This window comes from Thalassoroseus pseudoceratinae, from assembly GCF_011634775.1.
In the GTDB taxonomy this organism is placed as follows: domain Bacteria; phylum Planctomycetota; class Planctomycetia; order Planctomycetales; family Planctomycetaceae; genus Thalassoroseus; species Thalassoroseus pseudoceratinae.
On the sequence record NZ_JAALXT010000005.1, the window covers coordinates 692,057 to 743,489 of the forward strand.

The 51,433-nt window shown below is 53.1% G+C and carries 33 protein-coding genes, 1 tRNA gene and 2 pseudogenes (1 of these 36 only partly in view); 28 read left to right on the plus strand and 8 right to left on the minus strand.

Annotated features, from left to right (window positions below; translation table 11 throughout):
• The 5 genes from G6R38_RS20405 to G6R38_RS20425 all read right to left on the minus strand — a co-directional run.
• On the minus strand, window positions 1-242 hold the start of the coding sequence (locus G6R38_RS20405; RefSeq protein WP_166830594.1) for a sigma-70 family RNA polymerase sigma factor. It extends 346 nt beyond the left edge of the window; 242 of the gene's 588 nt are visible here — the first part of the coding sequence; it begins with the start codon at window positions 240-242; its stop codon lies off the left edge, out of view.
• 275 nt (window positions 243-517) lie between these two features.
• On the minus strand, window positions 518-3,445 hold the full coding sequence (locus G6R38_RS20410; RefSeq protein WP_166830596.1) for a hypothetical protein: 2,928 nt from the start codon (window positions 3,443-3,445) through the stop codon (window positions 518-520).
• 246 nt (window positions 3,446-3,691) lie between these two features.
• Window positions 3,692-4,951 (minus strand): HlyD family secretion protein, encoded by a 1,260-nt coding sequence (locus G6R38_RS20415; protein ID WP_166830598.1) that lies wholly within the window; start codon window positions 4,949-4,951, stop codon window positions 3,692-3,694.
• Complete coding sequence (locus G6R38_RS20420; RefSeq protein WP_166830600.1) at window positions 4,948-6,240, minus strand: ABC transporter permease; 1,293 nt, start codon at window positions 6,238-6,240, stop codon at window positions 4,948-4,950. Before G6R38_RS20420 ends, G6R38_RS20415 begins: the two co-directional genes overlap by 4 nt.
• Window positions 6,241-6,355: 115 nt before the next feature.
• Window positions 6,356-6,574, minus strand: coding sequence for a hypothetical protein (locus tag G6R38_RS20425; RefSeq protein WP_166830603.1), 219 nt, complete (start codon window positions 6,572-6,574; stop codon window positions 6,356-6,358).
• A gap of 595 nt (window positions 6,575-7,169) precedes the next feature.
• Here G6R38_RS20425 and G6R38_RS20430 point away from each other — a divergent pair.
• From G6R38_RS20430 to G6R38_RS20490, 14 genes and pseudogenes are all read left to right on the plus strand, one after another.
• Window positions 7,170-8,840 carry an FAD-dependent oxidoreductase gene (locus tag G6R38_RS20430; RefSeq protein ID WP_166830605.1) on the plus strand — a complete coding sequence of 557 codons (1,671 nt, stop codon included), beginning with the start codon at window positions 7,170-7,172 and terminating at the stop codon, window positions 8,838-8,840.
• Window positions 8,837-10,456, plus strand: coding sequence for a cytochrome-c peroxidase (locus tag G6R38_RS20435; RefSeq protein WP_240928301.1), 1,620 nt, complete (start codon window positions 8,837-8,839; stop codon window positions 10,454-10,456). The genes G6R38_RS20430 and G6R38_RS20435 overlap by 4 nt, the downstream gene beginning before the upstream one ends.
• Before the next feature lie 123 nt (window positions 10,457-10,579).
• Window positions 10,580-12,052: a cytochrome ubiquinol oxidase subunit I gene (locus tag G6R38_RS20440; RefSeq protein ID WP_166830607.1), complete on the plus strand. Its 1,473-nt coding sequence runs from the start codon at window positions 10,580-10,582 to the stop codon at window positions 12,050-12,052.
• Window positions 12,049-13,077, plus strand: coding sequence for a cytochrome d ubiquinol oxidase subunit II (gene cydB / locus G6R38_RS20445; RefSeq protein WP_166830609.1), 1,029 nt, complete (start codon window positions 12,049-12,051; stop codon window positions 13,075-13,077). The genes G6R38_RS20440 and cydB overlap by 4 nt, the downstream gene beginning before the upstream one ends.
• A 343-nt stretch (window positions 13,078-13,420) precedes the next feature.
• Complete coding sequence (locus G6R38_RS20450) at window positions 13,421-14,188, plus strand: c-type cytochrome (protein ID WP_166830610.1); 768 nt, start codon at window positions 13,421-13,423, stop codon at window positions 14,186-14,188.
• A gap of 159 nt (window positions 14,189-14,347) precedes the next feature.
• Window positions 14,348-15,079 carry a ZIP family metal transporter gene (locus G6R38_RS20455; RefSeq protein WP_166830611.1) on the plus strand — a complete coding sequence of 244 codons (732 nt, stop codon included), beginning with the start codon at window positions 14,348-14,350 and terminating at the stop codon, window positions 15,077-15,079.
• A gap of 235 nt (window positions 15,080-15,314) precedes the next feature.
• On the plus strand, window positions 15,315-15,782 hold the full coding sequence (locus G6R38_RS20460) for a DsrE family protein (protein ID WP_240928302.1): 468 nt from the start codon (window positions 15,315-15,317) through the stop codon (window positions 15,780-15,782).
• Window positions 15,783-15,926: 144 nt separating this feature from the next.
• Complete coding sequence (locus G6R38_RS20465; protein WP_166830612.1) at window positions 15,927-16,403, plus strand: universal stress protein; 477 nt, start codon at window positions 15,927-15,929, stop codon at window positions 16,401-16,403.
• Window positions 16,404-16,673: 270 nt separating this feature from the next.
• A complete protein-coding gene (locus G6R38_RS20470; RefSeq protein WP_166830613.1) occupies window positions 16,674-16,997 on the plus strand; it encodes a cupin domain-containing protein in 324 nt (107 codons plus the stop codon).
• Window positions 16,998-17,471: 474 nt separating this feature from the next.
• Window positions 17,472-17,651: a hypothetical protein gene (locus G6R38_RS20475; RefSeq protein ID WP_166830614.1), complete on the plus strand. Its 180-nt coding sequence runs from the start codon at window positions 17,472-17,474 to the stop codon at window positions 17,649-17,651.
• A gap of 12 nt (window positions 17,652-17,663) precedes the next feature.
• A pseudogene (locus G6R38_RS28490) lies at window positions 17,664-17,720 on the plus strand (hypothetical protein); the annotation flags it as partial.
• 192 nt (window positions 17,721-17,912) lie between these two features.
• A pseudogene (locus G6R38_RS20480) lies at window positions 17,913-18,093 on the plus strand (transposase); the annotation flags it as partial.
• 420 nt (window positions 18,094-18,513) lie between these two features.
• Window positions 18,514-30,042: a PKD domain-containing protein gene (locus tag G6R38_RS20485; protein ID WP_166830616.1), complete on the plus strand. Its 11,529-nt coding sequence runs from the start codon at window positions 18,514-18,516 to the stop codon at window positions 30,040-30,042.
• Between the two features lie 47 nt (window positions 30,043-30,089).
• Window positions 30,090-30,788 carry a PEP-CTERM sorting domain-containing protein gene (locus tag G6R38_RS20490; protein ID WP_166830617.1) on the plus strand — a complete coding sequence of 233 codons (699 nt, stop codon included), beginning with the start codon at window positions 30,090-30,092 and terminating at the stop codon, window positions 30,786-30,788.
• 92 nt (window positions 30,789-30,880) lie between these two features.
• Here G6R38_RS20490 and G6R38_RS20495 read toward each other — a convergent pair whose 3' ends face one another.
• Window positions 30,881-31,051, minus strand: coding sequence for a transposase domain-containing protein (locus tag G6R38_RS20495; protein WP_166830618.1), 171 nt, complete (start codon window positions 31,049-31,051; stop codon window positions 30,881-30,883).
• A gap of 188 nt (window positions 31,052-31,239) precedes the next feature.
• Between G6R38_RS20495 and G6R38_RS20500 the strand changes: the two genes are divergently transcribed.
• The 5 genes from G6R38_RS20500 to G6R38_RS20520 all read left to right on the plus strand — a co-directional run bounded on the left by G6R38_RS20500 (window position 31,240) and on the right by G6R38_RS20520 (window position 35,663).
• On the plus strand, window positions 31,240-31,779 hold the full coding sequence (locus G6R38_RS20500; protein WP_166830619.1) for a hypothetical protein: 540 nt from the start codon (window positions 31,240-31,242) through the stop codon (window positions 31,777-31,779).
• A gap of 520 nt (window positions 31,780-32,299) precedes the next feature.
• Complete coding sequence (locus G6R38_RS20505; protein WP_166830620.1) at window positions 32,300-33,835, plus strand: tyrosine-type recombinase/integrase; 1,536 nt, start codon at window positions 32,300-32,302, stop codon at window positions 33,833-33,835.
• A gap of 329 nt (window positions 33,836-34,164) precedes the next feature.
• Entirely contained in the window at window positions 34,165-34,422 is a 258-nt protein-coding gene (locus G6R38_RS20510; RefSeq protein WP_166830621.1) for a hypothetical protein, read from the plus strand.
• 21 nt (window positions 34,423-34,443) lie between these two features.
• Complete coding sequence (locus G6R38_RS20515; RefSeq protein WP_166830622.1) at window positions 34,444-35,358, plus strand: recombinase family protein; 915 nt, start codon at window positions 34,444-34,446, stop codon at window positions 35,356-35,358.
• Window positions 35,340-35,663, plus strand: coding sequence for a zinc ribbon domain-containing protein (locus G6R38_RS20520; RefSeq protein ID WP_166830623.1), 324 nt, complete (start codon window positions 35,340-35,342; stop codon window positions 35,661-35,663). The genes G6R38_RS20515 and G6R38_RS20520 overlap by 19 nt, the downstream gene beginning before the upstream one ends.
• A gap of 288 nt (window positions 35,664-35,951) precedes the next feature.
• Here G6R38_RS20520 and G6R38_RS20525 read toward each other — a convergent pair whose 3' ends face one another.
• Window positions 35,952-36,242: a hypothetical protein gene (locus G6R38_RS20525; protein ID WP_166830624.1), complete on the minus strand. Its 291-nt coding sequence runs from the start codon at window positions 36,240-36,242 to the stop codon at window positions 35,952-35,954.
• 464 nt (window positions 36,243-36,706) lie between these two features.
• On the opposite strand from G6R38_RS20525, the gene G6R38_RS20530 reads away from it, so the two are divergent.
• The 7 genes from G6R38_RS20530 to G6R38_RS20560 all read left to right on the plus strand — a co-directional run bounded on the left by G6R38_RS20530 (window position 36,707) and on the right by G6R38_RS20560 (window position 44,039).
• Window positions 36,707-36,804 (plus strand) — tRNA-Pro (locus G6R38_RS20530).
• A 483-nt stretch (window positions 36,805-37,287) separates the two neighbouring features.
• Window positions 37,288-37,683, plus strand: a complete 396-nt coding sequence (locus G6R38_RS20535) for a hypothetical protein (protein WP_166830625.1) — start codon at window positions 37,288-37,290, stop codon at window positions 37,681-37,683.
• Between the two features lie 259 nt (window positions 37,684-37,942).
• Window positions 37,943-38,539 (plus strand): hypothetical protein, encoded by a 597-nt coding sequence (locus G6R38_RS20540; protein WP_166830626.1) that lies wholly within the window; start codon window positions 37,943-37,945, stop codon window positions 38,537-38,539.
• A gap of 330 nt (window positions 38,540-38,869) precedes the next feature.
• Entirely contained in the window at window positions 38,870-40,702 is a 1,833-nt protein-coding gene (gene glmS, locus G6R38_RS20545; RefSeq protein WP_166830627.1) for a glutamine--fructose-6-phosphate transaminase (isomerizing), read from the plus strand.
• Between the two features lie 38 nt (window positions 40,703-40,740).
• Window positions 40,741-42,048 (plus strand): putative sugar nucleotidyl transferase, encoded by a 1,308-nt coding sequence (locus G6R38_RS20550; RefSeq protein ID WP_166830628.1) that lies wholly within the window; start codon window positions 40,741-40,743, stop codon window positions 42,046-42,048.
• A 212-nt stretch (window positions 42,049-42,260) separates the two neighbouring features.
• Complete coding sequence (locus G6R38_RS20555; protein ID WP_166830629.1) at window positions 42,261-43,316, plus strand: DUF1559 family PulG-like putative transporter; 1,056 nt, start codon at window positions 42,261-42,263, stop codon at window positions 43,314-43,316.
• 36 nt (window positions 43,317-43,352) lie between these two features.
• A complete protein-coding gene (locus G6R38_RS20560; protein WP_166830630.1) occupies window positions 43,353-44,039 on the plus strand; it encodes a PEP-CTERM sorting domain-containing protein in 687 nt (228 codons plus the stop codon).
• Between the two features lie 74 nt (window positions 44,040-44,113).
• On the opposite strand, the gene G6R38_RS20565 is transcribed toward G6R38_RS20560, so the two are convergent.
• Window positions 44,114-44,332 (minus strand): hypothetical protein, encoded by a 219-nt coding sequence (locus G6R38_RS20565; protein ID WP_166830631.1) that lies wholly within the window; start codon window positions 44,330-44,332, stop codon window positions 44,114-44,116.
• A gap of 578 nt (window positions 44,333-44,910) precedes the next feature.
• Here G6R38_RS20565 and G6R38_RS20570 point away from each other — a divergent pair.
• Both G6R38_RS20570 and G6R38_RS20575 read left to right on the plus strand, forming a co-directional pair.
• Window positions 44,911-46,575 (plus strand): FHA domain-containing protein, encoded by a 1,665-nt coding sequence (locus G6R38_RS20570; protein WP_166830632.1) that lies wholly within the window; start codon window positions 44,911-44,913, stop codon window positions 46,573-46,575.
• Window positions 46,576-46,796: 221 nt separating this feature from the next.
• On the plus strand, window positions 46,797-51,433 hold a 4,637-nt coding region (locus G6R38_RS20575), incomplete at its 3' end, for a tetratricopeptide repeat protein (RefSeq protein ID WP_166830633.1).

The following is a 51,433-nucleotide window of genomic DNA, read 5'->3' on the forward strand; positions in this document are numbered from 1 at the left end:
CATCCCCAGAACTCTTCGATTGTGGTGCCCCGAAACTGCTTTTGGAACACTTCAACCGCCCGCACACACGCTTGTTGCACAATGTCGGATTCGTCGACGCGACGTTGGAGTGCCCCCTGGAGTTGAGCATGAACTTTCTCACGAAGCTGGGAACGGAACTGTTCAAGAAGTTCTCCCAATGCCAACCGATTCCCTTTGATCGCTGCATCCAACAGGTGCTGGGGATCGGTCGTCTCTGACATCAAGATACCTGACTCTAAGCAGTAAGACGGATTTGACTTCGTGAATTGAACGGGCACCAAGGGTGACTTTTCAGAAAATATCGAAAATCGAGGAGATTTTCACCAAACTTCGCACGGAGAAGTGCCCCAAAGCGAACGCGGAGTTGGTCGATTTCAAGCAATCTTACGCTCAAACAACTTGACCAGCCAACCGACATGAGAAATCCCGAGTCACACTGCAAACATTGCGTTTTCGGCGAGTTCTGGACACCTGAGTCGCTGCTCAACAGTGGTCATCAAGGGGCCGTGCGTTGAATTTCGATTGTCCCTAGAAGTCCATCACCTTCGTAACGCAAGCGGACTGTGATTGCGATCAAACTTCGGAAAAAATCGGCGAATGGTGAGTTGTCTTCAAGCGAAACGTTCTGCCGGGCATTCTGGCGATTCCCAAAGGTTGTGGACAGAACTTGGTCGCTCGCTTCGTCGTAAACGTACTTCCCGCCACCAGGATCGAAATACGTGACACCATACTTGGCATCGGCAATCTGGTTGGCCTCGGGAACAGAAACATCGTAGAGCTTGATCAACGTGTACAACGGCATGATATTCCGTTGCGATGCCTGCCGAGCCTTCTCGGCCCAGTATAATTGGAGGTCGTCTTGCATCTCCTTCATGGCTGTAAAACGCACCTGCATCAGTGCGTGTGAAATTGGCGTCGCGTCGTCAGTCGGCTTCTGGGTCGCATCAATCGCCTGACGTAACGTCTCGTGGTCAGTCGCTGCGATGAGATTGCCTCCAACCAGCGACATGTGCAGCCGCACCTTCGCAACATAAACCTGAAGCGAGAACACATAGACCGGGTGTTGCTTGTAGTCGGGCAGACGGTAAGCATCTAAATTTGTGGTTAAGCCACTTCCTCGGTCACTATGAAGAAACACACGAGACGTTAGCTCTTTCAATAATCGCTGTGCCTTGGCTTCGTCCTCGATTTCGATCGACAGATACACCGGCAGGTTGGTCGCAGTCACTGCGGCCGCGATCATTGCCTGCTGAGCGATCGATAGCGGGATAAACCCTCCGAGTGACTTCAGACGCGTTGGGTCGATTTCAAGGATGGTGTCGTCGTCGCAGAAATGTAGCGAGACCCGATCCCCAAGCCACGAAAGATCGGTCAGTGTGGGATTGGCGTCCAACGTCTCGGGAACACCGGGTACGCTGCGAAGCAATTCACCAATGCGTTTTCGGCCAGGTACGGCTGCCAAGGAGAGTATGGCAGGGTCGGCATATCGGGATGTATCCAGCGCGAGAGCCTCTTCGCTGAGGAAATGCCTCAGGTCGCTATAGAGACTCCCGTTTGCGAACGGTAATACAAGGGTCTCGAGTTTGACGGTCGGGCCACTCGTCAGGCGTACGGCAATTGGATCAAAAAACTGCCGCCAGTATGACTCGTATCGCTTTTGATAGGCCTGATACTCTTGCCGCTCCTGCTGGGAGACTTTCAACACGTTGAGTTCAATGATCGGCGTGAGGTACTTGATTCGGTTATAAAGGGAACTCGTCGCAGTGTCTTTCTGGGCATCGTATGCGTACGCTCCGCCGGAAGGATCGACAACCTTTTGCATATCCACGAAGTTCCCCTCCGCTAAATCGCTGAGCGTCTGTGGCGATTCACCGTGCTCCAAACGGTAGAAGAGGGAGGCGTTGTTCAGCATCACGAGATTACTGAAAGCTTGCCGACGGCGTTTTTCCGCAATCTTGAATTCTGGGCTGATCAACCGCTTGAGGAAAGCTTCCGAGCAGTACAGGTAGCCGCTGGCATCGTCATCCTGCGGAGTCAGCATCGTGGTGACGTACTGATAGTCGGCCTGATTGGAAAGATTTGGAATTCGCTCTGCCATCGTGTCCACTAAGCGTCGAATCGCACGATGACTATTCGAGAAAACGGCAATCTTCTCATGAAAGACGACGAAGGAACTGACTGTGCGGTCGGGCGTGTACCGCGCTAAAATTCGGTGTCCGCGATAGTTGAATTCCTGCTCAATAACGCCTGCATGTTTCGCCTTGACCTCGTCCAGCCAACTCGATGCGGCTGCGCGAAAACGATCCGGCTTCTCTAATTGAAATAGAAGTGTGACGTCGGTGCCTTCTGCGATATAGAAATCGGAGCCAGTCACAGCAAATTCGCTCACGACTTGGTCATCGAACAATTGGCCAAGCATCTCTGCACGAATTGCTAGTTGATCTTCGTACTTTTCGCGCAGATGATGGTCCCGCGCAGAGACTTGGAATGTTCGTAGAAGATTGTCTCCCCATTGTTGCGAGAGGTCCATCAATTCATTGGCGGCCTTCATCGAACGGAAATTCAGAAAATACTGCGTCGCTGGTACGAAGCGTGACAACGCATGTTGCTGTGGTTCGTGTCCGTCATCTTTGCGTTTTTCAAGCAAAGAATTGTAGTCGAGGGAACGCACGTCGGGCGGTGAGAGCTGACTGATATGGACGGATAAGTCATCCAGCCTTGGGCCACGACTCAGAACTTCCCGTTGCAGCGTCTGCTGGACGGCTAGGCCCCCGCCGAAGACATGATACAGATCGAAATCATTGTCGTCAGTCGTTGGCGAAGGACCAGGCAGCGGAGGCGGTTTGACACCGTAACGGTCTTCGGATTGCAGTAACACGTACTCCAGAAAAGAATTCTCCGGATAGAATCTCAAGAGATCTGCGAAGTACTCGTTCTGCTCCCGCGCCCACTCTTGATAAAGCGATTCGGGTCCGCCATCGTCGACAGGTATCGGGATTTCAATGTCCGTCTCGCGGACTTCAACGCGACGGGTGCCATCGAGTTCTTCTGACACTGTCTCATAGGAGAGCTTGAGTGTTGCTGAGTTCTTGTCCTTTTCGGTCCGGCGAAGACGTCCATAGAACTCGGCGTGCTTTTGCTCGAATCGGGTCTGGCGAGGATAGACCAGCCAACTATTTTCGTCGGCTGGCCTTAGCCTTAAGTAGTTGCTCTTCTCGAACTCCTCAGCCAGAAACGGTTGCTCCAATCGAAGGACAAACACTGTGACATTCTGTTCCGCGTCGTGGTAAGTCTCAATCTTACGTTCAAACGGCATAGAATCGTCTTGGCCATTGACCACAGCCGGAAGGACAAGGATTAGCCAAGCCGCCGCATAGAGGATCGCAAACCGGTAACGAGAAACGTGAGTCTGTTGATGACGCATCCTAAACTCCCCAACGTGAGCGCTCATTTCTCAAAGATTGGTCGGTCGAACCCTTGTCGTGACCGCCTTCCCTCAGCGTAACAAGAATCTCCACTGACAGGGGAATAATTGGTCCATCTTGTACTTGTCAGCCTTCCAATCTTGCAATGTGATGACTGAATCCCGCCATCTCGATTGCCATGAGAGAGGTTCACTATTAACCAGAGCAGGAAATGTCACCCGAGAGACATGCAGACGGAATTCGATTCACTTCGTTGGTCGTTCAAATTCGGCGGCTACCGTCATTCCCAGCTTCATCGCATCGGAAGGCTCGGTGATTTCGACGGCGACACCGTAGGTCGAACCGTTATTTCCCGTAAGCCAACTCTGTGGTTGGGGAGTTCGATCGATCTCGATGACCCGACCAGAGAACTCCCGATTAGGGAAGGCGTCCAACTGAAGCGAAACGGCCTGGCCAACTTTGACTCGGGCGATTTGAGACTCGTGAACTCCGATGCGAGCCTGGAGACGGGAGAGATCAGGCATTTTCAACAACAGCTGTCGGGGTTGCAGTGTCGCTCCCGGTTCCAGGACGGGACCTGCACTGCGGCGAGTCGACGGAGCGACGTGAACAACGACACCCGCATGCGGCGCGAGAATCCGAGTCTGCTGAATCTCATCTTGGGTTTTCTCGACACGTTCTCTTGCAACCTTCAACGCGGACTCAGCTTTGCGGACAGCGGATTCGCCGTCTCGAATTGCCTTCTGTGCAGTCTGTTCGAGTCGCTGCAATTTTGCCTTGGCCTTCCGCACAGCGAGTTCCAAGGTAGCTGTCTGATGGGGTTTGATGAATTCTTCCAACAGACGCTGCTCGGCTTGCGCAGCAGCTAAGTCCACACGAGCCTGCTCAGCGGATTTTTGGTGCGGCGTCACTTCCTGCGATTGTTGATCCGCAGATGATTTCGAATCGGGCTGCTGATCGGGTTTCAAGGTGAGTCGATTCACCTTCTCTCGAATCTTCTGAAGCTGGCAGTCGAATTCACCACCTTTGGCGAGGTATCGACTTTTCGCCAATTCAGCGACCCGGACTTCGAGTTTAGCAATCGGTACATCTTGTTCGGCGGCGACGCGAGCCGCCTGGAATTCGGCTTCCGCGTTGCGCAGGGTGTCTTCCGCTTCGTTGACGATGACCCGTTGCTTCGTCAAATCCTGTTGCAGCGGTGCAGCATCTAGCACTGCGAGTAGCGTTCCTTTCTCAACAATCGTCCCGTCGGGAACGATCGAAATCAGTGTCGTCGCACTGCCAAGTGTGCTTCGGAATTCGGTCGTCTTCGCGCTCTCGATGACGCCCGCTTCGACAATCCTATGTCGCTGCCTTTCGAGAGCCGCACGCTGGGATGGGGTTAGTCGAACACTCGGACGGTCCGTCGACTCTCGAGTTTGAGGTGGTTGTCCCAACACACGAAGTCCTAAAGCCAAGATGGACACAGCTACCAAGACGAACAAACACCGAAGAACATGGCTCATGGATTTTCTCCCTGCAGTTCCGTGGACAGGTCTTTGACGGTGAAGTCGTCCGATTCGTGACGATGCTCCAACACTCGTTTAACAAGTTCGGTCGATCGCGAAATCTCCGGAAAGCTCTCGACAATGATTTCGATACGGCTCAGTTCGAAATGCCGAACGATGAATGTTCCCGCCTGACGGCTAATATCGCGATCTCCCAGGCGGCTTCGCATCGTTGTGATTGGAATCCAAATGTCTCTCGCGTGCTTGGTGGCAGTATCGGCTTGTTTTGCCAGCACACCCACAACGATAAAGTAGTGGTCACCAATGCGGATTTTTCGACCGATCGGATTTTCGAAACGGAACAAATCTTGAGCGACTTTCGCGCCGATCACCGCGACACTTTGCAATTGCTTGATGTCATTGTTGACGAGGTATCGACCTTGTTCGATAGGCAGTCGATGCAATTGGGAATATTCGGGAACGGTTCCCACAAGCCGTACCTCGGCTGTTTGATCGCCAAAACGTGCCACCCGACGGACCTCACGGACCGGCACAACCAATTCCACGGTCGGGACGGTTGCGACAATCGCTTTCAGATCGTTACGCGTCAGTCCGTATCGAGGATTGTTAATTGAATCGAAATCTTGCGGTGTCGCGCTCGCAGCAATAATGTGTGGTCCTTTCAACACCGTGACATCATCGCTGGCTTCCACGCGACGCCAACGTCCCGTCGCGTCACGAGCAATGTGGATTCCGACACCGGGCATGCTCATTTCAGTGATCTGCCACTTCGACGAATGTCGAATTGCCGTAAAGCTCGCTTGACCTTCGTAAAGGTCGGGAACCCGGAACTTGAACGAACCGGTTGCCGAATCGCCCTCGACATTCGCATTGAATGCGGTGATTCGCTCGGCGTGGATCATCGTGATCGGACGTGGATACACACGAACTGGACCGGCGACAATCACGCGAGATATTTCTTTCCAGAGCTGACTCGGCTTCGGCAATCCTTCCGCGAGGTACCGGTACTCCCCATTCGAATCTTGCACGGTTTTGTCATCAAGAAGTAGCAATTCCGCAGAGAGGGAGTGATCGTTGAAAGACTCCTTGGTCGGTGCCTCGGCATGGCGGGTGAGTCTCACCCAGACCTCCTGTTCGATGGCGGTTGCGGCGGGAAGCAAGCCGCGGATTTGAGCGTCATCATTGGGAATGTCAGCCGCGTCAAGCACGCCCCCGGAAGAGACCATCGCAATCATCAGCAGAACCGGGAGCGAGCCAACGTTGACCCGAATGGATGTTGTATTCACAAGTCGGTTCGTTGAGTTCATATCGGTTTCTCACGTCGGGGCAAACTGACCACAGGTCTCCATTACAGTGTTGACTTCGCGTCGTTGTTGGCCGCCACATCTAGTGTCGTGGACGTTATCGCATTTCACAATCCGGGGTGATGACTTCTTTCAGACTAACATAGATGCCGACCAGTGTACTATCTGGGCTGAACTTGTGGGTGAGGCGGTCGCTGCCGAGCACTTCGGTCCACTGCTCGAATGGTGGCGTTTTCGTCGAGTCCAATCGGCCGCAGTCTGCGTCGGACGTTCTGATCGGTTGAAGAACCATTCGCCCGTCGATCGAAGGCATCATCAAAAGCTCCTGTATTTGTCTGGAACAGGCAGGGCGTCGGTACGAGTCCCACTCGGGGCGTGGAAAGAAATCTTCTGGAACTCACCATTCCACTCATTGACATGTCGTAAGATTACGATATATTGAGTAAAGGGTATTTGAAGTGCTTACGAAATGGAATTTCAAGTGGAAAACCGAACCGGCCGCGTTTGCTGGGGCGGTTGAGTGTCTGAACACGTTAGTGCAGCGGAGTGAAATTTTTACCAATGAACGGGAAGGACGACGAGTGTTCTACCAAGTGACCGAGACGCACTTGCAGGCGATCATGAATTGCGCTGAAAGCCGGTTTCTGCCATGCGGGCAGCGACTGAGTGAATAGCTGGGGAAGAAGAGTTTCCTCTATTTTTTCACTTATATCGTAATGTTTCGATATCGGGATCAATTGAGATTATCAAGGAGAATGGGCATGGCTCAAACACGGACAATCTCGGCGGGACAACTGGCGGAGCGAGACGCACACGGAATGGGGACGGGGCTGCCGACTTTTGACATCAAGAAATGACTGCTCGCCATTCAACTCTCTGAATAGCAACGAATTTCACAAGGTAAAGAAGCCATGAAAATAGTCATCATTGGAGCCGTTGCGGGAGGCGCATCTGCTGCCGCTCGAGCCCGCAGACTGGACGAAGATGCCGAAATCGTGCTGATCGAACGAGGCACCGAACCATCTTTCGCCAATTGCGGTTTGCCGTACTACGTTGGTGGCGAAATCGAATCGCGAGACAAACTGTTGGTTGCTCCCGCGGAACGTTTGCGTCAGCGATATCAGCTGGACGTGCGAACTCGGCAGGAAGTCACGTCAATCGATCGCGACAATCAAGTCGTCGATGTCAGGAATCTCGTAACCGGTGAAACATATACCGAATCGTATGACCGGCTAATCATCTCAACCGGCGCGTCGCCGTTCCGCCCACCAATTCCCGGTATCGAAGGGCCGCATGTTCTGGAGCTACGAGACCTCGCCGACGCAGATCGCATGTTCGACCGAGTCACAACCGGGGGCAGTCGCCGCGCAGTCATTGTTGGAGCTGGCTTCATTGGCATCGAGGTCGCCGAGAATCTGGTTCGTCGAGGGCTTGATGTCACCGTGGTGGAACTTGCAGAGCAAATTCTCCCGCCGTGGGACCGGGAAATTGTGCGTCCGCTGGAAGATCACATTCGTCAGCAGGGCGTCACCTTGAAGCTGAACGATTCAGCGGCAGCTTTTGAAGAAACAGGTACCGGCGACGCCAACCTCATCGTGAAGCTCGAATCAGGCGAAGAGCTTCCTGCCTGTTTCGCCGTCGTCTGTATTGGAGTACGCCCCGAAAGCAGACTTGCCAACGAGGCCGGAATCAACGTCGGTCAACGAGGCGGCATCATCACGAACGAACACATGCAAACCAGCGACCCGAACGTGTACGCGGTTGGCGATGTCGCTCAGGTGAAGGACTTCGTCACCGGCGAGCCAACTCAGATTCCTTTGGCCGGCCCGGCCAACCGTCAAGGACGCATCGCTGCCGACCACATCTTTGGTCGCAATTCCGTTTATCGTGGCACGCAAGGCACCGCGATTGTCGGGGTCTTCGGCAAGACTGCTGCGATGACGGGACAAAGCGAGAAGCTTTTGCAACGTGCCAATCGGCCCTACGAAAAAATCTACATTCATCCGAATGACCACGCGGGCTACTATCCCGGTGCATCATCGATGACGTTGAAGTTGCTGTTCAATCCCGACGACGCTCGCATCTGGGGGGCTCAAGCCGTGGGAGCAGCAGGTGTCGACAAACGCATCGATGTGATTGCGATGGCGATTCACGCGGGAATGACGGTCTACGATCTCGAAGAAGTCGAGCTGTGTTACGCACCGCAGTACGGGTCGGCGAAAGACCCAGTCAACATGGCGGGCTTTGTCGCCGCAGGCATTCTTCGTGGCGATCAACCAGTAGTGCACAGTGATCTTGTCCCACCGACCAACCAGCCACGCGACTGGTTTGTTCTTGACGTCCGCACGCCAGGCGAATTCGCCTCCGGACACATCCATGACGCGGTCAATGTTCCGCTTGAAGAACTTCGAGATCGAATGTCAGAACTCCCGACCGACCGTCGCATCGCGGTGTACTGTTTGGTCGGCCAACGCGGATACATGGCGACTCGACTCTTAAAACACCATGGCTTCGATGTTTCTAACCTTTCCGGCGGATTCAAGTCATGGCAACAACATCATGTCAAGGAGACTCAATCATGAAGGCCAACAGCTTTGAAAACACTTCAACGGTTATGAAGTGTCGGTACTCGACTTTTGTTTTGATCATCGTCCTGGGGGTAGTCGCTGGCGGCGACATCGTAAACGCCCAGCGCGGACGCGGTCGGGGCTTTGGCATGGGACGTGGTCCCGGAGCCAACCCCGGTATGCGTGCGGACATGACGACGCTGCATACGCTGTTCGGCAGTCGTGAGAAAATCAAGCGGACGGTGAAGCTGCTACCCAACGGCGCGGAGGCGGTTACCGAGTCGGACGACAAAGCGATCACCGCGCTCATTCACGAGCATGTTCCGGCAATGGAAGCCCGGGTTCACCAAAACAAACCGCTGCCTCCCATGACGTTCCACCCGATCTTCGTCGAACTCATCAAACACGCCGACGACTACACGCTGACTTACAAAGAGACGAAGAAGGGAATGAAGGTGACTTATGAAGCCAAAGACCCATTCGTGATCATGCTGGTCCAAGAACATGCGAAGCTCGTTAGCCGCTTCCTGAAGAACGGGATGAAGGAAGTTCACAAGCCGTACAAATTTCCCAAGACCAATAACGCACATTCTCAGCTGGGTAGCGATTCCACAGCCGCAAGTGAGTCGACATCGTTCGGGATCACACCGCCGCTTCCTTCAAAGGCCAACTCACCCCCAGACAACCCAACGACTCCTGCCAAAGTGGAACTTGGAAAGAAGCTGTTCTTCGATCCCCGACTATCCTTGACGGGCACCGTATCTTGCAACAGTTGCCACAATGTCATGGAGGGCGGAGACGACGGGAGACCATCATCAATGGGCGTTCATGGACGTCTTGGCCCTCGCAACTCACCCACCGTGTGGAACTCCGTGTTCCAAGCCTCACAGTTCTGGGACGGTCGCTCGCCAAGTCTGGAAGATCAAGCGAAAGGGCCAGTCGTCGCATCACCCGAAATGGGGATGCCAAATCATGACAAGGCGATTGAGCGAATCGCAGCCATTCCCGGTTATCAAGAGGAATTCGCTCGTGTGTTCGGCGACAGGAAGCCAGTCACAATCGACAACACTGCCAAGGCGATCGCCGCGTTTGAGCGAACACTAGTTACACCAAACAGCCCATACGACCGCTACACCAAAGGCGACAAGAACGCACTGAGCAATCAACAAGTTCGCGGGATGAAGCTGTTCGACAACATTGGTTGCATTGAGTGCCATTCCGGTCCGGCACTCAATGGCTGGGAAGTTGGAGACACGGAGCCATCGTTTGAGGATTTTCCGCGTTTCGCAGAAAGTGAGTTCGTCAAGCAGTTTCGTCTCGATAGCGACCTTGGACGATACGAAGCGACGAAACAGGACGCGGACAAGCACTACTTCAAGGTGCCGACGCTGCGAAACATCACGATCACGGCACCGTACTTCCACAATGGTTCGGTTGAATCGCTGTCCGATGCTGTCCGCGTCATGGCTGAGACTCAACTCGATACGGAGTTGTCAAACAAGGAAGTTGCCGACATCGTCGCATTCCTAGAGTCGCTTGAAGGCGAGTTTCCTGAAATCACAATGCCACGACTACCATCACGTTCAGGCAAATCCGTCCTCGAAGATCAGGAACCGGCTGCGACTAACTAAACACAAATCGCGTCAGACTAACCGTCCAAACATTTCCGGCTGGTGTATTCCGCTACGCCGCGCTGAAACCAAAATTATCGTATTGAAATTTAGACAGGACTTTGTGGAAAGAGATTCCTTCAAATGGATGTCGAATTACTAAGCCGGTTGCAGTTCGCCGGAACAATCATGTTCCACTATTTGTTTCCACCATTGTCAATTGGGCTCGGCTTGCAACTGTTTCTTTGCGAGCTGGCATATTTTCGCACCGGCAGGCTTGAGTGGGAAGCGGCTGCACGATTTTGGACGCGTGTCTTCGCCGTAAACTTTGCAATGGGTGTTTCGACAGGCATCGTGATGGAGTTTGAGTTTGGAACGAACTGGGCCGCCTATTCACGATTTGTTGGCGATGTATTTGGGTCTGCGTTGGCAGCTGAAGGAATTTTTGCTTTCTTTTTGGAAAGCGGCTTTCTGGCGGTACTTGTGTTCGGATGGGACCGCGTCGGTCCAAAGATGCACCTCTTCAGCACGCTGATGGTCTTCCTTGGATCGATGTTCAGTGCCGTGTGGATTGTTGTGGCCAATAGTTGGCAACAGACACCAGCGGGCTATCACATCGTTTGGCAAGACGTTCAAGGCGAAATGATTCCACGAGCAGAAGTTACCGACTTTTGGAGCATGGTTTTCAACCCCTCGTCTGTCGACCGGCTAACGCATACCTTGATCGGTGCACTCGTCTTGGGGGCTTTCTTTGTTGCCTCGGTCTGTTCCTACTACCTACTGAAGAATCGACATGAAGAAGTTGCAAAGCGGTGCCTTGCGATTGCATTACCGACATCACTGGTGTTCACATTGCTCGCAGCGATAACGGGGCACGACTCTGCCCAAAAACTAGTCGAGACTCAGCCAGCCAAACTCGCAGCCATGGAAGGCCACTTCCACTCGAGCGAAAACCCAACCGGCCTAAACCTATTTGGTTGGCCAGACTCCGAGAATGAGACTGTTCAATTCAATGTGAAAGTGCCGTACCTACTGAGTTTGATGGTCTACAATGATCCGACTAAACCGGTCCCAGCGTTGGATCAGATACCTGAAGATGAACGTCCGCCAGTCTGGCTCCCGTTTCAGACGTTTCACCTCATGGTCGCACTTGGGATGCTGATGCTCGCCGTCTCATCACTTGCGTGTTGGTCCTGGTATCGTGGCAGTTACGGTAGCAAACGCTGGTTGCTCTGGGCAGTTGCACTGATGCCCCTTGCCGCAATGACCGCGAACCAAGCAGGGTGGATTACGGCAGAAGTCGGCCGGCAGCCGTGGATCGTTTACCCTTCAGTTCAAGACGGGGTTCAAATGATGGGGCTGAGAACTGCCGATGGATTGAGCGAATCAGTTACCGCCGAGCAAGTTCTTGGCAGCATCATCCTCTTCGGAATGATTTATTCTCTATTGTTTGCTGTCTGGGTGTTCGTACTCAATAACAAGATTCAGCATGGGCCAGAGACAGCGAAGGCACTTGCGGAGTACAAGCGTCATTTGCAGATTGATTCAATGCCTGAGAAGATTAGACGGAGCGGGAACCCCCTCGGCGGTGACATGATGGAGGAGGGAACACGATGAGCTACGATTCGTTAACCTTTATCTGGTATGTACTCCTGGGTGTGCTGTTAATTGGTTATTCGATTCTTGATGGCTTCGATCTGGGTGTTGGGATTCTGCACCCCTTCATTGCTAAAGACGACCGCGAACGGCGACTCGTAATGAACTCGATCGGTCCGTTGTGGGATGGCAACGAAGTTTGGCTTGTAACATTCGGCGGAGCATTGTTTGCTGCATTCCCGGTCGCGTATGCGACCGTCTTCAGTAGCTTCTATAACGCGTTTTTCTTGCTGTTGACATGTCTGATCGGGCGTGCCGTCAGCCTGGAATTCCGATCAAAGGTGAAATCAACGCTATGGATTAAGTTCTGGGACATCGGATTTTTTCTATCATCCCTAATTGCCGCCTTCTTGCTCGGCGTTGCAGGCGGCAATGTTATGGCAGGCATGGAACTTGGGCCTAAATATGTCTATCAAGGAGGTTTGTTGTCCCAAGTCTACTGGTACCCGCTGATGGTCGGCTGTCTGACTGTTTCGCTGTTTGCATTGCACGGTGGAATTTATCTCTACCTCAAAACAGAACACGAGTTGCAAGCACGCGTCCGGCATGCCATTACCCCAGTCTTTTACGCCTTCGCCAGCTTATTCATCCTTGTCACGCTAGCAACATGGTGGCACGTTCCGCATGCGACCGAAAATATCGCAGCGTATCCGATCCTGTGGGTCGTCCCAATCCTCAACGCACTGGCTGTGCTAAACATACCCCGTGCAATGCACTTGGGGAAACCAGGCTACGCATTTGTCACTTCCTCGTTGGCAATATTGGCTTTTGCGACACTCTTCAGTGTTGCGATCTACCCAAACTTCATGCTGTCAACGATCAACGCAGACTACAGTGTCACGCTCGACAATGCTCGCAGTAGTCGTGCCACCCTACAAACGATGCTCATCATCGCCGCGGTCGGACTTCCTTGCGTCCTCAGCTACACGGTCGCGATCTATTGGATCTTTCGTGGTAAAGTTAAGCTCGACTCCAGTAGTTACTGACGGATTCGTTGTTGCTAATGACACAGAATCATTGATTTGACCCTCAATCCGCAACATGCTGCATCTGCCGTCATCTTTCAGTTAGATAAGAACAATCTAAGAGGCCAGGCCTATGCCTAGATCGTCGAGTTCGATTGTACTCCTTTTCTTGTTGACTCGATCGCTACAAGACCTGCTTGATCAGGAAACACCATCCAGCACTCAGGCTCCTTCTGTCTTGACAACTGAAAATGAAAAGAGCGTCACGCCGGGCATCAACGACCGTCCTCAAGTTGGTTTCTAAGGAGAAACGAACTTGAACTCACGATCAAAACTCGTCGCCCAGTTTATAAGAGCCAACAATATGAACACAGCAACCATCGCAGGCAGCCTTTTAATGGCTCTGATCAGCCAGAGCAGAGTGCAGGCTCAAGACCCGTACCCGCCTGGCGAACTCGGCAAGACCGTGCGTTTGGGAGAAACGCTTGTCAGGGAAACCAATACACATCCGTTGACAAAGCCATATGTCGGCAACGTTTTGCAATGCACATCGTGTCATCTCGATGCCGGTCGTGATCTCAAAGCGGCATCGTTCATCGGTGTAGCTTCGGTCTATCCGGCATACTCCCCTCGCGAATCCGCTGTCATCACACTCGAAGACCGAATTCTGAATTGTTTCATTCGGAGTCAGAATGGAAAGCGTCCTCCTAACGGAAGCCAGGTTTCGGTCGCAATCGCGGCGTACATCACGTGGCTGTCGAAAGACGTGCCGATTCAGATGAACCCCAAGGCGCCGCTCGGGCCCAACAGTTTGCGACCATTAAAGGAACCAGCAGTTCGACCAGACCTTGCGCGTGGCAAGTCGCTGTATGCCGACCGCTGTTCCGCATGTCACAGCGATGACGGGAGTGGAAGTGACGACGGCCCACCTGTCTGGGGCCACAATTCGTTTAATGACGGAGCAGGACTTTCGAAGGTACCGAAGATGGCCTCGTGGCTGAAGGTCGCGATGCCGCCGGGAGAAGCCGATCTTAAGATTCAGGAGGCATTTGACATTGCCGCTTTTGTCAACTCACACGATCGCCCCCGATTCCAACAGCCGATCAATGCGAAGCCGCAAAGAAACAAATGACTGTCATGTAGTGTGTCATTACTCCGAAGCTGATGTCTCGATGGTAGAACTATCAATACGACGAGTGAAACCTAGCCGCACAATTATCTAGCTGTCCATTCGCGGACACTTAGTTATGAATCACATCAAACCCATCTACTCGTTTTCCGGTTCTTGTTCATGAGCACTCTTGGCTACATCATATTGTTCGGCTTGGCGATGAGTTTGATCGCGTTGGCTGGTAGTCTGACGCTTCTACTGAAACAAGAAGTCTTAGACAAACTTCTACTACCCATGGTTGCTTTTGCTGCGGGATCACTCATCGGTGGAGCGTTGTTTCACATGATTCCCACTTCTGTCGACAAGATGGGAAACTCTGTTGCGGTTTACCTTTGGCTAGCGGCCGGGTTTGTAACGTTCCTGGCCCTGGAGCAGTTCCTACATTGGCATCACAGTCACGAAACACAGCCAGGCGCAAGAGAGCCACTCACGTACCTTATTCTCATTGCGGATGGGTTGCATAATCTGATTGGTGGAATGTTTGTCGGTGCCACGTTCTTGATTGATGTCCGCCTCGGGGTAACAGCTTGGCTGGCTGCTGCAGCACATGAAGTGCCTCAAGAGATGGGAGACTTCGCCATCCTAGTTCACGGCGGTTGGTCCCAAAAGGGCGCACTATTCTTCAACTTTCTATCAGCACTGACTTTTCCGCTAGGAGGTATCCTTGTCTATGCGGCATCAACGACGATCGACGTCAACTTTCTCGTGCCCTTCGCTGCCGGCAACTTCCTTTACATTGGTGCAGCTGACTTGATTCCCGAGATCAAGAAGAGCCATGACCTTCAAACCAATCTCATTCATTTTGTGACCTTACTCGCTGGCATGATGGTGCTGCTTCTCTTGCGGACGTGACTAGATTATCGCAAGCGAGACCCCGGGGAGGGGTAATAGTCAAAACATTCTCACAACTCAGTGATCGGTGCCCATTGACCTCCGACTGGCGTCATCGTAAAATGTCTAATGATGTCTACGTGCGACATCTCCATCAGGCAACGACTGCCCCGTAATGTGACCATGGTCACATTTCGGGGTTTTTATTTTGCGCCGTGGGTTTCGAACACCATCTTTTAACATAAGGATTTTCACAGTGAAAAAGGTATCTTCTGTTTTTGTCTTCGTAACGCTTCTTGCGTTGGGGTTTGCGACAACTTTGCCAGGCGATTCTCAAGAAGCCCCAACAATTCGCCAGAATCAGCAACAGGTCGTCGTTCATTTGTCGCATTTTACTGATGATCTCCACCGCTGCTTTATGGCACTGAAGATTGCGACATTAATGAAAAATGGTGGAGCGGATGTAACCTTGTTCCTTGATCTAGAAGGCGTCCGATTGGCCGAACGCCGGCAATTGCTAGATATGACATGGGGATCCGATTCGACTCCGCTAGCGAAGCACTATGAGAATTTCGCCGAAGCTGGCGGAAAGGTTGTCCTATGTCCCCATTGTGCTAAGTCGGCACGCATCGGTGACATAGCGCTTAAACGCCACGCTGAGATTGGTACTGAAGAGTTGTTGGGGCAAATGTTGTTAAACGCCGACAAGATCCTGGATTATTAGTCGGGGCACAATCTCTCGCGTGCGATACGGATCGAGAAATTTCATGAACTCACTCGTGAGAAGGGGGGGGGCTCTCACAATGCCTGAAATGAGGGATGGCGATATTACCTCATCGCCTATTTTGAACACAACCCGGAGAACACCATGAAGATTTTGCTGGCCATCGATGGTTCCCATTGTAGTGAAACCGCGATCAATGAAGTCTGCTCCCGTCCATGGCCGCCGAATACTGAAGTGGAAGTCTTCACAGTGATTCATGCCACTGTGCCTGCTGTCTACGACCCGTTCTTCGTCGGCTTTGCAATCCACGCAGAACTACTCGAAGAAGAACGCAAGATTGCCCCACAACGTGCTGACGCAGCCGCAAAGCAAATACGAGAAGCAAGGAGCGATCTCACCGTTTCGATCAAGATTCTGGAGGGATCACCAAAGGTACTCATAGTCGAAGAAGCTGAACGCTGGGGAGCTGATCTAGTCCTAATCGGCTCCCACGGTTACGGACCGGCGAAACGATTTCTACTAGGATCAGTCTCTCATGCTGTCGTATTGCACGCACCCTGTTCGGTTGAAGTTGTACGAAACCGACTGACGCAAGCTGCGACGGAGAATACTGAAAGATAACACTGGCAACACGATGGGAGTCTTCCTTGGTGTTCAATTTTCCGACGAAGCTGCGAAATCAACGTGAAGCAATTGTCTTACTAAACGGCCCAAAATTCACATAACAGAGAATCATCGCCAATGGATACTGGTTGTTAGCGTTCGATGCCATTGTGCCATCGATCAAGCTTCTCACAACTTCGACAACCATTTTTCAATACAAATTTCAAACGGACACGCTCGAAATCGAGAAACCGTATACCTTCTATTACTTTCCAAGAGGAGCAAATCATGCAACAGCAAACCGTCTACACGCCAGAAATGCCTTGGGAGAAGTTAACTGAGTTTCCGGGCGAAGGGGAAGTCAAAAGACTTCGTGATCAAGGTTCAGGTAAGGGGCGGACGATCCTCGTTCGCCTGCACGCTGGAGGACAAATCACGCCGCATTCGCACATCGCAGCAGTCCAGCATTACGTCTTGGAAGGAGAATACGAATCCGAAGGAAAAATCTTCGGGGCTGGAACTTACCGCCTCCTGCCGGGTCACGACGATGTGGCTGAGATCTCCACTCAAAACGGAGCCACGATCCTGATGATCTACGACCCAGTTAGCTAAGTTCGATTATTGCAGTTTACAGGATGAGTGCGACGGTGTTGTCCAGGAGTTGTCGGAGTTTTCTCGACCCAGGTCTTCGCAAATGGATTGAGAAAACCTAGTTGCGGATGCTTTGACGTTTGAGCGTCGCAAGCATGTCAGCGAATAATGCCTGGAATTTTGGGGGGTACCACAGACATGGCGATGGTTGGTATTCAATGTGACCGTCCTGCACGAACCAGAGAACGATCAGGCTATGTCACAGCAGAGCCATGAGGACCGTGCGCTCGACCAATTGAGCCTTCCAACCTTGCGGCCCTTCAAAGCCCAGCAACTGCTTGCTGCTTTGGAAGGTGACTTCCGGGCTCCAACGCATGGTATACCACGTGAGATTCTCTTCGGCCTTCGCATCTGTGAACAACGGCCCGATAGTGGCTCTTGGGCAAACTTGGTGAAGCGGGGTGTATAGAATGGGGTATTGATTGATCTACGACCATGTACCACAGGAGCTTGCGTACGTTGTTACCCGTATTGCCGTCCGACGCGGGATTGCGGTTGGACCGTGTGGAAATGAATGATGCTCTTGTTAAGTTGCTTCTGAGCCCGTTGGCACTGACCGCCGCTTGCCCCGGCTGTGGACAGCAAACCGGCAGCGTTCATAGTCGTTACACTTGAACTGCCCGGGACCTACCGATTCAAGGTCGCCCGGTTCGGCTATACCTGACCGTTCGGCGTTTTTTCTGCCGCAACCCCGATTGTCCGCGTCGCGTCTTCTGCGAACCCACCCCGCAATTACTGGCCAAGCATGCTCACTCGACCACTCGGCTCACCGAGGCGATCGAACTCGTCGAAACATTTGCAGCCCTGATCCGCAAGTCAACGTGTTTGACTTGGCGGGAATGGCAAGCGAAAGCGCGGGACAGCCCATGTTCGGAGCTGCTGAGATTTGCGGAAGGACTGGGAACGCGACCGAAACGCGGTTCAGGCAGCGTCCGACGAGCCTTGGAGCAGTGGACCGGTCGAAGGGCACATCAACCGCTTGAAGACGATCAAACGTCAAATTTACGGCCGAGCCAGCTTGGCACTCCTCCGAGCCCGAATGATCCGTGCCGGATAATCACACCCCAATTCACCAAGTTTGCCGAAGATCCACTTTCCGACCGTTGTTCACACTTGCCGGGTGGGATTCGTACCCACTGGAATCAAACGGCCTTTTCACTGCGCACTGGAGTATTCGGGCTATAGGCCGCCTAAACGCATCACACTCGAAGAACTTGCGATGATCGCAACTTTTTCGTGATTTCTTTCGGACGTCATCATTTTTTGCGCTTTTTTTTGGCGAAATTGACGCCTTTCGGGATAGCGGGAAGTGTTCGAAAGTGCGCATTTACAGTGCTTGATGGTTTGCAATGACAGCAAATGTGGGCGAACGAACAATTTCGGGTGAAAATGCTATGACGACTCTCAGCTGACCCACCTCGATTTACTCTCAAATCAAACTTTAGCGATCTTCGTTATTTTTCCTGAAAGAGACGTCATGGACTTGCGATCCGTTCGACGGAAACTCCAGCGGCTCCTTGTGCGTAAACATCGGCCAGTCAAACGTGTACGTAGCAATCCCCACCAAACGAATCTCCCTGCCGTATTGGAACAATTGGAAGATCGCATTTTGCTCGCCGGTAACCAGTCACCACTTGCCTTGCCTGCCCAGTTTTACGGAACGGAAGAGGCGGACTTGCTCATCACGCTGGGAGGCAGCGATCCTGATGACGACCCGTTGACCGCTACGATCGCGTCGTTGCCCGCCACGGGGGCCTTGTATCAGGTCAATGATGGCGTCACCCGTGGGGAGGAAATCACGGCCCCCAACACGCCGGTTTCAGATGCCTTTCTGCGGGTGATCTTTGTTCCCAGTCAAGCGACCGCCGGTCCGTACGATACATCGTTCCAGTTCCAAGTGAACGACGGGTTGGTTGACTCCACGGAAGCCGAAGTTTCTCTGCAATCCGCCACGGATACCTACCGAGTTACGCATGTGTCAGCCGAGAGCCCAAACGCCGAGTTGCAAAATTTAAGCATCACCTCGGCCATTGCCGAGGGCGGCTTCGCCACTCTGTCCGGTGAGATTGTCAATCCAACTCCGGGAGAAGAGATCACCGTCACGGTGAACTGGGGCGACCGCAGCACGGCGGAGACATTTACTTACGATGCTGGCACGAGTTCATTCAGCGAGATTCATCGGTATCAGAATGAGAAGTTTCGATTTCAAGCTCTGACAGTTGAGGCGGCCCAAGACCCAAAGATTGATGCGTTCACTTCGGTGGGTAACGAATTTCTGGTTGCGGCAGGAGAAGATCACCAAAGACGACCACAATTTCAACAGGTCGCGACGGATGATGAAGGAAATTCTCTAGTCGTATGGATGAAAAAAGAACGAAAGCCGGGTTCTTCGTACGACGAATATCTGATCTACGGTCAGCGTTTCAATGCCATTGGTCTGGCGATGGGAGATAAAATCGAGATCTTCTCGTCAGTGACACCAGTCTCGACGTCACCCATCTCATTGGCGGCGACTCCGGATGGTGGTTTTGTCGTCGTCTGGGGCGGCAACTTCGCTTCCGATGACTTGCCGGGCGGCGAACCACACGGTCTTTACGTGCTGGGTCGGCGTTTGGATGCGACGGGCAATTTGCTCGGCAGCACGTTTCGCATCAATACGTCGGTAATTCCCAAGACGCATGAAATGGGGGGAACTTACAGAAGCAACTTTGTGTATTCCCACTCCGTTGCGATGGATGACGCTGGGAATTTCATCGTGATTTGGTCTTATCTCGATGAAATTGGCGGTGATGTGTTCTATCGGACGGTCCGAGGTCAGCGATACGATGCCGATGGGCACGCAATCGGCGGTGAATTCGAAGTCAACACTCAACCTTCCATTGAAGACCTCTCGCCCGAGCAGAGTTCGGGAGGAGAGCCTGGAAACTCGACCGCTTCGGTGGTGATGGATGCCGCGGGGAACTTTGTCGTTTTCTGGGGCGACTCGCTAATTGGTTTAACAGGAGACGACAGCAACGATTGGACGAGAAACAGCCGGGGATTATTGGGGCAACGCTATGATGCCAACGGGGGGCACGTAGGAGATGTGTTTGTCGTGACGGAAGACATCCCCGCGGAAATGCAAGTCGCGATGGATGCCACAGGCAACTTAGTTGCCGCTTGGAGATCTTACCAAGGGGAACCCAATTACCAAGAGATTCGTGGGCGTCGATTCAGCGTAGAGGGTAGTCCTCTGGGCGAAGTGTTCTCGGTGGCCGATGTAGCGTCGAATGCAGATCATCTCTCGTTGGCCGTGAATGATGCCGGGGATTTCGCCGTGAGCTGGTCCGGTCGGTATTCTGTCTCTGGACGCGGCAACAGCTTCCAGGGGGTGATGATCCAGTCGTATGATGCCAACGGAATTGCCCAAGGACGCCCGTTTCTCATCAATCCAGTCGATTTAGATGCGTCTGAACGTCCCTATCCCGATGAATCGACGATCGCGATGGATACAGACGGGAATTTAGTGGTGATCTACCAAAGAGCCTCGCGCCCCTGGAACTTGCACGGCCAATGGTATGCCAAGCGGGAGCCGAGCAATCTGCAAGTGCAAGTCCACAATGTCGCCCCGGAATTGGCGCCGCTATGGTTGAGTGCAGACACGATCGACGAGAACGGAAGCGTCGCCGTTGAGGTTAGTTTTGATGATCCTGGAAACGATGTCCATTCGATTGAACTCGATTGGGGTGATGGTCATACCGAGCGAGTCGATCTGCCATACGACGGTAAAACGCTCACGCTGGCACATCGATATCCCGACGATGGGCTGACCACGCCTGCATCGCGTCAATACACAATTACCGCAACAGTCATCGAGAACATGCTGCTTGAGGTGTCCCGCACCGCGACCGTCACCGTCAATAACATTGTTCCCGAGATCGACGAAGACCCGACGGAGCAATGGCCGACGAACAGTGGTTCAACGGCCAACGATCCGCAGACCAACGCCACCCGCACCTATTTGGTCACAATTCTTGATAGCAATGTCGAACTTGAAAACATCTCGGTGACGTCAGCAATCGACGAAGGCGACACCGCAACGCTTACCGGAGAAATTGTCACCGCCGCTGAACTAAGTGAAGACATCTCAATCACGGTGGATTGGGGTGACAATTCATCGGCAGAGACGTTGACGTTTCCCTTGGGGACCGAATCGTTCAGTACGTCACACCAGTACCAGAATAACGATGCCCGCCTCCAGTCAAAAACGGAATACCACTCAAGCGATTCCCATCACGTCGGAACCTCCTTCACGACAACAGACGTGTTTACTCAGGAGCGATACAACACGGCCTTCCACGGTGTTGTCGTCGATCAATGGGGAACGACGACCGCACTTTGGACGCAAGGCGATCACATTTACGCGCGTCGTTACGATGTGAATAATGAACCACTCGGCGATCGATTCCGAGTCAGCTCTTATCCGACGGATCATAATAACTCTCGCAAGGAAGTTGTTGCGGCTGTCGATGCTGACGGAAACTTCATGGTTGTGTGGGCCGTGTCTCGCTGGAATTACGATCGGGTCCGAACGTCTTATTCTGATTTGGATGCCCTGCACGCTCAGCGTTATGACCGGTATGGGCAACCGCTTGGCAGCGAATTTCAACTAGTGGCCGGCCCAGGAAAGTTCAAGGCTACCAAAGCAATCGCGATGGATGACGAAGGGAACTTCGCAGTTGTCTGGGAAAGCAACGGGTACTTTCCCGTCAAGACGCAACTTCAATTCCAACGATTTGATGCCAACGGACAGCCTCTCAGTGAGAGCGTCGAATTACTTGCACTGTCGACTGACCAGGAGGCGGACGTAGCGATCGACGCTGATGGGAACGCCGTCGTCGTTTGGAACAATGGAAGCCCTTGGTCCAACGGAGTGGCAGGAGACATCTACGCTGCCCGTTTTGATTCCCAGGGCAGGCAGATCGGGGACGATCTTCTGATTCAGGCGAGCGACGCCGGTGTTGAACGGCTTTTCGAGCCCGAAATCACGATGGATGCCGAAGGGAATTTTATCGTGGCCTGGAAACAGGAAGCATCGACTTTCAAGCCCTCTCGATATGACCTCTATGCTCGGCGTTACGATTCCAGTGGTACCCCATTAGGAAGCCCGTTCCGGATCAATCCACTCTACGAGAATTCACAGTTTGTTTATGACTACGATATCCTAGTCGACGACGACGGTAGCTTCATTGCGTCTTGGCAAGCTCGGCCTACGTTGACAGACGGCTTTACCCAAAATCGAATTTTCCTCCAACGATTTGATGAAAACGGGAGGATGATTGGTCGGACCTTGAATGCGTCGCAGCGAATCAGCACGCTTACTGGGGAATCATTGCATCATTATTACCCATCGGCGGTGATCGACCAAGAAGGCAATGTGGATGTCTGGTTCTCGAATCATCGAGACTTCTATAGTCTCAGTTGGGCTCCCAGCGACACAACAACTTATGAAGTGCAAGTCAACAATGTTGCTCCGGTTATCAATCCGTTGGTACTCAGTGCTAACAGCATCAATGAGAATGGAACTGTAACGCTAAACGGCTCGTTCTCAGATCCCGGTATCGGTGATCGGCATTCAGTGACCATCGATTGGGGCGACGGAACCATCGAGACAATCGCTCAGCCAAGCAGTTCAAAGTCCTTTTCATTCAATCACCAATACCTAGACGACCCAGCGGGGAACGGCTCGGCTGAGAACTATGAGATCACGGTCGCGATCACCGACCTGCAATCGGCGCCGGTGACAGCGACCGCTCATGTTACGGTCAAGAACGTTACCCCACAGATTCGGGAAGTTATTAGCAGTTCCACGGGATCTGCCCAGGCAGGCGAGAACGAACTGGTGACCGTTCGAGGGACGTTCACCGACGTCGGCACGCTAGACACTCACACGGTCACGATCGACTGGGGCGACGGCAACGCCACCAGCCTGACCGAAGACCAAATCGTCTGGAATTCGTCTCGTGGCAACTACGAATTCACGGGGACCCACACCTATCCGGCCGGCGGCAGCTTTCCTGTAACGATCACGGTCACAGACGACGATCAGGGCCAGGCGACGGAAACAGTCACGACGCTCATCAAAGGTGTCGGCTTGTACGATGGCACCCTGTATGTCGTTGATGGATTTTACAATGGAAGCACAACCGATGTTTCCAGGGTGGTCGTAGATGGAGTCGAAAAACTTCGTGTGACGGCTGACTTTCTGGCTGGCGAAGACTACCGGGATTTCGACATTGCCAACATCGTGGGCATCGAAATGATCCTGGGTTATCTTGGCGACACGGTGACCATCGCAGACGACGTTTTGATTCCCGCAATCATCGACGCCGGGGACGACGATGATCACATTCGCGGCGGCGGTGGAAACGATTCCATCGACGGAGGCCGTGGCAGCGACACGATGGAAGGCGGCCCCGGCGACGATATCTACCTCTCTCCAGACCAGAATGATACCTTCGTTTTTCAGGGCAGTCATCTCGGAGAAGACATCATCGAAGCCGGTGGGGGTACGCATACGCTCGACTTTTCCGGCTTGTTCGGTGGCATCAATCTCGACCTCGACACGGGAGATTGGCAGACCCTCAACAATGACCTGAGGTTAAAGCTCGCACAACAATGGACGTCCACATTTGGCACCGTTTATGACGATTTGACTATTGGCACTGTCCGAGGAACCGATTACGCAGACGTCATTCACGGCGGGCGATGGGGCTCGTATAATGCCACATTTTATGGACGGGGAGGTAGCGATAGGTTGATCGCCAGAGGAAGTGAAACCCTAGACGGTGGAGACAACATTGACACTTATGTCTTTGCGCAAGAGTCCAATAATTTCTCAGCTCAAAATAATACGATTCTTGCCGGAGGCGGGTATGACATGCTTGACTTCCGGGGGATGGGTGACGGAATCACGATCGATCTCGCCAGCACAGAGCGACAAAACTACAGCAAGAACTTGTACTTGACCCTGCAAGAGGGAGCCACGATCGCAAACGTTTACGGCAGTGACTACGACGATGTCATCCTCGGCAATTCGCTGGGCAATCGATTGTATGGCTATGGTGGAGGCGATGTTTTAGAAGGCCGAACCGGAACGGACCACCTCTGGGCTGGAGTCGACTCGGACGTGGACGCTGTCGTCACACCAGATGGAGCCGATTTTTATTATCAAATCGCGGATGAAGATTACATTTTCACCAATTTCGCTCTGGATGATGCAAAAAATGGCTACGCGCAGAGCCTCGCGGGGCGATATTTCCGAAAACCCGACGATCAGCCTTGGGGAGATGCGAATGAGATTGCCTGGTTTGACCAGGCTCTCGATGGGTCGATTTACTGGCTGGGCGACGGGACATTACACCTGGGCGCGAACGGCACTCGCAACGGGGCAAAGCGGGCTGCCATCGATCACCAAGGCAATGTCTTCGTGGAAGGGAAGTGGAACGGAAGCTCTTATGTTCAGCGACTAACACCTGAGGGCCAGTGGTCGACCACTGACGACTTTCAGAAAGGTGCGGATGACAACCTGTATTCTTTGGAGGAGGGGTCGCTTTACCGCGATGGTACGGCAGTGAGTGCTTATGGCATCAGCTCATTGGGTTTAGTGGATGGCAATGTGGTGGGGGTCAATCGGCATGGCCGAATTACCTTTGTGGCACGAAACGACACCTTCTACAGTCTGGACTTTTTAGTCAGTGATAAGGAGGCGGGCCTCCGGCTGCGCACGAAGACAAACGGGGATCAGGCTTGGCTCACAAAGTCGGAAAATGTGGTCGCGATGGCTGTCGTTGGAGACAAGATCTTTGAACTCGCGGAGACGGCAGGAGCAAGTGAGCGGCAACTGATTCAGCATAGCCTCGTAACAACCCAAAAAGCGGTGATCGCATCGGGAGTCATAGCGATGGCGGTCGGGGATGGCTACATTTACTATCTGTTTAGTGAGGATGGCCGCGTCGAACGCCGCTCAGCCAAGACCGGTGAGGTCACGGTCGATCAATTCGGATACGATTTTGACAACATCTACTTTCCCACGAACTCAATTGGTGGTTTTAGTATCATCCATCCGAGTGTCGAACTCGGAATTAGCCTGTTGGATTACCTCCTCTTAGAGATCTCATGGGTGGAAGGCGAAATCGAGCGACTAGATCACTATGTTAGGAGTTTTGAAGCGAGCGAAGGACTGTACAACACGCTGACGAACGAAATACGCGAGGATTTCGGGTTTACCAGCCGGGCCAACCTCCGGGAAGCGGGTAGCCTTATCAAAACAAAACGGGAACTGCCCCAAGAGATCGACCATTACAAAAACCTACTTGTTGGTCTCCGCGCAGAGTTTGGTGACCTTCAATCCTACCAAGCCCAAATTCAAGCAGAGATTGCCAGGAAAGCAAAGTTCGACCGTGAGAAATTAAGGATCGCCGAAGACATCAAGAATGACATCAGACGGCAGATTGATCACCTGCCTGGAAACATTAAGGAAGTCACGGTCAACAAAGAGGATTTTGTCTATCGAGAAGATGGCACGATTGAGGGAAAGGCCACGGTCAAGTTAGGCCACTCCTGGGGGAAGGTGTGGAACCCGTTCAAGTGGAAGCACGAAAACGTCCAATCACCACTGGTTCAAACTCTTGTCCCGTTCACTTTCGACACCAACAGTGGTCAAACGACACTCAACTCAATTCCTGTGGACTTTGGGAAGATCGAGAGCCCCGTTAGCTGGTTTAAGGCATCAATCGACATTGGAGTACACGAGGTCCCGCTGGCTGGGATTAACGCGATCTACCAGGGATACCTTAACGTCATCGATGACTACCACAGAGCTCTTCCCAGCGAAAATGATCTGCAGGATGTGGTCGCGAAAGCCGAAGCCGCCGGGAGGATCGCTTTGCCGATTGTCCTTCCTTATGCTGTGCCGTATGTCGCGGCCATCGACGCCTTAACCGACGGCGATACACCTCTGGAAATCACTCCGGAAGAGGCACTGCCAATTGCCGTTCAAGTCGCGACGGGTCCGCTCGGGACACAAATTGGCGGCTACATTGGATTGGCCAGACTACTTTTGCCCGGTGATGCCCAGGAGGCGATGAAGGGATTTGAGACAATCGCAAGTTCTTTGACGAATCCCGCAATTGTTGTCGAGTCTCTTCGCGAGCAACTATCAAAAATCCAGGGGATCAATTTTGCTTCCGTACAACTGCCAGAGGCGCTGAGAGGGGCCTTGGAGTTCCTAGAGGAGAATCCATTTGATACCAATACATTAGTCGAGGCATTTATCGGAAATGCGACGGGACTGGCATGGTCGTTTGTGGAGGATTTGATTGACGATCGTCTCCCCTATGAACTCTCGGGAACGACGCATACTTTCCAAATCACTCCGCCGAACGTCCCAGAATTGACGTTTACGGTGAAATTCACGACAAAATCTCACACTGATTTTACAGTGACAACCTGGAGCGTGAATACCCGCTACAAGGTCGGAATCGCCGACATCAATTATCGGGTTGAAAAAGCTTCTCCCAATGATCAAAAAATTACGAGCCTCCTCGACTTCTCATACGACTCGGACACGTTCTATGTTGGAGCAAACGTCGAGATTGATGGAAAACTCCGCTTCGAGGACATCAATTTCGAGATAAAGATCAAGGATGAGGGGAATGAGTTTCTCACGTTGACACCGTCGACCGGCTCGCTCACAGTGACGATTCCTGAAAGCGTTTCCACAAACTGGGCGGGGATCAAAGCGGTTTACACCCAAGTGGATGGTGTCGACCGAGTGGAACTTACAATTCCTGCACAAGACAATGTCACGAAGTTTACGGTCACAACACCGGTGGTCACGGGATATATTCACCTAGCGGGATTGACCGCAACGCGTGCAGGTACTCAATGGAATTTCGTTCCGAACATCATCGACGATCTTCAAATCGCCAGTCAAGAACAATTGCTCGCCGTCGTGAGAGAGAAGTTTCCGGAGTTTCCGGACCTCGTATTAAAGAATCTCTCAATCAACTTCGACAATAACGATCTGATCACCGTCAGTTTTGATCCCCTAACGGCATCGGTCGAGACAGACTATATTTCGGGTGAAGTGACTCTGAGAGGTTTTACAATTGATTTAAAGTCCAGTTCCATGAGTTTGGATTACACACCAAGCCTAACTCCTAAGTTGGACTTCTTGCTGACTGCTTTCGATACCAGTCTTGAAGAACAATTGATCGAAAAGATCAATAGTTCGGAGGACATCAATCCGAACAACATTTCAGGGATTTTAGATAGCATCCTGGAAGGCGTTCTGGAGAGTATGGGACTTTCTGCTCCTGCATCATTTGGATTGACGACAACCGAATCTCAGAGTGAAGCAGACAAAGCAGCCACCGCGGTCGCAAACGACCAATGGGAATCCACCCACCCTAAAGTACAAAATGCCTTGTTGGGCATGTATGGTGTCAAACGAGCATTCAAAAAACATGGTTCAATTGGTCTCTTGTACGAAGATGGAAGTGCGAAGTTCTTCCGAAAAGACAATCTTAAAGCAATCATTCAGATCCACAGTGAAAGCGCAGCATCCGAGTTTGGAAGTGAGACATATCAGAACCTCATGGTAATCGCAGAAACCCTGACTGGGCAGCAGATATTTAAGAGATTTATGGACACGAATGAAACTGTTGTGATCACTTGGTCTCCTTCCTTGGCGGAAGTGGCTGTCGATCCTTCTTGGACTAAGGGTCAGCCAATTCCGGTGACGTACAACCATCTCGGGTCATCCATTGTCGGACAAGATGTCGGTGCGAACAACAATCCAGTGAGCGGTGCTTTCCTGCCTGAAATCGACCTCGCTCACGAACTCATCCATGCAGTGCACATTGCAGAAAATCATCAGGAGGCCCTACACCTGGCATCTCCACCGAACTTTGATACCGATCCAAGCGTTGTCTATATTCTGGCCAACATGCTTCTTGAGGAGAGTCGAACTATCGGGACTGGCAGCTACTCGCCAGGCAAAGCCGGCTACGATGAGATGAACGAAAACAATTTCCGGAGAGAATTGTGGCGAAATCGCGGGCAGACCTGGTATTGGCATCGAATTACACACGCCGAACACGTGGAGAAAAAACAGCTACTCGAAAATGGCCCCCTTCAATTGATCGACTCGCAATTGCGAGACGCACTTCAGTTGCCGACTCCAGAAACCCTGGCAGAAACCGTCGAGGCGCTTCCCACCTTTCCTCCGGCAGGTGGTTTCCGCATTGAGTCCATCGCGACCACGGGCAATCTCATCAACTGGCTCGAAGCCATTGCGGCTCTTCCTGAAGACCCGCGACCAAATGAGGTTGTGACGATCGTACTCAATCTGACCAGCGGGGAATATAGTGGTCAAAATGTTGTCGTACCCAAAGGATATCAACTCAACCTTGATGGAACCTACTGGGGGCCGACTCTCATAGGTCAATCCCCATCGTTAACGCTTGTTTCGGGAGACCTGTTCATTTTTGGAAATGTCACTTTTACGAACGAGACGGATGCTCCAACAATTCTGGTTCAGAATGGAAGCCTTTCCCTTCGTCATACAGTCGTTCAGGAAACGACCGTCGCTGATCGGCCGGCAATTGATATTCTTGCAGGTTCGGTCGACCTGGGAACTGCTTCTGCCCCCGGCGTGAACACGATCGTGATCAATGGCGACGGCAATCTGATTGTCAATAAGAGTCCAAAGCCAATCTCCGCGATTGGAAATACCTTCCAGCAGGATAGCACGCGACTTGTGACAAGCTTCGAGATCGAAGCGAAGATTGAAGATGCCGTCGATAACAATGGCGGGTCCGGAGTTGTCACGTTTGTTCCCAACACGGTGTTTCGACAGATCGGTGAAGGGCCATTTGAGATGAATCTCATTAATCTTGTTGCCGATCTTGGCGTCTCTGACCCCGTCTTTCAGACTCTCGCCTCATCGGGTGGAACGGCGACGCTTCTCGCAGACGAGAGAACCGTTCGCTTCGTTGCCCCCGACGATGGAACCGGCGGCTTTACCTATGCCGTATTTTCTAATGGACAGGAAGTGGCTTCGCGGTCCGTTGAATTCCTAGTCAAAAACGTGGCTCCGTCAGTCAACCTTGGCGCGGACTTCTTGCTGAGCGACGCAGGTCCAGTAATGTTTCAGGACAAGTTTACTGACCCAGGGGCCAACGATACGCACACGTTCCTCTGGCAAGTCACCAGCAACAATGGCCAAGTCATTCCCGATAGCACGGATCGCAACTTCAGCCTCACCCCGACAGCGAACGGAGAGTATCTCGTCACCTTCACAGTCACCGATGACGATGGCGGCATCGGTCGCGACGAGGTGCTTGTCACGGTGAATCATTTCCCGCCAGAATCCGTTGCGACATTTGAAAGTGTCACATTTTTCAATAACAGTCCAGATTTAGAAGCGGGTTTCTCGCCGGACGGGACGGGACAACGATCGATCATTAAAGGGATTCAAGTGGTGTTTGACGGAAACGTCGAAATCTCGCTTGGTGCGATCACCGACAATAGTTTCCGCATCGTGTCTCTTTCTGATCCGTCAATCTCACTCCAACTGCAAGTCCTAGAAACGAAGGCTGAAAACGGAAAGACGATTGCAACCATTGGCTTCGCTTCACAAAGCCCGCTTGTTGATCACACGGGTTCGCTTATCGATGGGCGCTATCAGTTTCTGGTTGATGGTGCGGTTTTGGGCGTTGATGCTGATGGGTCGGGCTCAAACGGCGGGACTTTGACGACAAGGTTTCACCGTCTCTTTGGAGATGCTGACGGTGATGCTGACGTCGACAACATGGACTACATGTCATACCGCAATGCAATTTTCTCCAATACGCGATATTCCCTTTTTGACTTCGATGGGGATAGTCGACTATTAGGCCAGACGGGCGTCGACCCTGACGATCTCAATGCGTTCTTCAGCAATTATGGCCAATTCCTATAAGAATCTCGGCCACCCATCCATTGAATCGACTATTGAGAAGGTACAGAATGAAATTGGCGACTACTCAATGTCTAATGTTCTTAGTGATCATTCATTCGATCCAAGGCAGTAGTGAGGCTGGATTACTGCTTGGATTTAACGAAAGCAACTATGAGGCTGTCTCTGGTGGCACTGTTGATGTTCAGCTCATCCTTCAAGATACGATGTTATCGGATTTTGCCGGGTTTGATGACCCGCTCTTCAGCGGCTTAGTAGGTGGGGGAGGTCGAATTCTGCAAACTGGTGGTCTGGCGAGCCTAGCTGTTTCAGGAAGTGGCATTTCTACTCCCTTTTCATTCCTAACAACCACTTACCCGTTCGATTCAGGTTTCCCCGTTGCAGACCCGGCCAACGTGGCCGGTGTCTTGGGGGCGGTTGATTTTTTCAACCCTCCCCTCATGCCCAGTCCAGACAATTCGATTCTAATTGGAACGTTTCAATTGACGATAACAGGTTTACCAGGACAAACAGCAACAATTTCGGCCGATCAATTGAGTCCGTCACTTGAAGAGAATACCACATTTCTTGCTTCACTCGACCCGCTGATCGATTCTTACGGAGTTGCTAACATTTCAGTAAGCGATTCCAACCTCTCGCCCGTGCCTGAACCTTCTGCGTTCGTCCTATTCCTGATTGGTTGCCTTCTGACAGGAACGGGCATCGCTCGGCATCGCCGAATACAGAATGTTTCGTGCATTCATCAATAATCGCATATCGAAGAGTGCTCAATACGCAGTGTCCTTCCGGCAAGCGTGCAAAATCTTAAGGGCGTGATCTGGTGGAGTGAATGCGGTGGGGATCAGGTTGCGGATGGGAGATCGGCTTGAGACTGGCGGTAGTTCCAGGGGAGCCGATGGGGGGGATGGGTGGCGACATCGCCGGAGTGGCGAATGAAGGCGGTCAGGTAGTCGAAGGGGTTGGCCTGATTGAGTTCGCAGGTGTGGATCAGGCTCATGAAGATGTCGCCCATTCGCGCTCCCGCTCGCGTGCGGTAGAACAGCGATTCTTGCGGTGTCGAATCGCCTTTTTGACTGCTTGGTCACAATATCCGCCTGGTTGTCGTTGTTGATTACGGATCGCCGCCGGAATCCGGCGGCATTTGGGCTTTGGGGGGTGTCAGATTTCTCGGGGTTGGCGTGAATCCACTCCGCGGATGAATTGCGAGTTTTTTCAGCCGCTGCTTTTCGACTCGGTCCGCCCAATAAATCCAGCGGGTTCCGACCTGGCGGACCTGGACCCACCGCGTTGACGCCAGTCGCTCAGCGTCGATTTTCGAATTCCGAGGGTTTCGCTCAATTGGCCGACTCGCCAATAGTGCGGTTGGATGTGGGGCGTACCGTCATCCTCGATGGTGACATCACCGTCGATGACTTCAAGCTCACGAACGTTGAACAAATCAAGGCCAATGGAAATGTCATCAATGGAACCGACTCCGGTGGCGGGGATGGCGGAGCCAACACCATTAATCTCTCGAACGTCAAACAGGTCGATGGTGGTGGACCGCTGACGATCAACGCTGGTGGCGGCAACGATACCGTGAAGCTGTCTGGCTTCAGCTTCGCCAACGGTGCTGACGTTCTTGCCGCAGCTACGCAGGTAGGTTCAGATGTCGTGATCAATCTGGAGGGACAAACTCTGACGCTTCAGAATACGAACTTGTCCAGCTTGCATGCCAACGATTTCAAGATCGTGACATAGGTTCTGTTTGAGATTGAGTAGCAGCCACGCGTGGCCTACCGTGCGTGGCTGCCTCATTTGAACGCCGAAGTTTCGCTCGGTTACATCTTTCTATTCGCATTCTTGGGAGGAGATTGGATTTCTGCGTCGTGTTCTAGGGCATGTTGTTTTAAAAGGTGTGGTGGCTAGGTCGCTTGAGCACGGTACGGATCGCGAACACAAAGACGTCGGTAACGACGAACTTTCGATCGAGCTGAGACGGTCGCTTTCCAAGATAGGACAATCCCGCCATCAACAATGGCAGTCGCGAGACATATCCAAGGTTGTTCACGATCGCAACAAGCCATAGTCACCGACGATTCGCTGGCAGCAATGCAGCACAGGTCGTGGGTTTGAACCTCTTGATCTCCAATCTTAACCCGTTGAAAAACAATACGTTCTTGGATTTGCCCCTTCACTCGCAAATCGCGCCGAGGTACCATTTTGGGTCCTGATTTCCCCCAAAAGGTATCTCGCGATGTGAGTCGTGAGGGGTGTTTTTATGCCACGCAAGATCCGCCTGACTTGGCAGCCCGGTGCTGATGGTCGCCGTGGGCGATGGAAGAAAAAGTACAAAGGCCGGACGCTTTATCTGGGGACCGCTTCCAGTAAGAGCGATATCGAGGCTTACAAATCAGCGTTGGCGGAATGGGAGACGCGGAAGTCAGCCGTCGATGCCGAGGAAGCATCCCGCCCAAAACCCCACCAAGCCGACTACGAGCAGGCGATTGCCGAATGGACGGCGGTGTCCCATTGGAGTGATTCGCACGGCGAAAGTACTTTGGCCGACGAAGCTCGGATGAAAATCGACAGTCTGCGGGACCGTTCTTCGCAGAAATCCCCATCTCCTTTGCAATGGGATGACCGTTTTCTCAACCTATTCGAAATTCCGCCGGCTGTCTTGGATGGCATTCTTACCGCCGTCAACGTCAAGTCACACGAACCGATCGACACGGAACGAATGCGTGCCGTTTTTGCGAGGATGCAACGACCATCTTCATCCAACGCACGGAAGGAAGCATTCGCTCCGACTCCGATGCAAATCGAGAAGGCGGTTTGGAAAGATCGCATTGAAACCGCGAATCAGCCAGCTTCGCTCGACACGCAAGTTTCCACCCACCTTGATCACTTTTTCGCAGATGAGCAATCGCGGGTCCGTGCCGGGGCACTTTCCGCCGGCCGGTTCACCTCGAAACGCACGAATCTCCTGCACTTTGTGAAGTGGTTCGGGGGCTCCCGCGATGTCGGCGAAATTGATGGTCAAGCTGTACTCGCCTACCGACAATCCCTGCTGGCGGCAATCGCGAAGCAAAAGTTGGCCCGAGCAACGGCTCACACGCGACTCCAGGATGCGTGTGCGTTCATCCGTCGACTTTGGCGGCTCCATGCCATTGCCGACCTGCCTCGAATTTTGATTGAGAACAACCGCGAGCTGGCCATTGGCAAAGACGTTCGCCGCCCATTGTTCTTCACCATTGACGAAGTGAAAACCTGCCTCGCCCACGCGAACGACCGTGTCCGATTGTATCTGCTGCTGATGCTCAATTGCGGGATGTATCAAGGCGACATTTCTGCGATCGCACCGGAGGAAGTCGATTGGGAACACGGGACGATCACTCGCAAACGCAGCAAGTCGGCTCATCACGCCTCGGCACCCAGCGTTCGCTACTTGCTTTGGCAAGACACGTTGCAGCTCTTGAGGGATCATCGCGAGTCGGAGGGGCCGTTGCTCCTGCGAAATCGATTTGGCAATCGGCTGGTTGTTCGTGATATCCGCGACAACGGTAAGGCTACCACGAACGACAGCGTCAAAAATGCGTACGATCGGCTCAAGAAGAAAACTGGGATCGAAAAGCCATTAAAACTGCTGCGGAAAACGTCGGCCAACCTGATTGCCAACAACCCAAAGTTCCGTGGCTTGGAAAACCTTTTCCTTGGGCATAGTCCTTCGGGAACCGCGGACCGGTACTACGTTGACGCAGCGGGCCAACTCGATGCCGCCGTGACTTGGCTGGGCACGCAGTACGGTGTTTCGTGAATCAGACCGATTTCGTCCGAACGGCCAGAACGAACCGCATGCACAGTAAGTCAGTGGTGGCTAAATCCCAGCCGAAAATGCGCCAAGTATATTGAGGACAATGAGTTAGATATCAAGCATCTTCGTTGATCCCATCCCAAAAGAGCCTCCCAGTGACTGCCTTCGGTTGCCGGGAGGCTTTTTTTGTTCGGCGGAAATCTGTTTTTTTTCGCATACCGCATCTTTTTTTCGAAATTCTCCCCAAAACCGGGGCGCGCAAATGCCTAGTTCTCGTCCGGCACGTTGCTGGACCGGGACTTTGTGATCGTGCGTCCACATCTGGAGTCACGATGCCAAACCCCGAATCCAATACCAACAATCGAACGTCCGGTGAACTGGGCAGTGCAGAGAAGTTTCGGATCTCCACCACCGACCAACAGCGATTAGCAACTCTCATCGCCAGCGGTCAGGTGCCATTTCCGAAAGATCTGGCTGCCGAAGACGCAACCGAATTGCTCATAGCGGTTCGAGAGCTACGGCGGACGCGATTGGTTCAATCCATCGCCCGGGCAATCGCTGAAGACATTCGGCGAGAGCAACGGCGATAACCTCCACGAAAGGGGGAAGACATGTTAAAGCGTCAGTTCAACCCACAGCAGCCGCATCGTGTGGTGCTCTATCTGCGAATGAGTTCCGACAGACAAAACCCGCGGAGCCCCGACCAGCAAGAAGCGGAAATCAAGCAACGGATTCAGGCCCTCGGGCACCCTTGGAAAATCGTCAACATCTATCGTGATGACGGCGAATCCGGTCGCTACGTGCGAAAACGTCACGGTTTCCAAAAGATGTTGCAAGACATCCGTAGTGGAGCCGTGGTGGTGGATCTCATTCTTGTCGACACCTTCGAGCGATTCGGCCGAAACGACGAACTGCTGGCGCTGCGAAAGGAGTTGCAGAATCAGCATGGTGTGTTGCTACTCACCGCGGACTCGCATTTCGCCGATCCGACGACGCCCCAGGGGCAAGCCTTTGGGGCCTTCGAAGCCATGAGGGCGACGGAGGAGAACCGAGTGAAGAGCCACCAGGTTCTGCGAGGCAAACGCGATAAAGCACGACAGGGATTTTGGCCGGGCGGCAAACCGCCATTCGGCTATCGATTGGTCTCCCAAATGAGCGAACGCGACGGGCGACAATTCCTGGAGGGCTCGAAATTGGAACCGCATCCTGAGGAGGCAATGATCATCACCACGCTGTTTGAGCTGGCGGATCAGACCGGTTTTGGCCCTGATCGCTTGGCCAGGCTCCTCAATCGCAATGACGATATTCCCGCGAGATACAAGCCGTTTCACCCATCAACGGTGCGGTATTGGCTCGAGCAGGAAATCTATAAAGGCGATTTGGCCTGGGAGAAGCAAGCCACCGACATTGTGGACGATGCTCGAGTCATCGAGGCCATCCCGAGGACGAATGGCTCCGCGTGCCGGACTTCTGCGCACCGCTCGTTTCCCGCGAATTGTGGGATCGTGTGGCCGCGGTCCGACTGAGTCGCTGTCGCCAAGACTCGAGTGATGCAACCACTCAGGATGGCAAACAGATTCGCCCGATAGCACCAGGCACATCGCTGGTGTACCCGCTCAGTGGCTTGGCCCGTTGCGGAGAATGCCAAGCATCCATGCGGGTGGTGGCCACTGGTCGTAAAAGTAAGGAGGGCAAAAGCTATGTCTACTATGCCTGTCCAATCGGCACCACGGACGGCGGTTGCCCGAACAAGAAGTACATTCCCGAGGCATGGCTGTGGGAAATAGTGGTCAATCAGATCACTTCCCGATTGTTTCCGACTGACGGTTAAGTCCGTTTCGCTCACTTGCCCCGGCGACGCCACCTTCAAACTGCGTCGCCGGGCATTTCTCGATCAACAAATGGAGGATCAAAATGAACAAAGAGAATTTGCAGTCGCAACCGTGGTTTCAAGAGTTGGCCACGGAGGTGCAACAGGAATTTGAGCGGCGTCAAGAACAGCCCGATCGGTCGCTGGAAATGCTCACGGAAGAAGCCGAGCGGAACGTTATACTTTGCAAACCCGACCTGAAATATATTGAGCCGATAGCGAACAAGTCCCAAAACGCCAGAAGCCGGATCATGACGACTGATCCGGCTTCTTTTCTTGATCATCAGATTTCGGAGATTGAGCGTCTTCCGGCTTCACTCCCAACAATCCCTCAACCGCTTTTTCGAAGTCAAGCAGAATGGACACAGGCTTCTCTCGCTGTTCACTACTGCCATTTTTTGAAATTTTAGGAGATTTCTTAGAAATACAGATCACATGACCACTTAACACATGAATACACACATAAACAGAGGTCAAACGATCAGCTTTTTGATCAAAAAACGCCGCACAATGAAACAACAAATGATCATGCGTGCGCATCAGGAAAGCGCAAAATGGATTTTTTTTAAAATGGCCGTTTTTCGCTTTCGGGCCGATTTTTCAAAAATCCTATTGTTCACCAGTCAAAAGTGGTCGACACCGGCTGTTCCATCTTGACCAACAGATCCATTTTCGCTTATAAAAAGAGCGTCGTGCTCAATTAACTGAACACGACGCAAATGTTTCGGTGTGGGACTCCAAGACGGGCAGTCAGCAATCCCACGATTTTTGTGTCGCAAAGGCCTTCCAAAAAGGCAGCGCCCTTTTTACGTCCATTGCGGGTTGCATTATGGCAGGTTGCTCCAGATCCGTCAAGACGGAAATGGGTGATCGCAGGAAAGTCAGCATGACGCGAAAACGCCAAGCAGGAGCAATCCGGCTAACCGCACGATCGCCACCCAAAAAACAAAACGAGCCAGAAGCGGGCATTGGATAATGTCTCTCGCTTCCGGCTCGTCTCTTTTGCGCACGTGGCGAAATTGGCAAACGCGGTGGATTTGGGTTCCATTGGGGTTCGTTGCAAGCGAGTCACCCCTTCCGGGTTCGACCCCCGGCGTGCGCATTCGTGATTCTATCAGGGTTGTTAGAATTCTCCAAGCGGTGAATACGTTTTAGAAGTACAAGCAAGAGGTAAAATCATGTCGAGACCCCGCGACTGGAACATGGAAGCTCGCGACCCACACGATGACGAAGCGAGTATTCGTTGTTTCATTCATCAGGCCACAATTGAAAATCTTACGCGAGCGATACATACTTCCCGGTTCTATCGCTTAATTTGTGCGAAAGATGTGCTGGAAGAACCTGACGCAATTTTCCAAGGTTGGAATCGCGAAGGACATGAAGATGGGTTATGCTACGTAGGGAGGCCGCAAGACAGGCCCAAAGATGGAATTGAACTTCCGCCACAACCAAATCGGTGTTTTTTCGTCTTTGTTATGACTACAGGGAAAATTGACGAGTGGCGATGGGAAGACTTTTGTCTCACTGATGAGGCGGATTACAGAAGGCAATTCGGAGACAACTGGAGAAAAGTATGGCCACGAGCTTGAACGATTTGATTGCAAATTTTGAACAAGAGACGGCAGGCCGAGAGTTTCGACCACACGCATACTACGATGCCGATTCCGATGCCTTGATGTTTTTTATCAGCAACGAACCTGAACACGGAAAAAGGCTCAATAGCCGCGTCACAATTTATCTTTCGGATGAAACCGACGAATTGGTTGGATGTCGTATCAAGGGAGTTCGCGCTGTACTGGAGGATATCGGAAGTTTTGACGTTTCCATCTCGCATCGCAAAATCAAGCTAACCATGCTATTTGCTGCATTGCATGGAAAGTTCGCGGAAGAGCCTGAAGGCCGCGATATGTACCGTCATATCGGACGACACGTCGGCGAGTCAAACTTAGAAGTTGATTTGCCTGATGAAGCGACGTGCTAGACAAGAACCGCTTGGTTCTCGATATTTGAGACGCTAGCCTTCCGCACCTTCAATTGCTTGCACCACCCGTTTGCCGTCACTCTGCCTGCGCAAATTCCAGTGGAATGATCGCTCCGTCACATATCGATGAAGGTGGCGAGCGGTGTAGTGATGATGAGCACCAACGTAAGCACGCTTGAGAAGTAGAAGTGTAACTCTCTGTCGTGTTGACGTGTGAATCTTCGCGAGCATACTCCTTCTCGCCGTGGTTCACGGATTCGTGCTCTTCGAACCCCTTCCCGACGCTCGCGATCGTATCGAACAGGATGGACCGCAGACGATAGATGCAGTGCTTCACGAATGGAAAACAATCTTGAAGCAAATCGGTCGGCGGCGAGGGAAGGCACTTGAAAAGCAAGTGCTTGACATCTTGTCCTACGAATGCCGAACAGCGTTACACCGCTGCTATTCAGCCGTTTGGGATGCGTTGCTTCCCTATCTGGGATGGCAATATGACCTGACGGACAAGTGCAAAGCTTTCCACCAGCTTTGGCATTACGACCACTGTACGCCATCCAATGAATATGAGCGAATAAACTTTCACCTGTTTCACGGGCACATCTTTGCTCTTCATCCGGCCTGTGGCCCAGTACTGCGCACACAGACCGGCCAGGAGCTCTTCGGCGAATGGCTTCAAGAGGGCACGCTGTCCTCGTACCATCGTGTGCTTCACGCCTTGGCAGTGGCTGTGGGCTTCTATGCGGAGCAATCCAACATCGCAAAGTTGCTCCGGAAGAATGAACAGCGAGAGAACTACTACGGTGATTTGGTCCCGCTCGAAAAACGACTGCAGAGCCGGCGAAGTGGTCGACGTTAACGATAATGCTTGATTCGCAGGTGCTGATCCAATGGCCGACGCACGGACCGCACCCCAAACCACAACAGAATAAGAGGTTATGAATTAACAACACTGTTCGTTTTTCGACAAGACACCGTCATATACTGCACGAAATGCGAAGCCGCTTTCACATTCGGTATGGGGAATTGAACAACTCGCCACAGTGACCACAAGAACACATCGAAAATTTCCAAAAGTTGACATGACTGCAGTTGACAATGGTTTAGACCCTGCGACATTAGAAGCCCTCTCTCTTCTAACTTGCGATGTCGATGCCAACGGGCTTTTAAAACGGTCACGGAGTGGTCAATGTGCGGAATTGTCGGCTACTTGGGCGCGACCAATGCGTCGGACGTTCTTCTGACAGGTCTGAAACGACTCGAATACCGAGGATACGACTCGGCCGGATTGGCAACGATTCATGACGGCCAATTGCACGTGCGTCGAGCGGTCGGGCCGGTGGATCAGCTTCAGGAATCCCTGACGAAGTCCCCAGTTCGCGGCGAGATTGGGATTGGCCACACGCGTTGGGCGACTCACGGCCAGCCAAGCGAGCAAAACGCGCATCCGCATATGGACGCGAGCGGCCGCATCGCTTTGGTGCACAACGGCGTCATCGAGAACCACTCGTCGATTCGCAACTTTCTGGCGGACGAAGGAATCCAATTCCATAGTCAGACAGACACCGAATGCTTGGTCCAACTGATCGGCTTTTTCTACGGGCGATCAGGGGATCTGCGGGAAAGTCTGGAGTTGGCTCTGCAGGAAGTTCGCGGCACATTCGGCATCGCTCTGGTGTGCTCAGACCATCCGGAAACGTTATTCTCGGCTCGCCGAGGCAGTCCGTTGTTGGTCGGTATCACGGCCGAAGGCTACGTGATCGCATCCGACCCACATGCCGTCGTCGCACATACGTCCGACGTGACCTATCTCGAAGATGACGAAGTCGCAGTCCTCTCGCCCGCCGGTCTGGAAGCCACCACGATTCACTCCGTAGCCGTCGAAAAGCGGATCGAAGTGCTGGACCTTTCTCTGGCTGACGTCGGATTATCCGGGCACGCCAACTACATGGAAAAGGAGATCCGCGAGCAACCGGAGAGCCTCCGGGAAATGATGCGGGGGCGTCTAGACGTCACTAACGGACGCATTGTGCTGGGTGGCCTGACGGAAATCGAGCGAGACCTGGCACACTTTCAGCGGGTTCTCCTGTTCGGCTGCGGGACGGCTTGGCACGCAGCATTGATCGGTGGCTATCTGTTCGAAACGCTGGCGGGAATTCCGACGACGGTCCAATACGCCAGCGAGTTACGGTATCGCAACCCGCTGATCGAAGAAAACACGTTGGCCGTCGCGATGAGTCAATCCGGCGAAACCGCTGACACCCTGGCCGCTTTACGGGAAGTGAAGTTGAAAGGGGCCACCTGCCTGGGCATCGTCAACACGGTGGGTTCATCCATCGCGTTGGAAACCGACGCCGGTGTATACCTGCATGTGGGTCCGGAAATCGGTGTCGCCAGCACGAAAGCCTTTACCGCTCAGGTTGCCGTGCTGACCATGATGGCTTGCGATTTGGGACGTCGGCGACGACTGTCTCCCGAACAAACGGCGAATGTAGTCCATGAACTCGCCACGATGCCGGAGAAAATCGCGGAAGCCTTGGAGACCGAAAAGCAAATCCAAAGTCTCGTTGCGGATCTCTCGCAACACGACAATTGGCTGTATCTGGGACGCGGAGTGAATTTCCCAGTAGCGTTGGAGGGGGCCTTGAAACTCAAGGAAATCAGCTACATCCATGCCGAGGGATTACCGGCAGCCGAGATGAAACACGGCCCCATCGCGTTGATCGACAAAGGTATGCCCGTTGTCGTCATCGCCGTTCAGGATCATACTTACGAGAAGGTGCTTTCCAACATCGAAGAAGTTCGCAGTCGGAAAGGGCGAGTGATTGCCATCGCCACCCAAGGCGACACCCAAATTGGCGAAGTCGCCGACGAAGTGATTTTTGTGCCTCCCACCATCCCAGCGCTCTCTCCGCTTGTCACAACAATTCCCCTGCAGTGGTTAGCCTACCACACCGCTCTTCATCGTGGCTGCAATGTCGACAAGCCACGTAACCTCGCCAAGAGCGTCACCGTCGAATAGAGAAAGCCCACCCAACACAATTTGACCAAATCGAGCTGATGAATTTACCTATTGTTGTCTATGAAGATGCGTCCTGGGAGCACTTTCTGCCGCTGGTCTACACTCGGGGTGTCTTCGACTTGCTCTGCGGAATGGATTCGCTACTCGCGAAGATCCAACAACTACAGACCGCCGAGAACGAAACGTCCTCCGTTGCGTCATCACGCAAACCCAAGACCAAAATCGGTTTATGGTGTCGAGATTCCATCGCACCAGTGTTGACCGAACAGAAAAGTCTTCCGGTCAATCAATCCGCTCCCGAGCGTTGTCTCTTCCTCAACGGGCGAGGTATATGGAAACAACTGCCGAAGGTGGAAGGAACAGGCTCTTGGGTTGGCGTCTCTAAGAAATCCGGCCAAGTGGTCGCCGTGCACGCCGATCCCGCTTTAGCAGCACGGCTTACACCCGCCACTTTTCTGGTCTCACCAGTTCTGCCAGCCGATCACCCTCTGCTCGTAGATCTTCCCCAGCACGAGTTTGACGAGGACGTCGTTGAACTCATGGATTGGCCGTGGAACCTGATTCACGCCAACGACCGCGCGATCGAATTCGATTGGCGAGTTCGCCGCGGGGCACCGGCCGACGTCTGGGGCCAAGTGATGACGGGCAGTCACGTCTTGGCTCCCGATTCGGTGTTCATTGGCGCGGGAGCTCAAATCAAGCCGTGCGTAGTGATCGACGCCGAAAACGGCCCGGTATGGATCGGCGAGAACGTCGAAATCCTGCCTCACAGTTTTATTCAAGGCCCCGCGTACATCGGTGATGACAGTCTGATCCAACCTGGTTCGGTCGTTCATGCGGGAACAACGATCGGCCCCCGTTGTAAAGTCGGCGGCGAGATCGAAACCAGTATCATTCAGGGTTTCTCCAACAAGCAGCACGACGGATTTTTGGGGCACAGTTACATCGGCTCTTGGGTGAACATCGCAGCGGACTGCATCAACAGCGACCTCAAAAACACGTACGGTCCCGTGCGAGTCCCCATCAACGGTCAACTAGTCGAGACGGGCGAGATGTTCGTGGGGATGCTCTGCGGAGATTACAGCAAACTCGGCATCAACGTCAGCTTCCCGACCGGTGCCGTAATCGGATTCTGCAGCAGCGTGGTTGGCCCCCACAGCCCCAAATTCGTGCCTAGTTTCAGCTGGTTTGATGACGGTGTCCATGAAGCGTTTGAGTCCACACGAGCCATCGAAGTCGCCCGCCGCGTGATGGCTCGTCGGCAACACGAAATGACATCGGCTCAAGAATGCCTGTTCAAAGAGGTCCGTAGAATTTCGCCGGAAATCGAAGTTCAAACGCCGTGATGCAGTCGATTTCAGGAGACCCACTGGACCATGTAGGTAGTACTACCAACTCACCAAAACAAAGGCGTCAAGTTGAAATCAACCTTTAATTGACTTTTCGACAAAAACGCTAAAGTTCTTGTTGACGCGACCTGTACACCCCCCTATCTTGACAGACGTCTCTCTCAGAAGAACAGATATATTCCCTCCATTCCACCTGCTTGGAGTCTTTCATGCAAGGTCGCATCAGTCCCTGCCTACACGAGCGGTCCGCACGTAAACGCGTCGGCTTCACACTGATCGAATTGCTCGTGGTGATCTCCATCATCGCGACCCTAATCTCACTCATCGCCCCCGCCGTCCAAAGTGCCCGAGCCGCCGCCCGGCGAACACAATGCCTGAACAATCTCCACAACCTCGGCCTAGCGATGCAAAACTTCGCATCCAGCCATAATGGTTCACTGCCTTATGTGCGGGATTCAACGACAGGAACGACTGCAGAAAAACGAATTAGCGGTTGGCCTGTACAGATCCTAAACACGCTTGATCAAGAGGCTATTCAGAGACAGCTACGAGAAAATGCAGCCACTGGTTCCACATCTCCCTTCAGCACACCGACCCCTGTCAACACGTGGCTCCAAGTCTTTACTTGCCCAGACGATTTGAACTCTTGGCAGCAGGACTTTGGGTTGACGTATCGAGTGAATGGTGGCTACTTGTCGCTCACAAATTCAACAGTTGGAGGGGCCTTTGGTCCAGATGCCATCGATACCGAAGAAGCGTTGGATGGTGTATCGGGCGGAGCGTTGGGGGCACTAGCGGCATATTCCACCGGCGCTATGTTTCAGAGAATTGCGGCAAACGATCGTAAAATGAGTTTGGATTTTATTTCGCAGGGGGATGGCACTGGCAATACCATCTTGCTCGGAGAGAGTGTTGCAGCAGCGACCAGCTGGGATACTACCAACACTGACCGTCTCGTGTTTGGTGTCGAACTTAGCGATATCGAGAGTGGAGGCAGCCCAATTTATGGCTCCGCAAGTAGCCTAAATGACACGAGTTGCGATGCGCTCGGGGATTCGGCTATCAATTCGTCAGACGATCCAGCCGATGGAGGTGGCGATAGGTTCATAGCATCTTCGAACCATCAGGATATAGTTCACGTATGCCTTGCAGATGGAGCAGCACGTGGCATATCTGAGAGCGTTGATCCGTCAGTATATCTGAAACTATTAACCTCAAACGGACAACGCTTTGGCCAAGGTATTCTCGACAATAGTGCATATTAAATTCATTGCAGCCCAGGTTTTCGAAGGGAAATACGAATGAGTCGTTTGTTTTCTTACACTCTGCTGACTTTTGTTGTAGCGGCCTCGATCGGAATGAATGCGCAGGCATCTCCGATTGTGAATGGGGAGTTTGATTCAGTACACATTGATGTGACTCCCCCGGATCTAGGTTGGCAGTCTATCGGTAATCCGGTGGTAATAAGTGCCCAAGCCGAACTGTCTACTGACACATCGATACTCGCTGGAGCCATTGCAAACTTTGTTGACCTTTCAGTTTCTCGTCTAGAAGAATTTGGCGACAGCCCAGCCAATGGCTCGGCAATCAAGCAGACATTTGAAGTGCTGACTGGAGGTAAATTGTCGTTCGACTGGAGCTTTATTACTTCGGAGAATAATACAGGTGAAAACAATGATTTCGCGTTTTGGAGTTTGTCTGGGGCGAATAATGGAGAGCGGCTTGCTAATGCCGAATCAGGGGCAACCGCCTTTCAGACGAAGACCTATGACGTGGATTCAGCCGGGATTTATACGCTGGCGTTTGGTGTAATGAACGAAAACAATGATTTTGGCCCTTCTCAGCTCTTAATTGATAATGTGAGCTTTGAGGCGACAGCAACGTCTGGGTCACCGACTCCAGAACCCGGAACATGGGCGATGATGGCCTTGGGTATGATTGGGTTTGCTGGCGTCTGGTATCGACAGAAAGTGGCCGTCGTTGGCTGAGTGCACGATGAGGTGACGTGCCCCGCTGGATCATCGAGACGGCAGACGGAAGGTTAGCCGCCTCCTCCATTCCGCTAGGACTTCACCGAACGTAGCAGATTTGAGATCGCCCAGCCTCGTCGGGGTGGTGTTCGAGTGGGTTGCGGGTTGGCCGCGGTGCTTGAGGCCGCGGCGAGGTTTTCGTGTTGATCGAGCCATTGCTCGCACTGTTTCCAACTACCGGTGAAAACAGCGTGGCCGGATTCATCGAGGACGCTGCAGAATTGCCGTCCTAAATCGAGGTGATATCGCATATACGTGTTCCTCCAATTTCCGTCGTGGAAACTGAGACAACGAAAAATCGGCCCGAAAGACTTCGGAAATGATTGCTACCGCGAGGGTCATCATGACATTCATGATAACCAAGCGTTCAAATATCGGGAACAAAACCAGCGGAGGCTGGCGATTTCGGCGAAATGCCTGTGGAAAGTTGCCAAAAGACCGAACGGTATCGTTAAAACCCCTCTAATCGCTACAACTGAGCAATGTGAACAAAAGTCACACACTGGTCTTCAATCATTCAAATCGAGAATTCGATCCCTGTTGATGAAAACGAGGTTGATTTGACCAACTCGGAATTTAAAATCAGAAAGGAATTGTGTACAGACCTATCTTCCTACGGAGTCGGCTCACCACATCTCACCAGCGAAATTTGGTAAGGAAATGTGCGGAAAATTGCCGTTGCAGGAAGACCACTAGGTATTGTAGTCACTATTACTTACATTTGTCCAACCGATTTTCAAAAAATCGGGGCAAATTAGCCCGCAAAAGTTCATCAACGCTCATTTGAACTGCACCTCGCTGGCACGAGATTTTAACAGGATGCATCCTCATGCGCCGTAGTACCAACGACCGTCGCCGCCGTTTGGTGCTCTCTAATTACAACGACGATGCGGAATCCGAATCCGAAGAGCTGCCCACCGACGATGCCAATATTCACATCGCGGAAGATAGCAGCGACGAACATCTTGCGGAATTCTCCGACGCGGTCGCAGCGGCCACCAACGACTCCCGCATCCAACTACTGGCCGGGGTCGATATTCGGAAATGCCCCGAAATCGGCAAACGCTTCTCCCAACTCATCATTCCGCGAAAGCCCCGGACTGCGGTCGAGTTGCGAATCACACGGTTGCATGACGGCAAGACCTTTGATCGTCAGGTCCGTTCGGCGTTTGCGATTGTCGGAAGTGGGCCGGACTGTCAGCTGAAACTAACTGACCCGTCAGTCAAAGATCGCGAGATGGTCTTCCAGCGGATCGGTCATCGGATTCTGTGCATCTCACTTTGTGGGAAACATCAAGTCCGACACCGTCCGGGAGTCCATCGATTCCGTTGGCTCGTTCCCAATGATGAGGTCGTCGTTGGTGCCTACGGGATCACTTGCCTGCCGAGTATGGAACGATCGACCGACGAATTCGAAGTTCCACCAGTTGACGTCGACACCCTCTTCGAGCCGTGGATTGACGAAAGCGAAGCGGATGCGGCCGCTTGGAATCAGTCCCCAAAATCCGCTTTTCTGCCTTTGGAGGGCGAGGACGCGACGTCAATACGACTCGACTCCCGTTTGATCACCTTGATCGGGCGGGGCACCTATTGCGGGTTCCGAATTGTCGATCCCCACGTCTCGCGAGTCCATGGGGCCGTCCTGTCGACCAACGAAGGAGTTTGGATTCAAGACTTCGAAACCCCCGACGGCATTCGTGTGAACGGCAGGTGCGTCCGCCGAAGCAAACTACATGAGGGCGACGAAATCCAGATCGGTCGCTCTCGGTATCGGTTCACCGAATCGCTTGGCTCAGACACCGGCCGAGTCATCATCACCGAACCGAAGTCCGAGAAAGAACCAGAGTTCAAGGCTAGCGAAGAATCTCAATCAACACTCGAACAATCGGATGGTCTCAAAACCGTCCCCGATTTTCAGGTCAGTGCAGGGGCTCCGAGCAATGAAGATGAGCTGGACTTAACTCGATCTTTGATGTGGGTGATTCAGGAGCAAAATTCGACGCCCGCGTTTTGCACGTCACCGGCAACGCAAGTTGACGCCACGCAAGCGATCGTCGAAGGTGTCAATGGTGCACTCGTCCATATGCGGCAGGAGATGCACCAGCAGTTTCAGCAACAAACCGAAATGCTGACGACGCTGGTCGATTCGATCCGCCGGGACATCAAGGAGGAACTTTGCGAAGAGATTCGCCAACTCGCACGAATCACGTCCGAGATTCAACGCGTGCAGCAAATAATGCTGGAAAATATGGCCAACAAGTCGGAATCAAACGGTCAAGAGAAGCGTGAACCTTCGAAGCTTGTGACAGACAACAGCCAATCGAAGGAACGCGTCTCGACTCCACCGCCGGTCAGCCAGGGGATTTCGCCGGCAGAGTTAGATGACTCCGACGAAGCAATGGATCCCATGAATGTGGTTGTCCGACTTCGAGAGCTCGAGAACGAACGGACAAGCCGATGGCAGAAGTTACTTCGTCTCGTCCAGCAGCCGTAGGACAAGGTTCGTCGTTTCTAATAGTCCCCAGTTGATGGCGTCACTCAGCCGGTTGGTATTCGATGTATCGGCGTTGCAACCCGCACCCCACCTGATCACACACGTCCCTCCCTTCCAAACAGTCAAAGCGACACAGTTCCATGGCAAAGCCAGCGCAGCCAGAACCGAAAACGCCCCCGAAGAAGTCCCATTCAAAATCTCAAGCGCAGAAGTCTCGTTCCGTGAAATCTTCCAATGAGCAGCCGGAAGTCGAATACCGATTCGCCACGAAACGGTTTTTCGCCGGCATACTAGTCGTCGCTCTCCTGGCCGGCGGATTCCATTTGTTGCGTCTGTTCATGATCGAACGCAACGTCGGCGAGATTTTTAACCGGGCGGTCGCGGCGGAGAAAGACGGTCGCAACAACGATGCCCTGAAACTGTTTGGTCAATATCTGCAGTTTCGTCCTGATGACATTTCTGCCCTCGAACGCACGGCTGAATTGCTCGACCAAGACAGTGGAAACCCCAACTCTTGGCGGTCCATTGCGGATGTCTTCGAGAAGGTTTTGCGTCTGGAACCCGAACGCGACGAGATCCGACTTCGGCTGGTTCGCACCCTGATGAAGCTGGGGAGATACCGCGGCGTCAACTACTACACCGCCGCCAGCAGCCACATCGATCGGCTGTTGTCGACTGCTGAGTATTCCCGAAATCATGAACTCACCCTGTCCAAGGCCCGAATCAAACGTGCAGCCGGGCAGTATGATGAAGCCGCCGTCTGGTATGCGTTGGCGATCGACCGAGACCCGCAAGATGTCGACTCCTATGCGGAATTCGCCGCACTCTCTCGAAGTGAAGAAATTGTTCCCATCCAGGCGGAATGGTCGTCTGAGGAAAAGGCTTTGAGTGACCCCGCGTTGCTCGAAGTGTTCCCCGAAGAAACCGGAAAAATGAGTGCGAAGGAGCTGTCGCGTCGGATCGCGAGCCGAATGGTTCAAGAGGCGAAACCAGAGTATCTGGCGTTGTGGCGACGTGGGGAACTTCATCAATCCTGGGGCGAATTGGACGCCGCGACGGCGGATATCGAAGAAGCCCTCGAACTGCCGGAAGCTCTGAATGACTCACGTTTTCTCCTAACAGCCGCGATGCTTGAACAAGCTCAAGCGCGGGCCGCGACACTCGGGAATCGGATTGACGAGGCCCAGAATCACCGCAAAGCCGCCAAACGCTACGCACTCAAGGGGACAGAGGCTGAGCCGCCAGAACCCCGATTGCAACTGGTGCTTTCCGATCTTGTCTTGGAACAGAGCCGAAACGCAGAGGCGTTGCAAGAGGCGGAAGGCTATCTCCGCAGCGGAATCGAAGAGGCCAAGTCCTTGCGAGAACCGGCCGAAGATGACGAAGAGGATCAATCAAGCCGGAAGCAACCGGAAATTGAAGAGCTTCGTCGCCTGGTGGAATCGGAAGTCCGAATGCGTTGGGCACTGGCCGATCTGTTCTTGAAACAGGCCGAAATCGGCGTCATCACGCAGGCCAAAGCCGACAGTGCTGCCAACGAACAAATGGAAACAATTCGCTCGATCGGCGGACGAGACGAACTAACCATCCTGCTGAGCGGCCAACTCCTGGCACACAACGGTCAATATGCGGAAGCGGCAAAACTCTTGGAGCAACTGCGACCACGACTGGCCGGACTGACCGAGTTTCGCAAACGACTCGACTTGCTACTCGCGTCGTGCTACTCGCGTTTGCAGAACCCGGACCGTCGGATTGAGATCTTCCGCAGCAGCGTTGAGACGGATCCATTTTGGATCCCAGGTCGTATCGAACTCGCGAACGCTCTCGGCGATGCCGGTCGCATTGACGAAGCGATTCGTGAGTACGCTCCGCTGACGAACATTCCGAACGTTGCTCAATCACTCGCGCGATTGGTGTTGCTCCGCGAATTGCAAAAACCAGCGGATCAACGCAACCTCGAAGCAATGGAAAAGGCGGTTCAGCAGGCGGAGAAAGTCGCAGCCGACGAACCCGCCACAGCCGTCTTGCGTGCGGAGCTCCATGTTGCCCGCAACGAGTACACGGCAGCCATCGATGTGCTCGAGAAAGTCTCGAAGGGACATCCGGATGCCAAAGAACTGTGGCAGGCGCAATTCAATGTCGTCGTGAATCGCAAAGACTTGGGCACCCCAGAGCGTGCCGCGGCGGCAGAAGACTTGATCGCCAAGGCGGAGAAAACTCACGGCGACACCGTTGAAATCCGCTTAGCGAAAGCCGAGTTGGCAAAGTTGCAGGGGCCGGAATTACTCCGAAAAGCCGTCGAGACCCTGGGCCAAGACGTCAAGGAGTTCACAAAGCCCGAACAAGTTCGGCTCTACGAAGGGCTCGTGCGATACGCGGCCGCAGCTAATATGCAGGATCAAACCCGATCACTTTGGAATCGAGTTGTCTCCATTCGACCGGATTACCTTCCGGGGTGGATGGCAATCGCAGAACTCGCCGCACGTGCCGGTGATCAGGCCGAAGTTGCAAAATCCCTCAAGGCAGTCCGCGAAATTGAAGGCCCAAAAGGCCCGAACGGCGACTACATTGACGCCTTATGGACCGTCCGTCAAATCGCGAAGTCCGTCGAAGGGCAAACCGATTCCAAAGTCGACATTGCCGAGCTAAAAAAAGAGTTGGAACGCCCTCGCCAACTGTTGCAACGTGCCGCCGAAAATCGAGCTTATTGGGCTGCTGTTCCCCATCTGCAAGGAACGTTGGAGGCGGCGCTGGGCAATCAGCAAGCAGCGTTCGCTCACTACGAGCGTGCTCGTCAACTTGGCGATTTCTCGCCGGATGTTGTTCGCTACATCGTAGAATATCACCGAGCCAACAAGAATTTCGATCTCGCCGATGCTGTTATACGTCAAGCCGAACAAGCCAGCACCGCACTCGTGTCCGATGATCTGAAGAGGTTGGCCTGGAAAGTGGCGTTGGAACGCGGGCAAGTGGATGCCGCCATCAACTATTCTCGACAGTTGGCGGGCGAATCGAACGACTTTCGAGACCGCATCGCTCACGCGCATCTTTTGTTCGCTAAGTATCGCTCGATGATGAAAGACGAGCAGCAAAGCCAACGAGCACAGGACCTGTTGCAACAAGCTCGTTCGATCTATCGCGAAGTCGTCAACGATGCCCCACGACAACCGGAAGCGTGGTTTGCGTATGTCGTCTTTCTGTGGCGAGTGGGAGACGAGGAAGATGCACGGAAAGCTGTCGAGGAAGCAGCGGACAAACTGCCGGAAACACCGCCACACATGAAACCGCTCAGCTTGGCACAGTACAGCGAAGTCGTGCAGCAGCCTCAAAAAGCAGCCGAGTATTATCGAGCCGCCGTCGAAGCTGCTCCGGATAACGTTGCCTTGAGAATGGCAGTTGCCGACTTTTTCAGCCGAACGAAAGCACTTGCTGAGGCTGACAAACACCTTTCTTACTTGGTGAATCCGGAGAATGACGTTCCCGCCGATGCCGCCGCTTGGGCACGTCGTCGCCGAGCATTCACAACCGCAGCCCGCGGGCGATACGAAGACGTGGAACGAGCTCTGCAGATGCTCCGCCGGACAGCCGGTTCGGACGAAGTTCCGTTGGTCGACTTGCGAGCTCAGGTGTCCATTCTCGCGGACCGGGTCAGCTTGGCAGACCGAAAGCAACTGATCGCAATCCTGGAGCAACTCCGAAAACGAACCTCACTGAGCGACAGCGAAATGCTGCGACTGGCCTCGTTGTACGAACAAACCGACGGATGGCCCACGGCGAAACTGCTGTTGGAAGAATTACTCGAACGTGATGGAGCTGAACCGGGATTCCTATCGTCGTACATCCGTGGTTGCGTGAAGCACGAGCCTGACGACGATCGCTTGGAGAATCGTCTGCTGTCCCGTCTCGATCGACTTCGTGTTCTTGAACCTCACAGCGTCCGCACGGCTGTCACCAATGCCGAATTCGATGCGCGTTTCCACGGAGACGAAGCAGCCCGATTGACTCTGACTTCCTTCGCAGGCCACCTCATCCACCCAACAAGCGACGGTGCGGCCGAAATTACCGCAACCGAGCGAGTGTCACTTCGCACGGCCGCGATGACCGCGGAAAAACTTGGATTAACGGAAACAGCAGAATCGCTGTACCGCCAGTACGCCCAAGCATCGCCAAGGGCGGAAGACATCATGACCTTGGCCACTTATCTCGGTCGCCGCAACCAAGTCGATGCCGCCTTGAAGATCGTGGAAGAAAACGCTGATCGAGTCGTTCCAGAAGCCGCAGCCGTCACTGCTGTGAATGTCGTCTCTCTGGGCAATTTCCCGCCGTCGACACTGGATCGTGCGGAGGAAATCGTGACCAAGGCCCTGGAGGACCGCCCGAACTCTCGCCGTATCTTCAACGCGATGGCGGCCCTCAAAGTCTTGCAGAAGCGATTCGACGAAGCAGAACTCCTTTATCGCCGAGTCCTGCAAGAAGATCAGTCCAATGTCGCCGCCCTGAACAATCTCGCATGGATGTTGGGAGTGACCGGCCGAAATCCAGAAGAGGCCGTCCGACTGATCAACGAAGCCATCGCCATCGCGGGACCGCTGGCAGACTTGGTCGACACCCGTGGCATGATCGACCTCTCCCGCGGATTGCCAGGAAAAGCAATGAAGGACCTCAAAACCGCCTTCGCCGACACACCAACCGCCAATATCGGCTACCATCTCGCCGTCGCCTACGACCGTCTCGACCAAGACCTAGCAGCTCGTAAAGCATTTGAACAGGCCCAAAGCCTCGGATTGGGAATCGAACAACTCCATCCGACAGAGCACGAGACATATCGAAAGCTCCTGGGAAAATTCGATTCTAACTA

Coding starts and splice junctions, on each gene's coding strand:
- G6R38_RS20505 (WP_166830620.1), top strand. CDS start 32,300: ATGCCACGCAAGATCCGCCTGACTTGGCAGCCCGGTGCTGATGGTCGC.
- G6R38_RS20455 (WP_166830611.1), top strand. CDS start 14,348: ATGAGCACTCTTGGCTACATCATATTGTTCGGCTTGGCGATGAGTTTG.
- G6R38_RS20515 (WP_166830622.1), top strand. CDS start 34,444: ATGTTAAAGCGTCAGTTCAACCCACAGCAGCCGCATCGTGTGGTGCTC.
- G6R38_RS20510 (WP_166830621.1), top strand. CDS start 34,165: ATGCCAAACCCCGAATCCAATACCAACAATCGAACGTCCGGTGAACTG.
- G6R38_RS20415 (WP_166830598.1), bottom strand. CDS start 4,951: ATGAGCCATGTTCTTCGGTGTTTGTTCGTCTTGGTAGCTGTGTCCATC.
- G6R38_RS20555 (WP_166830629.1), top strand. CDS start 42,261: ATGCAAGGTCGCATCAGTCCCTGCCTACACGAGCGGTCCGCACGTAAA.
- G6R38_RS20560 (WP_166830630.1), top strand. CDS start 43,353: ATGAGTCGTTTGTTTTCTTACACTCTGCTGACTTTTGTTGTAGCGGCC.
- G6R38_RS20570 (WP_166830632.1), top strand. CDS start 44,911: ATGCGCCGTAGTACCAACGACCGTCGCCGCCGTTTGGTGCTCTCTAAT.
- G6R38_RS20425 (WP_166830603.1), bottom strand. CDS start 6,574: ATGATGCCTTCGATCGACGGGCGAATGGTTCTTCAACCGATCAGAACG.
- G6R38_RS20465 (WP_166830612.1), top strand. CDS start 15,927: ATGAAGATTTTGCTGGCCATCGATGGTTCCCATTGTAGTGAAACCGCG.
- G6R38_RS20410 (WP_166830596.1), bottom strand. CDS start 3,445: ATGCGTCATCAACAGACTCACGTTTCTCGTTACCGGTTTGCGATCCTC.
- cydB (WP_166830609.1), top strand. CDS start 12,049: ATGAGCTACGATTCGTTAACCTTTATCTGGTATGTACTCCTGGGTGTG.
- G6R38_RS20565 (WP_166830631.1), bottom strand. CDS start 44,332: ATGCGATATCACCTCGATTTAGGACGGCAATTCTGCAGCGTCCTCGAT.
- G6R38_RS20470 (WP_166830613.1), top strand. CDS start 16,674: ATGCAACAGCAAACCGTCTACACGCCAGAAATGCCTTGGGAGAAGTTA.
- G6R38_RS20440 (WP_166830607.1), top strand. CDS start 10,580: ATGGATGTCGAATTACTAAGCCGGTTGCAGTTCGCCGGAACAATCATG.
- G6R38_RS20550 (WP_166830628.1), top strand. CDS start 40,741: ATGAATTTACCTATTGTTGTCTATGAAGATGCGTCCTGGGAGCACTTT.
- G6R38_RS20490 (WP_166830617.1), top strand. CDS start 30,090: ATGAAATTGGCGACTACTCAATGTCTAATGTTCTTAGTGATCATTCAT.
- G6R38_RS20525 (WP_166830624.1), bottom strand. CDS start 36,242: ATGCGCACGCATGATCATTTGTTGTTTCATTGTGCGGCGTTTTTTGAT.
- G6R38_RS20495 (WP_166830618.1), bottom strand. CDS start 31,051: ATGGGCGACATCTTCATGAGCCTGATCCACACCTGCGAACTCAATCAG.
- G6R38_RS20435 (WP_240928301.1), top strand. CDS start 8,837: ATGAAGGCCAACAGCTTTGAAAACACTTCAACGGTTATGAAGTGTCGG.
- G6R38_RS20485 (WP_166830616.1), top strand. CDS start 18,514: ATGGACTTGCGATCCGTTCGACGGAAACTCCAGCGGCTCCTTGTGCGT.
- G6R38_RS20450 (WP_166830610.1), top strand. CDS start 13,421: ATGAACACAGCAACCATCGCAGGCAGCCTTTTAATGGCTCTGATCAGC.
- G6R38_RS20475 (WP_166830614.1), top strand. CDS start 17,472: ATGTACCACAGGAGCTTGCGTACGTTGTTACCCGTATTGCCGTCCGAC.
- glmS (WP_166830627.1), top strand. CDS start 38,870: ATGTGCGGAATTGTCGGCTACTTGGGCGCGACCAATGCGTCGGACGTT.
- G6R38_RS20430 (WP_166830605.1), top strand. CDS start 7,170: ATGAAAATAGTCATCATTGGAGCCGTTGCGGGAGGCGCATCTGCTGCC.